This is a genomic window from Psychrobacter sp. ER1 (genome assembly GCF_048631835.1).
Taxonomy (GTDB): domain Bacteria; phylum Pseudomonadota; class Gammaproteobacteria; order Pseudomonadales; family Moraxellaceae; genus Psychrobacter.
The window spans coordinates 2,017,873-2,075,543 of sequence record NZ_CP184640.1; the positions used below are offsets into that span (position 1 = coordinate 2,017,873).

Sequence of the window (57,671 nt, forward strand, 5' to 3'; positions counted from 1 at the left end):
TTGACGACACAACTCACTACCTATAGAGCCGCCAGCGCCAGTAACCAGTACACTTTTACCCATTATATTACGCTGTAAAAGCTCAATATCTGGCTCAACCGTTTGCCGATTCAGTACGTCTAAGATATCGACTCTGCGCATACTACTAACCGTTACTTTTTCCTCAGCGATCTCTTCCAAACTAGGCAACTCTTTAATTTTAATAGAAATACCTTCCAGTTTATCGATAATCTGGCGTTTGCGCGCACGACTAATTGAAGGAATCGCTAAAAACACTTGAGCTACATCTAATTTACCCACTAATCTAATTAAATCAGATGCGGCATGGATTTTTTATCGAGTAAGTAAGCGCCTGTTAGCTGTGGATCGTCGTCAACATAAGCCACTACATTATATTTATGAGAGTTCTTTAAGCCTTCTGATAGCTCTCGACCGGCCTCTCCTGCACCATAAATAATCACATTATCATAATCATTATCGTCTATATCACGCTTTTGATTTTTTCCCTGTGCGCGAGTCAATAACTCACGGATAGTCAGTCTGCTATTCCACAACCATATAAAGAATAGAAATAAAAATATAATAGGTACAGAGCGTGGCATATATGGAAAGACATCAAAAGAGATAATGACTTCATATAAGACAATCAGCAAAAAAAATAACTGCGAAACATTTGCCATGACGGCATCAAAGAAACCTCTAGCCACACCTTTATAAAACCCTATTGCATATAACCCTATGATAGGGATAATGGCATAACAGCATAGTGCCAATAGGCCGATATGGTTACCAAGATAACCATGCCGTAATGATAAGGCCAGAAATAAACAAATCAAAGACAATACAAGATCTGTACTAAGCAAAACGGCACGCTTAACACTACGAGGTAACGACAACAAGTATTCAGCTATACGTTGTAACCAACCATTTTTACTGTTCAATGATTGGCACATATTTTTTGGTTCTGACTTTATGAACATAACACACAACTACTTAAAGGGGATTAATTTAGGTAAGAACTCTAAACAGCTAATCATTTATTATTACCATAAGCATAACTATAGTGGTAACTATATTTACTCATAAGACCTTGTTGTACATCGTTGAGAATGATACCGTCGACCTTTATATTGGCCTTATTCATCTGATTAACAGCATAAACCAACTGTCCTTCTATCGAGTCATCGTATCTTGTGACCATTAACACTTTATCAGCATGCTGTGCTAATATCATGGCGTCAGCAGCAGCCAATATTGGCGGTGAGTCCATAATAATATAATCATAATGCGGGTTTAATTCTATCATTAAATGATCAAAACTGCCATTAGCCAATAATGAGGCGGGATTACGTGGATGCAGACCTCTTGGCATAAAGTCAATATTATCTACACCTGTAGGATGAATAAAGCTTGCTAGATAATCAGGCTCATTGACTTTATTCACTGTTGAGACTTGTAATTTGTTATTTGATAAATGAGTTGTATCTTGTGATAAATAATCTGCCAAACCATTATCTTGACTCACACTAAAGGTTTTGTGTAACTCACCCAAGCGCATATCAGCATCCATAACAAGCACCTTTTTATCCAACTGGGCAAATACTTCAGTTAAATTAGAAGAGATAAAAGACTTACCCACACCCGGGCTTTCACCCGTAATGAGGATAACTTTGGCACGCTGACCTGCGCGCCCTTGTACCGGCATACCAAACATCAAATTTGTTCTTAAGCTTTTAATGGCCTCGTAGCTCAGACTATTACTATCCACGTAAGCCAATAACCTATTAGGGGCTTTCTTATTTTTTCTCAGTCTTGTTAGGAGCGGAGATCGTGGGATAGTCGCTACTACAGGAACGCCTGTTTTGGCTTCAATACGCTCAGGATCTTTAACGACATTTCTTAGCATATTTTTAAGCAGTACTAGCATCGTGCCGAGCATACCTCCCAACAACATGGCTAGTATCATAATTTGTAATTTTTTCGGTGCAATCGCTCGATAAGTACTAATAGGTAAATCAATAATACGTGCGAAACCAATCTGACCGGCTTTAACAATTTTTAGCTGCTCATAATTTTTGAGTAGAGTTAAATAAATCTCTCGATTGATCGTACTATCAGCGGATAGCTGCAAAAACTCTCTTTGTATCTCAGGTAAACCAGCAATCGTATTGTCTATCTCATTTTTTCTATCATTAAGTACTGCCAGTTGCTCATTGATTTGGAGGACCAATGGGTGTTCTTCAGTATAATAAGTGGTTAAATCCGCTTTTTGAGTTTTAACTCATTAAGCTGAGCATCGATTTGAGAGTTTTCTGTCAATAACAGCTCTGCCTCTTTACTCACATCAATTGTGCCATACTTCTTCCGGAACTCATTGAATATGGCTTCAGAGTCTTCCAGTTTCTTCTTTAGTGCTGGAATCTGAGTTTCCATAAAACTAATCGTTTTAGTGGTCTCTTCAGAGCCACGAGACTGGTTTTGATCGATATAAGACAAGACGATCTGTTTTAATACCAAGCTAGTTTGCTGCTGATTGGCACCCGTCATAGACAGCTGAATAATCCCAGTTTGTTTGCCTTTTTCCACCACGGATAAGGCACTATTAATCTGCTCAGTGGTTATCTGAAGCGATTGCTTAGTGATATTAACCGAATATCCCTCGACTGGCAGATCGTCAACGGTTATTTGAATCTGACCATCCGTCCCTCTGAATTGATGTGCTTGACCAATTTGACCTTTGAAATCATCAAAGCCATTGCTTAGCACAAACCCTGTTTCAGAGCGCGTCAAGGTAAATGGTTGATTTAGATACTCTTGCGAAACATTAAACTGACTAATTTGTACTTCACCATCCTCAGTTTTAAGAGACACGCCTTCCGGTTTATTAATCTGAGTATCAATACTATTGCTTTTTATTCTATCTAGAGCGCCAATATTTGGATCTGAAAGCTGAATACGTAAATGTAGCAAGTTAACAACTGGTTCTAAAATCATGCGCGATCTTATCAACTCAGCCTCTGCTTGAGCTTTACTGGCTTCTGAACCGATTAGCTCAGAGATGTCTGCACCTAGGGCAGCAACCCCTTAGAGTTCTCTTCAATTTGAATAAGCGCATCTGATTTAAAGGTAGGATTAACATATCTACTATATAAGATCCCTATTACCAAACCTAACACTGCAAAAAGCAAAATTATTTTCCAGCCACGCAAAATAGCAAATAGCAGCGCCATCAAATCAATTTCGTCATTATCTTCTTTAGAAGCTGAGTTTGATACATTTTTTGAATCTGTATTCATAACGGTATGTTCATCACTTAAAGTTAATCGTTTAATAATAGCTATTTAGCTAACTTTATCTGCCCATTGCTCAAGGCTGTCGACAATGTCTTGATGTGCAGTTTCAAAAGCACTCATGTCGTGCTTATAAGGATCAGCAATGTCTTTATTCATCCAATGACCAAGCTTAAAGGTTTTACCACGGCAAAACGGCCACCGCTCTTCAATCCATTTAGTCTGACCGTCTGACATGGTAAAGATAAGATCAGCCTGTTTAGCCAAATCCTCATCGATTTGTTTCGCCACATGATTAGTGATATCAATCTGCTGCGCTATCATGATCTCTAACGCAGCAGGGTCTGCAGGGTGACCGACTAACGCGCCAACACCTGCAGAGTCAATATTTTTATGAGGATAGCGTTGCTTTAACAATGCTTCTGCCATGGGACTGCGGCAGATATTACCCACACAAACCACTAAAATATTATCAAATGCCATAACAACTATTACCTATAATCCTGAAAGGATACTAACTGCAGACGTTGAAGGTAGTATCGCACTAATTACACGATTCCAACGCGTCAAGCCAGTTGGATCAACATAAACGATATCATTAGGCTGCATATCAAAACGATTGGCAAGCGCAAAACTAGTCAGGTTCTGCATATCCACATAGTAAATATCCGTCGCTCGCGTATTTAGATTATCACGGACCACATATATTTTGGCAGCATTGGCCGTACTAGAGTTAAGCCCCTTAGACTCGCCTAATACCTGTGCCAGGCTAATACCTTGTTCTAGAATAGGGACAGGCTCTACTTGCCCAAACTCACCTAATACATATACCTTATTACGATCTTGGCTATTGACGTGAATAGAGTCACTATCTTGCAGATAGATCTGATTAGCAGAGGCACCCATTTGTCTGAGCGACTGTAGACCAATATTGTAACTCGTACCATTGCGATTCAGAACCACGTTATTTGAGTCACCTGTTGGAGTAGCCCCGCCCGCCATAGAGATAGCGCCATATAATGAAACTGGCACATCGGCAATTGCAAACTCACCTGGTTGTTTTACCTCACCATCAATAAAAAACTTATTACCACGATAGTTAACAATCTTCACCTGAGGATCTGAGTATTTCAGATAGCGCTTTAGCTGACTTTGTAAGTTTGCAGTAAACTGCGGCACACTCATACCACTGGCCTTGATACGCCCGATTAACGGGAACTGTACGAAGCCCTGCTGATCGACTGGGAAACCTAAAGCATATGGGTTTGCAGTATTACTACTGTTCGTTAATGGTGGGGCGATTTCTGGATAACCGACAAGAGTGATGCCTAAGATATCCCCTTTGGTAATACGATATTCTACTTGACCAGAGTTTCTGATTAAACGTGCTAAGTCATTACTAGGAACAAAGGCCTTTTTCGCTGGCAGAGTTGCTAGATTAAGAGGTTGAACATTGAACTGTATACCGTTAGAGGCAACAAATGTTCCACTAGGTGGCAAACTACCAGATTGAAGACCTGAGTTAATGGTCGTCGTAGCACATCCAGTCGACCACAACATCATAAGTATCAAACTTGAGGCACTCAACAATTTAAGAGACTGTCGCATCATATAAACCTTTCAAATCATAGCAACATATCGCGATAAGCAGTAGCTATTAAAAATAATCGTTATGCAAAAAAATGGGCTTCTTTTTGTATAAAGCTTTGTGCAAAAAGAAGCCCATTTTCTGAGAAACCTATTCTAGCATAATTATACGCATCCTATACTCTATTTACAATTAGAGTCAAAGTGTTAATGCTTTAACTTTAACTCTAATTCTTATATCATTATTATTTGTTTAGTTAAAATTAACTGGATGATAAGAATCTTAAGCTCGCAGATGAACTCTAAGAGATTGTTGCTCTATTTTTGAGTCTTCGGCATAGAAATTAACAGTTTCTTTATTCTTATCTGACAGCAGAAAATCCAAAAACATAATATATTAAATACTTAAAAAGCCTCACCATTCATAATACGAGCAGTGAAGCTTTTTTATTTTTAAATCTATTCTTTTGACGTTAGATCACTTTACTAACTTATCTTACTCACTATTCAGCATCATCCAACAGTTTATTAAGCTCGTCCACCATTGGATCGTCAATGATACTGCCTTCTACATAGCTGATTATCTCATCTACAGTCGTCAGATCCATTTCACGAATACCTAAACTGGCCAATTGCGCATTAATAGACTCTAAATTGTCGTTGTCTTCAGCGTCATCTAATAAATCCTCTTCAAATCTACCTCTGACAAACCAATACATTTTTTCTAGTACAGTTTCCTTTTGGTCAGAGTAGAATAACCATCGCCATAAATAAATAAATTAAAATGATAAGGTATTTCTACATCATTGATGAAAAATGTACGTTGGCACTCTAATGTATAGGCTTGAATCTCTTCACTCTCAGCGCTTTCATCACTTTTGTTGTCTTCATCATATTCAATCGCCTCTTCTATCAACTCACCTAATATCTGATAGTCGCCGACTTTAATTTTGTGATTATAAATAATAGCAGAGTGTGCAATTGCATCGAAAATAATTGCACTGACATCTAAGGTATGGTTGTCGATATCATAGAATGCTTTTAACGCTGGCAAAAACTCGGTCAGCTCTTCTTCTGGCACTTGAATGAGAAACTGCTGCTCGTATATTTTAATCATATCTTCAGGAGCATAGGTATTAGCAGTATTAGTCTCGTTTCTACCTGTTGGCTGCAAAGGTAAAAAATTATACGGGTTATGTTTGGTCATTCAGAACTGCCTTTTACTTAAGTTGAATTTATTAAATGTCTGTGTTGCTCAATCTCTAAGAGCCTTTGAACGCGCTACTATTTTTTTAGTGCCGTAAGACTTTAGGATTTATGGGCGTATTGTCTCTTATTCAGACAATTTTAGATAGACAGTTATAAATATACAAGTTCAATCACTCTACTTTAGACAGGCAGTCAGAATAATACAGACTAAAAAGACGATGCTAGCCAGCAGCGGCTTGATATCGCCTTCAAGGATTAATTCAACTTTCACTTTTCTCTAAGACTACTTACATACTAATTCACTTGCTGCCACCCTGATGTTGCACAATGTTCATCTTGATGTGCAAATAAAGGGTGGGCTTTGGCTTCATGTAAACTCAGCACAGGGGTCACACAGACATCTTTTGCTGCAAATACACGTTGCCAATGCTCAAGCGTTTGACTGGCGAATTTTCCCGCGATTGTGTTGGTCGCGGCTTCACTCTCAGGTCTATTGGGCATGATACCAAGCTGCCAGTGTATTGCTTTAAGCGCTGGCAACTCCAATACCTCACATAGCCCTTGCCAAAATTTCAACTCCAAGGAACCAACCGCCATATGCCGCTTATCAGCGGTTTGGTACAATCGATAGCATGGCAATGCACCGCCTAAAAAGTCATGCTGCGGCAGTAGAGTGTCGTTTAAGCCATTTCCTGAAAGGCTATTAATCAGTTTGCCTGTGACCTTTGGCATGACCATATGATTGTACAAACTGTGCGTCATGCTAATAGCAATGTGTCGTCCCCTGCCCGTACGCTGCGCGGCAAATACGGCAGCCAACAGTGCTATCACTGCTGTATCACTACCACCTGCCAAATCTGCAAACTGAATATTGGGCATGGCCTGCTCACCCTGCGCTGTCCTTAGCTGATCTAGTACACCGCTCATAGCCATAAAATTGATATCATGACCTGCCTTATTGGCCCAGTCATGATTCACTTGAGAGCTGTTTTTTGAATCAGCATCTTCTAAATAAGTACCTTCTTTTGTGTAATTGCCTGCTACGCCATAGCCAGTGATTGACACTATTACTAGCTTTGGATTGATGGCATGCAAGGTCTTAGCATCTAGCCCCATTTCTGCCAAGACACCTGGGCGAAAGCTATCTAGCATCACATCAGCTTCTTTAAGATGTGCTTTTATAGCTTCAATCTCTTTGGGATCATGAAAATCATATTTTTCGGTCGTCTTACCGTGGTTTAGAGCTGCGAATAGCTCACCAAACACCCGAGCAGGATCACCTTGTTTGGGTTCGATTTTAAGGACGTCCGCGCCCAAATCTGCTAGCAAACGCGTAGCAAATGGCCCAGGTAGATTACGAGTCAGATCGATCACTCGTAACCCTTGTAGACAGTCCGCCATTTGATCATGATTTGATACATGCATGTCAGTCATCGGAGAACGCCTCGCCTTTGGCTGCCATATCTAACAAGATTTGAGCAGGCTCAAAACGCTCGCCATATTTCGCAGCCAGCTCACGGCTACGCTCAACAAATGCACTCACGCCCATCGCATTGATAAACTGTAGCGTACCACCGTACTGCGGAGCAAATCCCCAGCCAAAGATAGACCCTATATTTGTATCGGCGACCGAGCGCACGACGTTTTCTTCATAGCACCTCGCAGACTCATTGGCTTGAATAAACATCAAGCGATCAACTAAATCCTGCTGTGAGGGTTGCTCTGACTGTGGTGGATATAAGTTGATAAGCTCAGGCCATAAATACTTATTACCGTTTTCTGGATAATCATAAAACCCTTTGCCATTTTTTTGCCTTCGCGCCCATGCTCATTGACCAGCGTCTTTAGTATCTCGTAAGAAGGGCGCACAGTGACAGATTTGCCTTCGGCTGCCATATCCGCCTGCTGTTGCTCGCTGACATGCAATGCGAGACTCAATGACACTTCATCTTGCAATGCTAAGGGCGACATAGGCATGCCCGTTTTTAGTCCAGCGACTTCGATACTACGCGGATGAACACCTTCGCCCAGCATCGCGATGCCCTCTGATACATAAGTGCCAAATACCCGTGAGGTATAAAAACCATGACTGTCATTGACAACGATAGGCGTCTTGCCTATTTGGAGCACATAATCGAACGCTTTGGCGAGCGTTGCATCATCGGTTCGCTCACCTACTATAATCTCAATGAGCGGCATCTTATCTACTGGAGAGAAAAAGTGCAGACCGATGAATTGGTGTGGACGAGTGCTGGCTTTTGCCAGTCCTGTAATAGGTAACGTAGAGGTATTAGACGCATAAATAGCCGTGCTTGGAATCACCGCCTCACTCTGCTGGGTACATTTGGCTTTGATTTCTCGGTTTTCAAATACCGCTTCGATGATGAGATCACAATCAGCCAAATCATCATAAGAAACAGTTGGTGTAATACGTGTTAAGAGCGCTTGTTTTTTCTCTTCGGTAGCACGCTGTCGGCTGATGGCTTTATCCAAAATATTGGTAGAGTACGCTTTGCCTTTTTCAGCATTGGCAATATCTGTGTCCAATAGCACGACATTTATACCGGCTTTGGCAGTGACATAAGCGATGCCTGCACCCATCATGCCAGCGCCTAAGATACCGACTTTTTTAGTGGTTGTGCGTTCAAACTCTTGAGGGCGAGACTGACCTTTTTGATATTGTTGAGCTGCGTCCATAAGGTGTTGATCATGTTTTTTGATTCAGAGGACAGCACACAAGCGGCAAAATAACGCGACTCAATTTCAAGTCCCGTATCGATATCTACCAAGCAACCCTCAAACACACAAGACATAATGTGAGTAATCGCTGGATAGTTGCCGTGTGACTTTTGGTTGGCCATGGCTGGTGCGATGGAGAATATAGGCACTATCTTTGGATGCTTGCTATCACCGCCAGGGATTTTAAAGCCTTTCTTATCCCATGGCTGCTGCACGCTTGGATTGTTTTTAATCCAGTTTTTAGCCTGCTTCAGCATGTCTGCTTGATCGGTGGCTGTCGCATCAATGAGACCGATTTCTTTTGCCGCAGCGACACGTAATTCTTTGCCTTGCGTCATGAGCTCCAGTGCCATTTGAATACCGACCAATCGCGGTAAGCGCTGAGTACCGCCGCCACCAGGTAGCAAGCCTAATTTTACCTCAGGCAAACCAAGCTTGGTCTTCGGCGTGTCAATGACAATACGATAATGACAGGCAAGCGCCAGCTCTAAACCGCCGCCCAGCGCCGTTCCTGTCATAGCAGCGACGACAGGTTTACCTGATGTTTCAAGCTTACGCAAACTACCTTTAATTCTTCAGTCAGTGCAAATGCTTGCTCGGCTGTCTTTATCTGGTTCAATTGATCGATATCTGCGCCAACCACAAAGGTTTCTTTGGCCGATGTAAGAATTAAGCCTGTGACTGCGTCATCATTGATGAAACTATCAACTATCGTGGCGAACGACTCTGTAAAGCCATCACCGATGACATTCATTTTGCGTTTGCTTTGGTCAATCGTGACCGTGACGATACCATCGTCATCACGTTGGGCAGAGAAGTTATCTAGTGCGTTAATGGCTGTTACGCCATCTGCTGTCTGGTTATTTGTCATCATTTTTATCCCTTAAATGATTCTTTGTATATTGCGTTTTAGTCTAATTGGTTTTCAGTCTATTTTAGAGAAAAGTTAAACACGCTCGATAATGGTGGCAATACCCATACCACCACCCACACATAGCGTAATCATAGCGGTCTTTAGGTCGCGTCGTTCTAACTCGTCAAGGACTGTCGTCATCAGCATCGCGCCAGTTGCGCCAAGCGGATGACCCATAGCGATTGCACCACCGTTGACGTTGACGATATCAAGCGAGATGCCAAAATCATCAGCGGTATTCATCGGCACAGCAGCGAAGGCTTCGTTAATTTCCCAAAGGTCTATATCAGAAGCTTGCATGCCCGCTTTATCGAGGGCCTTTTGGCAAGCTGGTGTCGGGCCTGTCAGCATGATAGCAGGCTCTGAGCCAATAACTGAGGCCATCGTGATTTTGGCGCGTGGTTTTAGACCTGCTTTTTGACCAGCTGCCGCGTTACCGACTAAACAAATCGCCGCTCCATCAACGATACCTGAAGAGTTACCCGCATGGTGTACGTGATTCACGGTTTCTATCGTGGTGTATCTGTCCAAGATAACGCTATCAAAGCCCATTTTTCCCGGCATAATAAAAGAAGGTTTTAGCCCAGCTAAGGTCTCAACGTTGGTATCAGGGCGGATGGTTTCATCTTTATCCAACAGCATCATACCGTTGAGGTCGGTTACAGGGACGACAGACTTATCGTAATAGCCCTTCTCCCACGCATGTGCAGCGCGGCGATGCGACTCGGTGGCAAAGGCATCGACATCACTACGACTAAAGCCTTTTAGCGTTGCGATGGTATCTGCACCCACACCTTGTGGCACAAAGTGCGTGGCTTCATTGACGCGCGGATCCATGTACCAAGCACCACCATCTGAGCCCATCGGCACACGGCTCATAGACTCAACACCGCCTGCCACGACCATGTCTTCCATACCTGACATGACTTTGGCCGCTGCTAGGTTGATAGACTCCAGACCAGAGGCACAAAAGCGCGACAAGGTAAGACCTGCCACACTTTGCGCCCAGCCAGCATCAATAGCAGCAATGCGAGCAATATCAGAGCCTTGCTCACCCACTGGCGTCACGCAGCCAAGCACCACATCGTCGACCAAACTGGTATCTAAGTTGTGGCGCTGTTGCATCTCTTTTAATAAGGTGCGTGTAAGCCAAATCGATGATGCCTGATACAACGAACCGTCCTTTTTTCCTTTGCCCCGTGGCGTGCGGATCGCATCATAAATATAAGCAGTCTCAGTCATAAAAGTCCTTTTTTTATTTTTAAATAAACAATCGTTTCAATCAATAAGTAACACGTCTACATAAAGCGTGAAGCCAGTTCCTTCATAATCTCATTGGTACCGCCATAGATTTTTTGCACGCGCGCATCAGCATATAAACGTGCGATAGGATATTCTGTCATATAGCCATAGCCACCAAACAGCTGCACGCATTCGTCGATGACTTCGCACTGTTTTTCGGTAACCCAGTATTTGATTAATGAGGCATGCGGTACTGATAATTTACCCTCAAGCATCGCATCTACTGCCGCATCACACATGGTACTGGCAGCAAGATAATCGGCATAGCATTCCGCCATCTTAAAGCGCGTATTTTGAAACTTCCAAATAGGTTTGCCAAAGGCTTCGCGCCCTTTTACGTAATCTAAGGTTAAGTTGATCGCTAACTTCATTGAACCGACCCCTGATAGCGCAATGATTAAACGCTCACGCGGCAACTCCTGCATCATCTGGATAAAGCCCATACCTTCTACCGTGCCCAATAGGTTGGTTTGTGGTACACGGACATTGCTAAAGAAGAGCTCTGAGGTATCTTGAGAGGTCAGACCAATTTTATCGAGATTGCGTCCGCGCTCAAACCCTTCTACTTTGTCCGTTTCTACGATGATAAGTGAGACGCCTTGTGCGCCTTTTTCACGGTCTGTTTTGCATGCTAACAAGATAAGATTGGCGTGCTGACCATTGGTGATAAAAGTCTTAGAGCCATTAATAATGTAGTCATCACCGTCTTTTACTGCATAGGTTTTGATGTTTTGTAGGTCGGAGCCAGTGCCAGGCTCGGTCATGGCGATAGCACCAATATATTCGCCCGTTGCCATTTTGGGTAGCCACGCTTGTTTTTGCTCTTCAGTACCGTGGTCTAAAATATAAGGCGCGACAATGCCTGAATGCACCATACCGCCAAATCCCGATTGATTGGCTTCGGTCTGTGCGTAGATAAGCGCCGCTTCATGACCGAAGTCGCCGCCGCCGCCGCCATATGCAGCTGGTATCGCCGCACACAAAAACCCCATCTCGCCCGCCTCTTCCCACGCAGCACGATCGATCATGCCGTTTTTGCGCCACTGCTCATCTTTAGAATCCCAAGATTGAAACATTTTCAAGGCGCTGTCATACACCATCTGATGTTCTTCGGTCATCCAGTTTGGGGTGAATTTTTCGATACTCATGATGTCTATCCTTGACAATATTGTATGAATAACAGCTATATCTAAGTCCTTCTTAGAAGTTATGGTAATATATATTACCTTTATAGATATGCGATAAATTCTTTGTATTTATTAACATACGAGTCTTATACTAGGCTATGAAAAACCACTTCGCAATCCACTAGGTAAAAATGGTAATTCAAATTACTCATTAATTTAATGATGAGAATTAGTCAGCAATTTATTCAATTGGTAGGACATATTAAATAGCCAATACTTTAAGAAGCGATAAATATGAAAACCTTTAATCAGTCAGATAGCCTCACGCAAACTCGATCTCTAGCGCCCTTATCCGATATGCGGCCCGCAACTTTGGATAAAATTGAGCAAGCCGTTCGTAAGGTCTTTGCAGGATTTGATGCTAATGAGGTAACGATGGCGCAGATTGCAAAGTCTGCAAACGTCTCTTTGCAAACGCTCTACAAGTACTTCGGGGACAAGCAAACGCTGTTTTATACCATTATGGATATTGTGCTTGGCAGATTGGCCGCTAGAATTATGGATCATCTGCAAGGGATTGATAGCGTACAAGATCGTCTACGTAAGACGCTGTGGGTCTGCTTTGATTTTGTCGACTCGCATCCAGATGCGGTGATGGTGCTATCTTCTGTCTCAGCCTCGCGGATACGTAATATCGCAATCTATGAAAACAAAGAGCTAATTGGCGCGTTTTTAGCGGTATTAGAAGATGGACAAAATCGTGGGGTGCTCAATGACACTGTCCCACTGCACATACTCTTCGATGTGTTTATGGGCTTTATCAGTCGCCTTGGTTTAATGCATACCATTCGCCAAACGGAAACACCGTTAAATGCAGAGTTTGACGCGCTATTTGCGATTTTATGGCGCGCCATCTCTAAACCTGAAGCTTAAAATGAATTTTATAAAACTGATATTTAGCAGTGTTCGACTCTTACAAGAAAACATAACGTAAAACCCAAAAAGCCCCACGATAAAGTGAGGCTTTTTTATATTTTTTTAGTCAATTTGATTATTCAATCAATGCAATTAACAGCTTGTGCTGTTTATACGCTCAAAGCTTTTTAGATACTGCTAGATTTTGGCAATCCATACTCTGCATGGTCGACCACATGGTTGTTTTGTTCAATAGTCAGTCGATAGCCTTTGATAATACCGTCGTATGGCAAACTGCCTTCATACTGCTGATAATGCTCGCAGATGCTGTCTTGAATCACTGATTTACGTACAGCATCGTCTAATTTGGCAAAGCCGCTAGGCAAATGTACTTGCGCAAAACGTGAAGCCGCGCCACGAGACATCCAATTATCAGCACTCGTAAATGTAAAATCTACTTCCGCTCTTAAGCTATATATGGGTAACGTATTAGAATAATTTGCCAAGTCATATTTAATCTGCGCAATATCTTCTGCAAATGGCTGATACGGTATCTCAAGCACAGCAAACAATTTTGCCAAAAACTCATCAGCGGTAAAGTATTTATCCATATAGCTACCATCAAGCCCAAGGAATTTGCTCGACAGTACATGGCGCAGGCGGTCATAGGCAGGTATGGTATGTTTAAGAGGATAGCCCATTTGCTTGACGATATCTTGCGGACGCAGCTCAAGCGACTCTATTTGATTGATAATATATTGCGCTAGAGAATGGCGTGGGTGATAACGACGGGTATATTTAGATGGGTTAGCAATGTGGCTCATGATATTGAACACCTTAGACTCCTGTAACTCCGACGAAAAAGTATGATATACGCCCAAATAGGCAAAAAATCAGGCACAAATGAGGTTGTCGGAGTACAGGCTCATGCGCTTTACCAGAGTTGTTTTATATCGTGCTGGAAGTTGCAAGGTTTGTCACGCCGCCATTAGACTATTGTCATGGTCGGCGATAACAAAACTGTTAAACCCACGATAGTTCGTTCAACGATGATAGCACATCAGATGACAAAAAATAAATACCGATATTTGTGACCGTTTGTGAATAATTCTTTTTCACTTTGCGTATTCAATCTTAGACGTTTCGATGCACCATTTGTTCATGTATTAAAAAGAGGTTCAATATCGAAACTTTAATGTTGAAGTATTAAAAATTAACACAATTGACGCTTAACGATTGACGTCAACGACTATTCGACCACGAACTTTACCATCCAACAATTCACTTGCTGTCGGAATGACTTCGCTTAGACCAATCTCTCTGGTGATTGCATCTAATTGCGTCATATCCAAGCTTGTGCTCAAACGCTGCCATGCTTCTACACGCTCATCATAAGGTCGCGTCACGCTATTAATACCAAGCAAACTGACACCGCGTAAAATAAATGGCGCAACAGTAGCAGGGAAATCCATGCCTTGAGCCAGTCCACAAGTAGCGACTAAACCATCCTCACAGGTACTGGCACAAACGTTGGCCAGTGTATGACTACCAACAGAATCAATTGCGGCTGCCCATCTCTCTTTTCCAAGTGTGCGTCCCGGACTACTTAATTCAGCACGGTCTATGATCGTCGTTGCACCAAGGCTCTTTAAGTATTCGGCTTCTTCCAGACGTCCCGTAGAGGCAGTTACAGAGTAACCTTGGTTTGCCAAAAGTGCGATGGCAAAGCTACCAACACCGCCATTAGCACCAGTCACCAATACTTCGCCATGCTCTGGTGTGAGTCCATGACGCTCTAATGCGATTAAGCAAAGCATTGCGGTATATCCTGCTGTACCTATCGCCATTGCTTGACGTTCAGTCATCGATTCAGGGAGCGGGATAAGCCAGTCACCGTTTAATCGCGCTTTTTGTGATAAACCGCCCCAATACGTCTCACCCACGCTCCAACCGTTTAACAACACTTTGTCGCCAGCTTTGTAGCGGGGATGGCTGCTTGTTTCGACGGTGCCCGCTAGATCAATCCCTGGAACCATGGGGAATGTGCGTACCACAGGACTACGGCCAGTAATGGCTAATCCGTCCTTGTAATTAAGCGTGCTAAATGCCACACGAACCGTGACATCCCCTTCTGGCAATTGCGTATCCTGTATCTCAGTCAGATTAGACTGATAAACATCATCATTTTTTTCAATTAATATTGCATTAAACATAGTAGCTCCTATTTAGACCAATCGTCTATAAATGAGTAAAAAATAATTTAGACCGGTCGTCTAAAAATATATATAAAAAATTACTTCTGTATTCCTGCTACAAAACCTCGGAAAAAAGTATCTAATGGACCAACATCTTGCACCAACTTAGCACGCAAAACCGCACCTTCCCAACCAATCCAAAAAAAGCAGCAAGCTCATCACAATCACTATCAGAAGGTATTTGTCCTTGTTGTACTGCCAGACGCAAGCAAGCCGCTAAACGTTTTTGCCAATCAAGTAATATACCTTCTAACTCACAGCGAAAACTCTCAGGCAACACGACAATCTCTTGACCCAAGTTACCTACCAAACAGCCGCGTCGAAATTCATGCTTAATCATTCCTGACTTAGCATCTTCAACAAAGTCACTAATACGCTGTATGGGAGATACTTGCTCATTCAGAAAACAATGATCTAGCTTTCGAGCAAAATACAACGCGTACTGCCGCAACACTTCCTGTCCAAATGCTTCTTTGTTTTTGAAATAATTGTAGAAAGAACCTTTAGGCACGTTGATGCGTTTGAGTATGACATCGATACCAGTGGTCGCAAAGCCTTGCTCTGTCAACATCTCCATCCCAGATCTCAAAAGAGCCTCACGGGTATCCGTAAACTCGCGTTCAACATTGGGTGGACGCCCTCGACGGGCTTTTGGCTTAGTAATTGTCATTCGTAGATATTATGACCGATCGTCTTTAATGTCAATCAATTATTTTAAGCGGTTTATTTATCCATCAGTTGCTCTGTTTTTTGACTGTACTCGCTATCAGTCTTCACCATGATATGTTGCCTCATCCATCCAAACGATGGGATCTTCGCACAGATGAGTTACGTGATACTAAATATCACTACTACGAGCGATACGGTGATGACCACCTTCAAAGTAATCAACGTTCCAGCTATCAGGCAGATTCACTAAGGTTCGTCTAGCCACTGCCATATCAAGACTTTCATCATCGACTTCTACCATCACCCGCACCATCTCGGTATTAGTCGTTGGAAAAGATAGCTTCATATCAACTACGTCAGGGATACTGTCCGCCAATACCTCATTTGGATAGATACAAGGCGCAATCAACAGCGCGCGCAAGTTATACTTATGGGCAAAATGATTGGCAAACCAGCCGCCAAGCGAATGCCCTGCCAACACTACTCGAGGATACTGTATCATTTTCTCACGAATCAAAGCATCATAAATCTCAAATATTTCTGCAAAACTCTCTCGATAATTGACCGTTTGACAGTATTTTGGCTCACGTGTGATACACGTATATTTACTGGTCTCATTGCTTGAATCAAGACCATGAAAAAACAGTAAAAACGTATCGTTGTTTTCAATAGGACACATCATAAGGTTCTCCTTGTTTAATTATTATTTAGGCTTATTCTTGATAATTTGGCTTATAAATTAAACTGGTTTTTGGCTAGCAACCTGCGCTTGATACAGGCTCAAAAGCTCCTCACAAGCCTGCATTGAGGTATTTTTTGCAAAACCTTCGTTAAACCAAAAATCATAAACCGCATGGACAATAGCTTTCACCGCTTCTGCATTTTCTGGCTTTTGTGCTGTTAGTTTCATCGCAATGTCTTGCGCCTGTATATCCGACTCGCTATAAGGCGCGCTCCAGCCCACGCCATAACGATAAAGCACATCATTGATTGCCAATATGAATATAGCATTTGATATGCCAAATGAACCGACAAGCCTGTCAAGCATTGCACAGCGCTCTTCATAAATACTGACCTCTATCGGCATATCAGCCTGCTCAGACAGACAGTCACAACTCACCATATGCGAGGGTTTATTAAAATCATCCCATAGCAATGGATAAGTTCCGCGAATTCCGCCTTTTTCCACTACATTAAATTGCCAAATCGCATAATGAGTATCTGGCCCCTTATAAGGCACATGTACAAACCATTGCATCATCGCATCACTGTCGTACATGATATGAGTACTACCAATCCGCACACCCTGCTTAGGTAATACATCTTGATACACACTATCCATGTCATCACTATAGAGCGTCACTTTGCGTAAGTTTTCATCACTGCTATCGCCCAACTTCGCTCTGGCTTCAGTTATATTTCGATAGGGTTTAAAAGGCGCTACCCATCTAAGCGTCTCATTAGTATTGTTCACGAAGTAAATATCATCTTCATAACTGTCTACAGAAACCGTTTCGAGGTAAAACAATGGCTGTTTTCGTATTCGGCCTTTCTCATCATTTGCCAGTGCCGTTATACCAGATAGCTTTGAGCCAACCGACCATTGCATATTGTCTAACCGTTTTTGCTCAAACTGATACGTTAATGTCGTCATCGTTATATCCTTATTGTTTTGATTTTGGTTGTTTAGCTGCAGTTTTTCGTTGTTGTTATATTCTGGATGCTGATTTCAAGCCAGCCGAGCCTATTCGCCATTGTTTAAATGACGTCATTATCTATAAAGTTAAGTAAATTAATCGACTTGGTAAGGTGGTAGTTTTTAATTCTGATAGACTTTTTAGACACAGTTTTTCGCTGTTACATTGCTTATATTTTTGCAATGTTAACGAGCTTTTTCTGCTAAGTTTTTTGTTTATTAATAAATATGGTTTTTGAGTTTGTAAAGGCGCAGCAGTTTAGGATTAAACGTAAATAACATTGCTGAAAAAACATTGCTAAGATAGCGTTTAAGACTCAGTTAAGAAGTGAAGCGTTGCGCTCCGAGGGTTAACTGGTTTTTATCTCATGTTACTTTGCCTGACCTAATAACTATAGTATAAGCTCACATAAAAATAAAGCTGTTTAAAACTTTCTACGACAATTGGTGTCGCTTCTTTTTAAATGAATTGTAGTTTAGTCATTAGCAAGTATCCCAACGCATTAAGTATAATTAGCGATAGTTTCATATTACTCAAGTATCTGCAATAAACGTCCAATTAACAATCCTTATCAAAAAACACCTTTTAAGATCAACGTGAGCTTGCTATCTTGCCGCGCAACCCTTGTATTCTAATTAAGCCTACCCCACTTTGACCTATCACACGTAGTATTTGCATCTGTATTGGATTTTATGACACATAACAATGAGGCTAGCTCAAACGCTCGCCGAACTCAGTATTTTCAAGTATTTTTGATGGGCGTTAGTGCCTTTATTATGAACACCACAGAATTTGTCCCTGTGGCGCTGTTGAGCGACATTGCCCAAGACTTCTCTATTACGACGGCAGAGACTGGCTGGATGTTGACACTCTATGCTTGGATTGTCGCAGCGATGTCATTACCACTAATGCTACTGACCAGTCGATTTGAACGCAAACGCTTGCTCTTGGGGCTTTTTGTAGTATTTATTGCCAGTCACGTACTTTCCGTATTTGCATGGAGCTTTGACGTGCTGCTCATTAGCCGAGTTGGGATTGCGTTATCGCATGCGATATTTTGGTCCATTACGGCCGCAATCGCGATACGTGTCGCACCTGAAGGCAAAAAGCCTTAGCGCTTAGCGTACTGGCGACGGGTACTTCATTAGCAATGGTACTGGGTGTGCCGCTAGGACGCTTAATTGGGCAATGGTTTGGCTGGCGGGCTACCTTTGGCGGTATTGGCGTCATTGCCATGATTGTATTTATTCTACAAGCGAGACTCTTACCGACGTTACCTAGTATGTTTGAAGGATCTTTTAGAAAGATTCCAGAACTCCTTAAAAACCCCTATTAGTCTGTTTGTACCTGCTTATTTTATTGGTCTTTACAGCCCACTACACGGCTTATTCTTATATAGAACCATTCATGCGCCAAGTCGGTAATATCAGTGAAAACGCTGCTACTTTTGTACTGTTGCTATTCGGTGCAGCAGGAATTGTAGGTAGTGTGATATTTAGTCGTTGGGGCGATCGGTTCAATACCAGATTGATGCTAATATCGACCATACTGATGCTCGTGTCTATGCTTGCGCTGTTGCTAGCAGTGACCTCTGTATGGGCGCTCAGCTTTATCGCCTTACTATGGGGCGCGGCGCTCATGCTACTAATTATCTCAATGCAAGCCAAAGTCATCATGGTCGATGTCAATGCGCAAGACATGCTGATGTCGATGTTCTCAGGTATTATTAATTTGGGGATTGGTACGGGTGCACTATTCGGTGGTTATGCCGTGACGCATCTTTCACTATCTAGCGTAGGATACACAGGTGCGGCTATCGCAGTTGTGGCATTACTCTTAATGCTATTTATGATCAAACGCTTTCCTGAGTTGAGTAAGCGACTTGGCTAGCTAATAAACTGATATTAGATAGTATCCAAAAAACAGCAGACAGTAAGTAACCGTCAGAAAATAACAAGCAGAATGCCAGCCATATAAATGGGCTGGCATTTTCTTTATGTGTGAATACAACGATATAGCCTACAAATCATTTCAAGGATTTCTTAGACACCGATTGAACGAACGTTCAGGTGCGGTTATACTAATTTTATTGGACATAAGTATACTTAGGCTATAAGTGTATTTAATAAAGGACTGATAGGGATTGAGCACAAAAGGATGAGTGTGAAATGGATACTATTCAAAACAAGGAAGTCATTACCTACAATTTAAATTTAGTGACGATATATATTGCGAATTTTCAACTTGTTGGAGATTCGTGATGGCTAATGGAATGACTCAACAAGACAGTCCAGATCAAGGAAATCAAGATAACACTGCGCCCCTTAGATTGGGTAAATTGCATTATGCTTGGATCGTTGCTGCGACAGGTTCTATAGCAATGTTCTGCGGACTTGGGTTAGGACGATTCGCATTTGGCATGTTACTGCCATCCATGTCATCTTCTTTAGGATTAAATTATACTCAAAGCGGAATCTTGGGATTCACCAACCTGATAGGATATCTGGTTGCAGTGCTTCTAAGCCCTTTTATTCTACCTCGGTTGGGTACTCGAACGACTGCGACGGCAAGCCTCCTCCTCATTGCTGTCTCTATGTTTGGTATGGCTTTTACCACCAGTTTTCCAATACTTTGCGCACTCTATGTATTGACAGGTATCGGTAGCGGCGGCGTGGTCTTACCAATGATGAGCGTCATGTCGCATTGGTTTTTTCCTTCGCACCGCGGGCTTGCTTTAGGACTGGTCATGGCGGGTCCTGGATTTGGTATCATTTTATCGGGATTTGTCGTACCCAAACTCTTACCTATCTTTACCCTACTGTCTTGGCAGACAGGCTGGCTAATTTTTGCCGTGATTAATATTGCGGTAGCTTGGCTTACTTTTACTTTGATTCGCAACCATCCGGACGATGTCAGCCAAAATCCTTTTGGGCGCGCACCCACCTTACCTGTTAAAAATAAGAAAAAACTAGAACGTAGTAATATTAAGCTGCTCGTACATTTGGGTGTCATCTTTGCCATTTATGGCGCCACTTACATGGTTTACGTCACCTTCATTGTCACCAGTATGGTTGGCTCGTATCAACTGAGTGAAGCAACTGCGGGTGGGGTTTGGGCATGGATTGGCCTACTCAGTATGTTCTCAGGTATATTATTTGGCTGGATCTCTGACCATATTGGCAGACGCCTTGGTCTCGCTTTAGCCTTCTTTTTCCTTGCTATCGCTTATCTGTTAGTCGGACTTACTGACTGGGATTTCGGACTGTATTCGTCCATTATTCTGTTTGGCTTAGTGGTTTGGAGTGTTCCTGTCATTATGTCTGCTTCGGCGGGAGACTATTTTGGACCCGCTGCAGCGGCAAGTGCGCTTGCGGCGCTAACTTTTGCCTTTTCAGGAGGACAAGCTCTCGGACCAGTGGCCGCAGGCTATCTTGCAGAAATCACTGGGGATTTTAGTATCAGTTATATGATATCTGGTATCGCAGCTTTTGTAGCACTTGGACTGGCCTTATTATTGCGTCCACAAAAACAAGCTTAATTTCAGTTTCTATAGTATTGATACTGCTAGCTATACTTTGCTATTGCCGCCAGTGACATCTTTATACGCACTTAGTCTGACTATCTTATTGTGGAGTGCTGCTTTGATACTATTTACGATTGGGCAGTTAGTTGAGTTAAACAAGCAATGTCGACAGATAAGCCTTATACTTTTCAATAAAAATAACTGAATAGAAATCAGGTGCTTACAGCATAATTACATAGAAGGAAACAAAATATTATGTGAGCGAGACAGTATGATTTTTTAATACTTGCTCCCCTTTTTTATGCTCTAAAAACTTATTTAAATCAGGCAATATTCTTGCAATTTTGCAATCAAAACGATTGCTAGCTTTCTAAAAAGTGGTTACACTCGGTTGACAAACTATTACATTGATGACAAGGAAGTCGCTATGCCTCGTAATACTTCACGTTCTAAAATTAGCCATACCACTCTCAAAACTTTTACCAAAAGCATACTGGCTGTCAGCCTATCTATCGCTGGTATTGCTCACGCGAATGCTTATGACAGTGTCACCTTTTTTGGTGATAGCCTGACCGATGGGGGATACTTTAGTCCTCTAACTCAAAATAATTTTGGGCTTCCAGATTCAGGTCAGTTTACTACCAATCCTGATAATACATGGGCGACCTCATTCGCTGAGCAATTGGGTACAACCTCTGTCGCCAATACTTATGACGGTAGTCAAACTGGGAATAATTATGCCATTGGCGGTGCAAGAGCTGGCGTAGATGTTGCTGCTTTCGGTATTCCAGTAGCTTCTGTCAATAGCCAAGTGAATAGTTATCTCGCTAATAACAAAGTAGACCCTAATGGACTCTATGTCGTATGGGCAGGGGCAAATGACCTGCTTGCTGCAGGTGAAGCTGAAAATCCTGCTAGTGCCCAAGCGACCATCCTAGGTGCAGTAGCTAGCCAAACCGAAACGATTAAGGCACTAAAGGACAATGGTGCCAAATATATCTTAGTACCCAATATTCCTGATGTCGGTCTGACGCCTAGGTTTGTTCCAGACCCTGATCTAGAAGGTCAAGAACTTGCAGAGGCTTTGGCAGCCCAAAGAGCGGCAACTGATGCAGCCAGTCTCTACAATCAGTTTATGCTTAGTGGCGTCGCAGGTACTGGCGCTAATATCATACCGCTAGATATGTTTAGCTTAACTCAGGAGATCATTGCGTCGCCTGCTCAGTATGGTTTCACTAATGTCACCGATGAAGCTTGCGGTGACAACAATAGCTCTCTAACTTGTGGACCTGATACTCTTGTAGAAGCAAATGCCAACGAAACCTACTTCTTCGCTGATGGCATACATCCAACAGGTGCTACCCATCAACTGATTGCTGACTATGCAAATGCTGTAGTCACAGCGCCTAGCTTAATCGGCGTCTTGCCACATATTGCAACGACAACCGGACTTGCAACCAATGAGCGCTTACAGTCACACGTCAACCAAATCCAGAGCAGTGAGCAAAAACCTGATCGTACACTATGGGCTGTCGGTGAAGTCGCTAATCAAGACATTGCAGGGTTTGATGGTGATAGTAATACCCAAGTATTGCTTGGTGTAGATTTTGCTCATCCTAATTCAGCCAATGCAGTGACAGGCTTATACGGTAACATCACTCAGAAGGACTTTGAAAACTCAGATGTCGGTACAGGTTTGAGTGATATTAATCTGGGAGAAGTTGGTTTTGGTGTCTATCATAGCAACAAGTTTGGTGGTTTACAGATCAATGGTGCTGCAGGATTTGGCAACATGGATGTCGATGTCACACGTGCTGTGACACTAGGCAGCAACCAACAGCAGTTTAAGTCAAATGCTGATGGCAAGCGCTTTTATGCCAACCTGCAGGCAGGCTACCCAATGCAAGTGAGCAATATTGCCGTTACGCCTTATATCGGTGCCACAGCGAGCCGCGTAAAAATTGACGGACTCAAAGAAAAAGAGATGTCTGGCATTGCTATGCAGTTCGATGAGCAGAAATACTCTACGACATATGGCAAGCTTGGCCTCAAAGCCAATCATAGCTTGATGGAGAACCTAAACTTATTTGGTGATATTCATTACCAAAAGCAGCTGAGTGACAATCGCGAAGCGGTAACCGCACGTTTAAATACGCTACCAAATATCAGCTTTGAGACGCCTATAGTCGAAACTGATGATGATAACGTTGCCATGACACTTGGCCTATCTAGAAGCTTTGGTCTATTGAACGCCAATGCTGGTATCACACATTCACAAGGTAATGACGATGACTCAACCAGCCTATTTATTGGACTTAATGGTGCATTCTAAATAAGTCGTTAATCTAGAAGAATGGTATAGGTGATAATTAATTGCCTATACCATTATAAATTCAAAAGTTGCAATAACCTACTACGATTTTTGCTCTATAAGTTTTCTGCCGCACAACTTCTTAACAATCAAACCTACTATAACAAATTTTCTAAAAATCTACTTTACCGCGCAAAGCCTTTGTCTTACCACGCTGGGTCTTTTTATCCACCCGTTTACGTTTGGCGTTTCTGCTAGGTTTGGTGGATTTTCTGGTTTTATTTACATGAGTGGCTTTGGTTATAAAGCTTTGTAGCCGCTCAAGCGCATCTATTTTATTGCGCTCTTGCGTTCGAAACTGCTGCGCCTTGATAATTAGCACGCCTTCCTTTGTTATTCGGCTATCTTTGCTATTTAGCAGTCGCTGCTTGTACTCATCACTCAGACTTGAGTTGTTAATATCAAAACGCAGGTGAATGGCAGAAGATACTTTGTTGACATTCTGGCCACCTGCGCCTTGCGCTCGTATAGCGCTGATCTCTACCTCATTATCATTGAGGCTAATATTATTATTAATGAAAATCATAGTTTGCTTTTATCGAATGTGAATGGATATGGTTTGTGATAAAGCATTATATAGTCAATCCTCTATAAATTAGGTACGGTGTCAGTCTCGCTTAGTATACTGCTTGTAATATTTTCACTCAGCTTTCTAGGGCGTGTCCTCATTTTAAGAATGGGGATAAAAATGAGATAAATCGCAGTCAAACAAGGAAAATAGCGCAGATAATATCGAGATATTAGTCAGCTATTTGACGCCATTTGGCAAGATTTAGCCATTTTTAGCCCATTTAGATAACTATCAATTGAATTGAGGACACGCCCTAGTAACCAAATTATATTGAACCGACTGCTTATATTTAACTAAACATGGATTGGTCTGTTACTTTGCCAACAGTTGACGACTGCGCTCAATCACTGGCGCATCGACCATCTCACCATCTATCTTAAATACTGCCTGTCCACTGCGCTCATACTCTTCGACCACACGCTGTGCGAATAACAGGGCCTCATCTGTTGGTTGCATTGTTTGATGGACAACTGCCACTTGATTGGGATGGATACATAGCATCCCTGACATCCCCATTTGTGACCATAACTGTACTCGATCGCTCAATCCAACTTCATTATTAAAATCAGGATAAATGGTGTCGATGGGCGGCGATAATTGATACACTTTTGACGTCAGGATTAGTTGATAGCGAATTTGATTGGCGATGATATTAGCAGCAGGTGTTCCTACTTGCACTTGCAAATCATTGCACAGATCTAGAAACCCATAACTAAACGCGGCTAGCCCGACTGCTTTTGCCATACTATCGAGTTGATACAATCCCATCGCACTCTCAATCAATGCAATCACGGGTAAATTGGTAAGCTGATGTACGCTCTCTATATCGTCTACTTGCTCAGTTTTGGCCAATAACAAGCCAGCCAAATTGGGCATTTTCTGACAGAGCACTATGTCTTTGAAAAACTCTTCGCTACCTGCCTTATTAATACGCACCCAAACCGGCTGATAACCTGAACTGTCGTGATATTGCTGTAATGCTTCGCGTGCGGATGCTTTATCTTCTGGCGCAACGGCATCTTCTAAATCTACAATAACCGCATCTGCACCACTAGCAAAGGCTTTCGCCACTCTATCGATGCGAGTCGCTGGCACAAACAGCCATGTTTCATTTTGAGGAACCGTTTCGATTTTATTGTTGATAACTGAATTCATGCGTAACTCCATCATATTGTCCAAGTAGCTATTAGCATATTTATTATGCCACTATACAGCTGATGCTCATTTAAAATTAGCAATTTATTTGATAGTACAAAACCAAGATTACTTAAAAATTTCATCAAAAAGCCAAATAAAAAACCGCATGAAAATTTATCTCATGCGGTTCTTCATAGTAAGTTGCTCTTGAACTTATATGCTGTAGTTTGCTAATTAAGCCAACATGCCACCATCGACAACGATAGTCGCGCCTGTGGTATAGCTTGAGGCGTCCGACACTAGATACAATACGGTACCAGCCATTTCATCAGGCTCAGCCACACGTCCTAGCGGAATTGAGTGTAGTGCCATTTTTAAGACTTTATCGTTAGTAGTCAATGCAGAGGCAAACTTAGTATCCGTCAAACCTGGCAATAGCGCATTGACACGGATATTAAGTGGGCCACATTCTTTAGCAAAGGCTTTGGTCATGCTGATGACTGCTGCTTTTGTGATTGAGTAGATGCCTTGTTTATCACCTGCTACTAAACCATTGACCGATGCGGTATTTAAGATGACACCGCCGCCCTGCTCTTTCATCATTTTGCCAGCGGCCGTCGACATAAAGAAGTAACCACGGATATTAACTTCAACCGTTTTATCAAAGGCGGCTAAGTCCGTATCTAAGATATGACCATAGTAAGGGTTGGCTGCAGCGTTATTAACTAAGATATCAATTTGACCAAATTCACTTTTGATATGCTCAAAAATTGCGTCAATTTGCTCCATGTCTCCTACATGACAAGCGAAAGCACTGGCCTTATGACCGTCAGCTTTGATGCTATCTGCGACTGCTTGGCAAGCATCAATTTTTCGGCTTGAGACAATCACATGTGCGCCTCTTGATGCCAATAGACGGGCAATAGACTCACCAATACCACGGCTAGCACCAGTTACTAGAGCAACCTTACCAGTTAAATCAAATAAATCTTTCATAGTTGTTCCTTATATTTTTATAAACTTTATATTTTCGATAATTTTTGAGCGCTAAATTCATGTATCTAAAACGTGTATCTAAAAACAGATAACTAAACGCAGATAATCGCTGTCATAACTAACAGCGATTATCGAGCACTAATAAACTGAACAAAGAGCGCTCAACGATCACGGTTACGCTAGCATACCACCATCCAAGGTGAAGGCATGACCATTCATAAAACTGCTTTCATCGCTGGCAAGCCATGCAATCGCACTAGAGATTTCATTCACATCACCTAGACGGCGCAGTGGACTGGCCTTGATCGTTGCTTGCTGCGTACGCTCATCCATCGTTGCCATGGTGTTGCGAACCATTGGCGTATCAATGAAGCTTGGGCATACAGCGTTGAAACGGATATTGGCACGGGCATACTCATGGGCAGCAGATTTGGTCAGACCCATAACACCATGTTTAGCTGCACTGTAGGCTGAAATCATAGGTGCTGAACGCAGACCTGCAATAGATGCCACGTTGATCACATGACCACCACCGTTAGGTATCATACAATTGACCGCAGCACGCATACAGTGCCAAACGCCTTTTAAATTCACTGCGATATTGCGATCAAAATCATCATCACTTAGCTCATGCATCGGCGAAGGCTTATGGTCGATACCAGCATTGTTTACCACAACATCTAAGCCGCCAAGCGTTTCTACTGCAAAATCGAACAACGCACGCACTTCATCACCACTGGTCACATCTACTTTTTGAAGACAATACTGTTGCCAGCATCTTGGCCTTGTTTGGCAACTGCTTCGCCCATTTCTTCTGCCATATCACCAATGACGACTTTTGCGCCGCGGCTGGCCAGCAACAACGCACTGGCTGCACCGATGCCTGACGCACCGCCCGTGATCAAAATTCGTTTGCCAGCTACATCTGATGCAATTCCATTTGTATTCAGTGTCATGATCTATCCCTCTACCTTAAGTACTAGTTTACCGAAATTTTCACCGTTAAAGAGCATCATCAAAGTATCAGGGAACGTCTCGATACCTTCAACGATATGGTCTTTTACTTTCATATCACCTGACTGAATCCAGCCAGCAATCTCTTTCATAGCGATTGGATATTCTTTGATATTATCGAATACTACGATGCCTTCCATGCGAGCACGATTGACCAATAGTGATAGATAGTTCGATGGGCCTTTTACTGCTGTGGTGTTGTTATATTGGCTGATAGCCCCGCAAATAACGATACGCGCATGTAGATTAATCTGAGTAAGCACGTCATTTAAGATATCACCGCCTACGTTGTCAAAGTACACATCGACGCCGTCTGGGCAGGTTTTCTTTAGTGCTTTTTTCACATCTTCGTTTTTGTAATCAATCGTCGCATCAAACCCAAGCTCATCGACCAAGAACTTGCATTTCTCAGCACCGCCCGCGATACCGACGACGCGGCAGCCTTTAATTTTGGCAATCTGACCGACCAAGCTACCAACCGCACCAGCAGCGCCAGAGACGACCACGGTCTCACCCGCTTTTGGCTGACCCGTCTTTAGGAGACCGAAATACCCTGTCATCCCCGGCATACCTAGTACACCCAAATAATAAGACAGCGGCGCCAGTTTCGGATCAACTTTATGCAGACCAGTACCATCGCTGACCGCATATGACTGCACGCCGTCGTGACCTGCGACATAGTCACCTACTGCAAATTTTTCATTTTTACTTTCAATCACTTCACCCACGGTACCGGCGCGCATAACCTCACCAATTTGTACTGGTGCGATATAAGATTTGGCATCGTTCAACCAACCCCGCATCGCCGGATCGATAGAGATGTATTCAACCTTAATCAGCAACTGACCATCAGTAATCGTCGGTATTTCTGTCTCGGTATAATCCCAAGTCTCAGCGCTTGGCTCGCCTACAGGTCTTGCTTTTAGGTGCCATTGTTTGTTTATCGTTGTCATGTCTCTTTCCTTAGAGTTGTTCTTAGAACCAGTCCGCTTGCATATCAGTGCAAACCGAGTTGGTGTTGGTTAATAATTCGATGTCGCGTTTAACTAATGGTAGTTCCCAATCGATGAAGTATTTGGCCGCTTGTATCTTGCCTTTATAAAAATTCTGCTGCTCGACATCTTGCGTCGTACTTAGTAGCTGCTCGGCTTTACTGGCTTGGCGAATCCAAATCCAGCTCAGTACAATTGAGGCAAAAATATTCATTAATGCTTGAGCATTACCAGTCAATGTCAGCGCTTCTTCTGTCTGCAACACTTTGCCCAAATGCACGAGCACTTCATGCAGCTGACCCATATAAGGCATCAGCTTGCCTGCAAGTTGCGCGCTCTCAGGCGTAGTGATACTTTCTAAATCTTGTGTAATCTCACGTTTTAGGATTTGAATGCCTAACCCACCTTTTTGCCATAACTTGCGGAATGACAAATCTAGCGCCTGCACACCGTTTGTGCCTTCATGGATAGGATTTAGACGATTGTCACGCCAAAATTGCTCAGCCTGATATTCACGCGTATAGCCTGCGCCGCCTAATACCTGAATACCTAAGTCATTGGCTTTTGGGCCATACTCAGATGGCCATGCTTTTAGCACTGGCGTTAGCAAATCCAACAACTCTGTTAGCTCATTTTTTAGGGTTTCGTCTTCACAGGTGTTGATACGGTCAATTAGGTTTGATCCATATAGACATAATGAGATGCCACCTTCAGAGTAGGCTTTTGCGCTAGTAGCATACGCTTTACGTCACCATGCTGAATGATAGCAGTTGCCACATCTTCAGGTTTATTGTTCGGGGCGATTCTGCCTTGTGTACGGTCTTTGGCATAATCTAGCGAATACTGATAGCCACGATAACCAATCATAGAAGCACCAAAACCGACAGCGATACGTGCCTCATTCATCATCTTGAACATATAACGCAGACCAAAGTGCTCTTCGCCGATCAAATAACCATGACAATCGCCTTCGTCACCGAAGCTCAATGCTGTAGAAGTTGCACCTCTATAACCAAGCTTATGAATCAGTCCGGTCAGATGTACATCGTTACGCTCGCCAACAGACAAGTCAGCGTTCAAGCGATACTTAGGCACGGCAAATAAAGAGATACCTTGACACCACCTGGACCACCTGGCACTTTGGCCAGTACCAAATGCACGATATTGTCAGACAGCTCATGATCACCTGCTGAGATATAAATCTTGCTGCCTTTGACACGGTACGAGCCGTCATCTTGTTTTACGGCGATGGTTTTGATATCAGCAAGCGACGAACCTGCATGTGGCTCTGTTAAAGCCATAGTGCCAGTAAATTCACCTGTCAGCATACGCGGCATAAAGGCTGCTTTGATATCATCACTAGCAAAATGAGAGATGACGTTGATTGCCGCAGTGGTCAGAAATGGATAGGCGGTCGTTGATGGATTGGCTGCCATAAAGTAGCCTGCCACAGCTGTCATCACTGTCTCAGGTAACTGCATACCACCGTCTTCAAAACTATAACGACCGGCGATAAAGCCAGACTCACGGAACGCATCAAAAGCGACTTTTACATCGTTTATCATGCTGACTTTTTTACCATCGAACTGCGGCTCGTTCTTATCCGCAATATGGTTATGAGGTAAAAATAAATCTGTCGCAATCTTATTTGCCGTCTCTAATACAGCATCAAATGTCTCACGGCTATGTTCTGAGAACTTTGCGTGCTCGGTAAGTGACTCTGTGCCTAGTACGTCATACAATTGGAAAGGTAATTCAAAATCGTTTAGGAGGGTATCTGCGGCCATAGTATTCTCGTTAACTGATTAAATGTGGTTATCAATTAATATTAGTCTAATTTGATACCTGTCCGTATTGTCATTTATGACATAATTATGGTCAAATAAGACATAAACAGAGCGTCTAACGGGCTAACATCAACCACACTATGGCTATTTCTGTAAGCACAGCACAGCAAAGGAAACAAGTGACTTATGCCCTATTTCAAACCTTTTAAAATGATTATTCTTGGCTTCGATGGTGTACTTGGCAGTGTGCTCTCTGGCGCATTGGACTTGTTTTCATTCACAGGTGTCAGCTGGCAGCGTTTTTCGAATGAGTCTGTAGAGCCTAGATTTAATGTACAGATTGCAAGCTTGGGTGGCGGCGATATTAGGTGCAGCAATCGGTTAATCATGCAAGCCCACTGTGATATTCGAGACGTGACAGAGTGCGACTTATTGCTTGTGCCAACCATTGGCGACTCTATTGATAAGGTATTAAAGCAAAATAGTGAGCTGCTGCCACATTTAGTACGGCTTGCGAATACCAAGGCTGATATAGCAAGCAATTGTAGCGGAGCATTTTTTTGGCAAAGGCAGGATTGTTAGATCATAAGATAGCCACCACACACTGGGGCTATGCCAATAAGTTTAAGGCAGATTTTCCATTGGTGGACTTACAAGAGAATCAGTTTGTGACCCATTCAAGAAGCGAATCAACAAACCAGTCAGGCAATATATTTTGTGCAGCTGGCGGCAGCGCCTTTTATGATTTAGGGCTATTATTGATTGAGCGCTACTGCGGACGTGAGATCTCTACGCAAGTGGCAAAAACCCAAATTATTGATAGCAAAAGAGGCAGTCAAAACAGCTATACCAATGTGACCCTGCACAAGCCGCATTCCGACCATTTGATTAAACAGGTCCAAGAATATATCGAAGAAAACTTTCAACATTCTTTGCAGGTCAGCAGTTTAGCCGCTATGGTAAATATTACCCCGCGCACTTTAAATAGACGTTTCCAGTCCTGTGTGGCCATGCGACCGATTGAATATATTCAGGCCGTTAGAATTGAACAAGCCAAACGCTTACTTGAGTTGGGCGATGTATCGATAAAGTCACTTGCCGATCAAGTAGGTTATGATGATATCTCTTCATTCACGCGTCTATTTAAACGTGCGACAGAGCTGACGCCTAAAGAATATCAAGATAAGTTTTCGCGGTTGGCTATTTAAAAAGGACAGTGATTAGCGTTTAAGCAGTCTGCCACAAGCCTTCCACTTGGATGGCATCAGCCTTGATGGTTGGATAATCGGTAAATACCAACTGATAGCCGCCATTTACATTAGGACTCAGCTGGCAAGTCGCTCCCAGCGGAAAACTGTATTTTCTGCCGATATGACCAAAAGGCATACCACTATATATCGGCAATCCTGTTAGTTCATGCAGCTGACGAATCACAGTGGCAACATCGTAACGTTTGTCATAGCTGTCCTCACCTGCACCAGATAATGCCCCAAATACGATCGCTTGTTGATTTTTAAACACACCCGCTAAGTACAAATCATACAGCATGCGCTCAATACGATACGCCTGCTCGCCGACATCTTCTAAAAACACAATACCGCCATCGATACGCGGTAAATACTCACTACCTGCCATCGCTGATACGACACTTAAGTTACCACCCCAAATCGTACCAGTTAACAGTTTTGGCTCAGCACTGGTCAAAATACTGGGTAAGCTAGAACTGGTTACAGAAGCGTCTGATATATTAATAACCAGATTGGGATTGGTCAGCACTTCAACAAACTGCTGACCGCTGACTTTATCGGGCGTAGTTTTGCCAAACTCGCTATAGAGCATCGGTGCGGCAAGCGAGCTCATTGACCCTTTTGCCAATAGCGCACATTGGATAGCGGTCACATCGCTAAAGCCTGCGAGTATCGTGCCGCGCTCCTTCATAATCCGTCCTAGCGTCGCCCAATCCACCATAGGCAATATGCGCATGGCACCGTAACCACCGCGCACACCTAACAGCAGCTTTGGCGCGGCTATTGCCCCAGTAGCAAGGTTTTGAAAATCGCTAGCACGCTGTGAGTCCGTTCCCGCAAAGCGTAAGTACTGACGATTGGTAATAGCAGGATTTTCTATTTTAAACCCAGCACAAGCCACCCGATCTAATGCCAACTGATTACGCTCATCATTACCACCCACATTGGAGCTGGCAAAAAGTCGCGTCTCAATCGTAGGCGTGATACAACCTGTCTGCGTCAGCGATTCCTGTGACGTTTGTGCTAATGAGCGATTATCCAATAACGAAGTTGGTAGATCATCCTTGGTCAGCTGTGTACTATGATCAGAATCGATAGGACTGGCTGCCAGCGCTTGAGAAATACCTTGGCTCGCTAATACTGCTGTGCCTGCACTCACACCGATTCGACGTAGAAACTGCCGACGGTTTAGCCCAGATGTTGTTTCAGTTGCATGACTATTGTTATCATCTTTCCATGACTGGCGCTTAATCCCCATATCTTACTGCTACCTTATCGCTTTTATTTTTATGACTTGTGTTTTTAGACCTTGTGGCAGCATATTGTAGACGCTTTTCTGACACTGATGGTTGCCTAATCTTTACCGATATTTACTTTTTCGCTACTGAGACACACAATATAGGTCGATTAGATTTGTTACTGTAAATACAAATTCATTGCAAAAAATAAAAGGTAATAATTATGTTTAATAAAAAAACCGATAAAAACAAGTCACTTGACTCTAATTTAGAATACTTGCTGGGCAAAGAAGACAAGCTGAAAGAAAAGTTAGAGGACAGCGGCTATCTTGAGCCGTTTAGTGATGATTTAATGCTATTTATGAGTCTCGTCAAAGATTATTACAAAGGTGACTACCGTAAGATTCCTTTTAAGACAATCTCAGCTGGCGTTATCGGTGCGCTCTATGTGCTAAATCCAATTGACCTCATTCCTGATTCTATTCCGTTTATCGGCCATATCGATGATGCGCTAGTACTTAAGTTCTGTCTAAAGCAGGCCAGAAAAGATCTGCAAAAATATAAAGAGTGGAAGCAGGAACAATCAGCTACTAAGGATAAGTTAGAAGCTAAGAACGACACGGATAAGAATAGTAACGACAAGACTAGTAGTGATGAGAAAGATAGTGACGAGACTGGTACTAACCTGAAGAAAGCCTCATAAATAATAATACTTTCAGCTATTAGAAAAAAGTGATTCATAACCACAGTATTAATAAAAAAGCCACGACCACGAATTAATATTTCGGTCGTGGCTTTTGCTATTCACAATTCATTCAATACTGTATTTTAATCAGGCACTTCATAATTAGCTTTTTCTGGATTAAGACCAAACGAGTAGACGAATGTCGCAACGAGGCTGTTGACAATAATGAAAGGTAAATCAATCGCAGCATGACCAAGTGCATAGCGACCAAGCAGCCAAGAGACGATCAACATGATAATAAAAAATACACCCAAATATGCCAAAATCGCAGGATGTTTTAGATTATAAGGCTGCTCAGGCGTCGGCTGTTTGTCTAATACATACGTCCTTACCGCCCAACCAGCTGCATAAGAGAATCCGCCTAACACCACGTAACTGAAAAAATTCATATCGCTTAACTCTAATGGTATGACTGTTTATAACAAAATACTGTCTATGCAAATATCATCGACCAACAATAATATTTATAGTCGATACTTATCCAAGTACTATCGTTAACGCTTATTTAAATACTATCATCAACATTATCGATAACAAGATTAGCATGTGGATTGGCTAAAATATCAGTATTCACCTCGTCGCACTCCACGCGGTAGATCGTGTTGGCGCCTCGGTAAATATAAGACAAGTACTCACTGTCTAAGAGCGGATCAATATTTGCGTAAGCTGGTTTGACATGAGCCAACACAAGCACTCGATCAGGACGACCAATAACCGCATCGACATTGTCTGGATCGATAGAGAAGAACTGCGGTATGTCGCTATTGTCTATCACTTCTAACGGCTCTGGAGTATCCCAGACGCGCTTAGCAGTGACGGGCTCTTTCATCTGCATTACCCAAGTGTCATCTTGCTGGCTGACCTTTATCTGAGCAGGCTCATCTTGACTCACCGTATAACAACCTTCAAAGACAGACAGATCTGCTGCAACTTCGGTATCTGCTTGAGGGCTAGTATCATTACAAGCGCTCAGAAAAATTGCGCTGCTGGCAGTCACACTGAGCATCAGATACGTCAGTCTCTTATTAAATAAATTCGAGCGTAAGGACATAATGGGGTTATCCTGCAATCATGCATTAAAAACTTTTATTAAGTGTACTATTGTCAAAAAACCATCAAATAGCAGATACAAAAAATGCGCTTGGGCATTTTTGTAGCAAAGACAGCTCTGTCATTAAAAAATCAGTGGCTTTCAGCGAGCTTCGCTATTTTAACAGAAAACCAAGACGTTACTATTATGTTATAAGTTACCGTAACGGTTTTCTGACTTTGTGCGTCACGACTGCCCATATTTATGATAGATTTGCTATACTCACAACGTCATCATCATCGTTCGAATAACGTAAACGAGATGCTCTAATACTACCCTATGCTTACCACTTATCAGGTCCATACTCCTTTATGTCAGACAACCGTAATTCAATGCCAAACACTCATAAAGACAACGCGATTGATCCATTGGCTGCTAAAACAAATACCACTGTGGCCTATACTGATGGTGCTTGCAAAGGCAATCCTGGCGCTGGCGGCTGGGGAGCACATCTTATATTTAGTGATGGCAGCACGCAAGATTTGTACGGCGGCGACAAAGAAACCACCAATAACCGTATGGAGCTAATGGGTGCAATACAAGCCCTGACCCATAGCCCGCATGAGCATACTCTTGAGATTTGGACTGACTCCAGTTATGTCAAAAAGGCATTACTGAATGGATTGAAGGTTGGAAGAAAAAGGGCTGGAAAACTGCCAGTAAAAAGCCAGTCGCCAATCAAGACCTATGGCAACAATTGGATAAGCTCTGCCAACAGCGTGATGTTAGCTGGCATTGGGTCAAGGGTCACGCTGGACATGCGGGTAATGAAAAAGCAGACGAGCTGGCAAACTTAGGTGTCACCTCAAACAGCGGCCATTCAGCTATGCTCAATGAAGCAGATACGACTAAAAAAAAGACCAAATAGCGACTGATATTAATCCTAATGCTGACATTAACACTGATACTTTGCAAAAATCGTCTAGCGCTGACTGGCTAAGTTTCGATCCATTGGGTCTAGATATGATGGACGATGAGTTTGATGAAGAGCTCTTAGAACCTGAGCCGCTAAAGGAAGATAGTCAGAGTACAGCTAACACCCTTAAGATGAATAAAAACATTGCTGTAGAATCTAACAGCCATCAAGACAATACATACAACCCGACGAGTACCAAAGCTATGCCAGATATTCAAACGCACCTAGATGATACCGTCGACAATGATATGTTGCCAAGTGTAGAATCTGATGCACCTAAGTTCGATGGAGATACTAGCCGTGCCAACCCAAATTTTAAGCCGCTACTACCAAAGCCGATACACCGCCATGAAGCAGATCGTCAGCTTATTATGGATACAGAAACCACAGGGCTTGATGCACTAAAAGGCGACCGTATTATCGAGGTCGGTATTGTGGAGCTAGTCGGACGTAAGTTTACTGGTGAAAAGCTGCACGTTTATATCAATCCGCAGCGCGGCATGGATGATGAAGTCATTCGTATTCATGGTATCTCTGAAGCATTTTTGACCGACAAGCCGACCTTTGATCAAGTGGCTCAGTCTTTGTACGACTTTATGGATGGCGCTGAGATTATCGCTCATAACGCTACTTTTGATATGAACTTCTTAAATATGGAGTTTGCAAAAGTTGGTTTGAATGACTTTGCTAATCGAGTGCAAGTAACCGATTCACTGGCGATGGCCAAGCAGCAGTACCCTGGGCAAAAAACACGCTAGATGCCCTCGTGCGTCGCCTAGATGTTGGTAAGCAAGACCGTACTTTTCACGGAGCATTACTTGATTCAGAGATTTTAGCCGAAGTTTATCTGGCGATGACTGGTGGACAGGTCACGCTTGCCATCGAAGACGATACAGATACCGATGGCGGACAAACCGCTCATGCAAGTTTCGCCAATTTAGCAAATTTATTACTGGCTTCAACGGCGGATGAAACTGCTGACCAAAGCTGGTATGCCGCTTTGGCAGAAGATTATCCTGCCCTAAAAGCTAGCATGTAATTGTCCTTTGAATTTTTATTGAACCGACATTTGTATAATTTAGTCTTGATTATTATGATAGAAAGCGTTAAAACATCACTAACCAATATTTTCTAAGTCAAATTTACACTATTGCTATCCTCATCAGTACATTATGGAAAAATACTTATGGACCAGTCTGCGCAAATGAAGCTAACCGCCCCAACGCTTAGTATTACTGATTTTAACCTGCCATCACTCCATTTACTGCATGATGAGGTTATAGCAACGCTTAAAGATACTGAAATTCATCTAGGCGAGTTCAACGATGATAGTAGTCAGGCACCTTTGTTGTCAGATTCTATCGAAGTATTAAAGCAGCTGTCTTGTATTTTTAAACTCATTTCTTTGGTCGGTGCAGAAGCATTGAATGATGCCATTGTTGGTGGTCTACAGAGACTTTATGACAATGGTGATAATAACGATACTGATTTGATCATGGATCTATCAGAAGCCATCATGACCTTGGATCGTTATGTTGAGTTTGTCCTCTTGACTGAATCGGTAGAGCCTACTCTACTGATACCTGTAATCAACAAGCTTAATGCGCATAGTCAAGAAGCTCCTATTACGGCAGACTATTTTTCTGCATTTGGTAGCAGTAGTGTCATCATCGCCAACCCTGAACAAAACTTTGAATCTCTAAGCACGCTTAATCTAGACACAGAGCTGCTGACCAACGCGTATCGTAGTGGCCTTAGCATTGCACTACTCAATCAAGATGGCAAAATTGACTCAGCAGATCAGCAAAAGCTGGATGCCATGAGTGCAGCTTGTGCATTAATTGCCTCAAATACTGATAGCTTATTTTGGCAAGCGGCGACTGCTGCTGTGACTGATATCGCAGCAGTATTACCATTAAACTTGAGTCAAAAACACACACTTATCTATTTAGAGCAGCAATTTCAAAGCTATTTACCAGTCATGGATACCCGCTTTGCAGATTTAGTGAGCTTTGCCTGTCAACGTGATAACGAGCAAGCGCATCAACTACGTGAACAGTATGCCAGTAACCATTTAGAAGGTGCTCAGCTAGAACAAATGAAACGCTTTTTATTCGGTCCTAACCGCGAACTTACCGATACGTTAAACACAATTATTCAAAATCAGATCAATAATATTAAAGAACACGTCGATAGTTATGCACGTGGCGATTCAATCAACCCTATTGATATGCAGACCGCGCAAACTATCGAAGAGCTGACTGAGCTTAGTTCAGCATTACGTTTATTAGGTCTGTCCAACGCAGCCAATAGTCTTAGCGAAGCAGCAGAAGCTGTGAGCCATTGGCAAGCACCTTCCCTGACGATTTTGATCATTTGCTACTAGCGTTAATGCATGCAGAGAACGCCGCCATTGCCATGGCAGAGATGCATACACCAGGGGCAATCTATCTGCCACTGAATAACCCGCATATCTCATTGCATCAGCTTAATACGGCTAATGATACCTTGATACAAGAAAGCCGAACTGCTATTGCTAGTGCCGAGCAAGCCATCAATGATTATTTGGCGGAGCCTGAGCGCGATATGCTCAATATCCAAAATATTCCTGGGATGATGCGTCAAGTAGCAGGCGCAGTACGCTTCTTACAACTGCCCACACCTGCCAGCATGCTGAGTCAGCTAGCCAACTACATTGAAAAGCGTATCGAAGGCGGACGACGTATCGAAGACAGTACGTTAGCCTGCATCGCTGATGTTATCATGGCGGTCGATCATCACTTAGATGGTTTTGAGAATAATCGCCCTGTCAGCAAACAAGCGCTTGATGTGGGGCAGCAAAGCTTAAGCCACCTACTTGCTGCTTAACTTTTCTTATTGTCATGGCATGGTTATTATCTCTTAGCCATGACATCTCATTTACGTATAGATAATTCAAGATAATGTAGGTACGAGTCAGGCACGTGAAAGCGCTACAGTCATTAGGTTGAACTAGCCTGACAACATGTATAGAGATCTGGGTATCTGGTTTACATAGAATTGATGATATTTTACTCTAAAACAGTCTGTGTCTACGTCGATGCGGACTTACTTTATAATGTTTGGAATTTTATATGGCCCATGCTTTTGTATTAAGTGATGACAGTATCTTATGCCGTCAAATGCCAGATGGTTGGTGGCCTTTGCAAGTTCAGCTATCGCCCGATAGTAATGACTTAAGCGAGCAAGCTTATCAGGTTGGTCACGTAACGCTGCACGAGAGCCTAGCACCAAATCATTGGTTATCAGACGACAGCACTGGTAACGATGCAGATGATACGGTTGATGCCAATATGGCTCATAGCTTTACCGCTCATGCCACGAGCGCCATGACTTATGACTATGCAGTTGCTCATAACATGACGCTACCAATTATTGCTGAAAGCAGTGGTAACACTTTTGTTCCTTATCGAAAACTAATGACTCATTTGCCAGTCGCTTTGTCAGATCAGATTAGCCAAGCAATACAACTATTAAGCTGGCAAGCAGATACGCAGTTTTGTAGTCGCTGTGCTAGTCCTACTGTACATGCTGACCAAGGCGAACGTGCCATGGTTTGTCCAATATGTCGATTGCGCCAATACCCTCGCGTACAACCTTGCGTCATCACTGCTATTACTCGTCCAAATCCAGTAACAGGTGAGATGCAAATCTTACTGGCTCACCATCATCGTCATGGACAGCAAAATCTGCCGCCAATGTATGGTTTGATCGCAGGGTTTGTAGAAGTTGGAGAGAGTCTGGAGCATGCGGTGGTACGTGAAGTCGCAGAAGAGGTCAATATCAGCGTATCAGATATCCGCTATGTCAGTAGTCAGCCATGGCCATTCCCTCTAACTTGATGCTCGGTTTTCGTGCATCGTATGCTAGTGGCGATATTATCTTGCAAGAAGATGAGCTAGCACATGCTGATTTCTTTGATCTCTCAAACCTACCCAGAATTCCACCAAAGGGTAGTATCGCTCGTGATTTGATTGATCAAGTGGCTAAAGAACAAAATATAGATTTATAATCAGTACTTATCTATAAACACCACATTACGCTATAGTGTTGTATTTTCAATCTCATCTCTTTAAAATCGCTGCTCCTGTGACAAGCGTTTTACTTCGAACTTTATTTTTTAATAAGTAACACGCTAACCTGAGCAGTAAAACGCTGACAGAGCAGATGCTCTTATAGACACTGTTTTACAAAGACCGCTTTCTCAACCTTTCATCTCTATTTATACTAATACCTATGCTTACGACCGGTATTAAGGTCCTTAATTAAATGCAAAGTAGCACCAATATACGCTTAGTCAATCTACCTATCTTATTCGATGCATTACACATTGATACCTTGCCCGCTGACATGCAGGCAAAAATTGCACGTGTGGATGCTTGTTTGCCACAGACGCAGTGCGGGCTATGTGAGTATCCAGATGGTTGCCTGCCATATGCCGCTGCGATTGTATTAGATGGCGAGCCGTATAATAAATGTGTGCCTGGTGGTCAGCCAGTCACCAATGCGATTGCTCAGACTCTCGATATAGATACTCTTGACACTACGCTGACGGCGGTGCCTTCACAGTGGCCAGTAGATGCCACTTCCGAACGTCCGACCGAGGTTCGTGCGGTGATCCGTGAAGATGACTGTATCGGCTGCACCAAATGCATCCCTGCTTGCCCAGTCGATGCTATCGTTGGTACTGGCAAGCATATGCATACGATTTTTACAGATTTGTGCACGGGCTGTGAGCTATGTATCGCGCCCTGCCCTGTTGATTGCATTGACTTAGTCACGATTGAGCGAGAAATATCTGAGCCTGAGCGAATAGCAGAGCAAGAAGATTTGAGACAACGCTACCATACTCATTTGAAACGCGTCACAGAACAGCTTGCTGATACGAGTAATAGTAGACCTGTCGTTAGTATGGTAGAGGCTAAGCTCAATAATGCAGCAAGCCAGTCTCTAAACATCAGTGAGTCGCAAGCGAAAAACACTATTGCAGCTGCCAAGCTCCGTACCAAAATCAAAAAACTGGAAAAGCAATTGAGTGTGCGTGCAAATGATAAGAAACAAGCAGAGCTCGAATCCTTACAAGTAGAGCTTGAGTCATTGCAAGTAGCGCTATAACGGTAATAGCTGATTACGCAGTGAATGCGTTAATAAATTGATACTTTAATCATTAACATGAATGCTAGCGCTAGCATATAATTTGGCACAATCATTCATCAAAATAATAGTCAAAATGCCATGAGTAAAACGGTCAAACATAAAACAGCTGACACGCCGCCCTCTAGACGAATGCCCAATCGTGACGTGCGTCCGTTCTTTGAAAAGCTGGCAGCGACGATTGATGAGCCTGTCACCGAACTTAATTATGACAGTAATTTTGAGTTACTTATCGCAGTAATTTTGTCCGCACAAGCGACTGATTTCAGTGTCAATATTGCCACCAAGCAATTGTACCCTGTGGCCAATACGCCTGAGGCAATACTGGCACTAGGCGAAGACGGTCTAAAATCCTATATCAAAAACATTGGTCTATATAATGCCAAAGCAAAAAACGTTATCAAAACCTGTCGTGATTTGATTGAGAAATTTGATAGCACTGTTCCTGATAACCGCAAAGACTTAGAATCACTGGCAGGTGTCGGCCGGAAAACTGCCAACGTCGTGTTAAATACGGCTTTTGGCCAGCCGACCATGGCCGTTGACACGCATATCTTTCGTGTGGGCAATCGTACTGGGCTTGCCACTGGCAAAACCGTACTCATCGTCGAAAAAAATTAGTCGAGCGAATTCCAGAAGACTTCATCGTAGACGCCCATCATTATCTTATCTTACACGGCCGCTATACCTGTCAGGCACGTACACCCAAATGCGGCGCTTGCCCTGTCTATGAAGAATGCATGTTCAAAGATAAAGCTGCATTTTTAGAGTTGTAACGTATTGTTCATTTCAAGCAGATGCTACCGCTAGCTAATTGCTCAGCTAGCTAAACTGCTATCCAGTAACCACCTTTGATTGCAGTGAACTGCTTGTTGAGCATTTCTTATAGTAGAGCAAGTGTTGCTCACTAGAGTTTTATAACGTTTCAAGGTAGAATAACCCTATTTTGCGTTAAGAGATTTTGGCCATTACCCTGCTTCTGATAAGTCAATCTGCACATTAGCGTTGTCTATTAGGGCAAGTACTGACCCAACTCGTTACCGCCAAGACCATATTAGAGCGAGGCAGTATCATTTTATATATTGATTGAGTGATAGTCAGCTCACCCTTTGGTCATGTTTATTAGCAAAGATTTTAGTCAAAACTGATTTTAAATTGAGAAATACCGATTATCTGCCGCGTAAATGCGTGGTCAAAATTAATTAGAGCAGCACCCAGATGTGCTGCTTTTCCTACCCTTATTGATTCAATTAAGCGATCCCATTATGCGTGAATACAACTTATTTACCTCAGAATCTGTGAGCGAAGGCCATCCTGACAAAATGGCTGACCAAATATCAGACGCTATCCTTGACGCTATCTTACGTGAAGATCTGCACGCACGTGTGGCATGCGAAACCTTAGTAAAAACAGGCGCAGTCATACTTGCAGGTGAAATCACCACAACGGCAAATATTGATTTAGAGCGTCTGGTTCGTGACACCGTAAATGGCATTGGCTATCACCATTCAGATTTAGGCTTTGATGGCGAGACTTGTGCAGTCATCAATATGCTAGGCAAACAATCTCCTGAAATCGCGCAAGGCGTCGATCGTAGCGACCCTGAAGAGCAAGGTGCAGGTGACCAAGGCTTAATGTTTGGTTATGCCAGTAATGAGACAGAAGTATTGATGCCAGCGCCTATCGAGTATGCCCATCGTTTGATGGAGCGTCAGTCGGAGCTGCGCCGCGCAGGCGAGCTGCCATGGTTGCGTCCAGATGCCAAAGCGCAGGTGACCTTGAAGTATGATGGTAATCGTCCTGTCGCCATCGATGCTGTTGTATTATCAACACAGCATGATCCAAGCATCTCGCAGTCGGATCTACAAGAAGCCGTGATGGAATCTATCATCAAGCAAGTGCTACCAGCTGACCTATTGCACGCTGGCACACGCTATCATATCAACCCAACTGGTAAGTTTGTGATTGGTGGTCCTGTCGGTGATGCTGGTTTGACTGGTCGTAAAATTATCGTTGATACTTACGGCGGCATGGCGCGTCATGGTGGCGGTGCGTTCAGTGGTAAAGATCCTTCAAAAGTGGATCGCAGTGCTGCTTATGCGGTACGTTATGTGGCCAAAAACATCGTAGCTGCAGGTCTTGCTGAGCGCTGTGAAGTGCAGGTCAGCTACGCGATTGGTGTCGCTGAGCCTACTTCTATCTCTGTTAATACTTTTGGTACTAGCAAGATAAGTAACGATGAGATCATTCGCTTGATTCGTACGCATTTTGACCTACGCCCTTACGGCATTACCCGTATGTTGAACTTACTACAACCAATGTATCAGCAGACTGCTACCTTTGGACACTTTGGTCGTCCAGGCTCAGAGACTGCCTTTACGTGGGAAAAAACAGACAAAGCTGATATCTTAAAAGCAGACGCTGGTTTATAAGAGTCACTACTTTAAAACGTTTACCAACCATTTTTATATACTAAAAACTACTGACACTTATTATTAGGAGTTGCTTATGTCTCAAGACAATATTCAAGACCAAAACGCTGATGCTAACATCGAAATCACCCCTGAAATGCAGGCATTTTATCAACGTGCTGACGCTATCATTGGTATCGCCAACAGTCAGCTAGGCCCTGAGGCGCATTCAGGTCAAGTAGGTGCTTCTTTATTGTATGCTGCAGCACGCTATAGCGCGTCAGTTGCCTCTATCGGTTTCGTCAAAGGTGATGATTTCGCCAAAGAAAAAGACGATATCGTCGAGTTTTATGTCAAACAGTATCGCCAGATGCTAAGCGACAATTTAACGGATTATGCTCAAAACTTTGACAAGTACGTGCAGTTAAATCAAGACGACAAACCAGCTGAATAAGCGAATTTCGTCAGTCTAGATGTCTTTCAGTTAAACATGCTGTCGTAATATCAGTATTTGATGGCAGAAAATAAACCCCCAAGCTTAATTGAGCTTGGGGGTTTTTGTATGGTGTTTAAGTGGATAGCTACTGACAAATGAGCTAACATAAATAACTAAACGTTTATCATCAGTAGGCAAATCCATCATCGATAACAGGACACTATCGAATATTATTAATAAGGACGTTTTATTATGAAACGAACTATATCTACTCGTCGATTTTTCACAATTAATCAATTTTCGTTCAAACCATCATTACTGATACTGACTTTAGCCTTAGTTTTAACTGGCTGTAGCTCTATGTCTGATGTAGGCATGTCTGGTCAAACACCTACCCCATCCAGTCCTGATATCAGTCAGCAATTTGAAGGTGCTGCTCTTACTCAGTGTCCACCCGTTAACCCTGCCAACAATATCTGTACGGCACAATATGAACCCATCTGTGTAAAAATGAAAGTTGGATCAGTTGTCAGCTACCGAACGGCTAGTAATGCCTGCTCAGCCTGTAATATCCCCGAAGCCGTTGGTTATACAAAAGGCGAATGCAATTAATCTATAAAGTGATTGTATCTAGATCTGCTGTACTGAAAGCTGCTGTATTGAAAGATTTTTTATTAAAAATATTGAACATCCATAAAAATACCCAGCTTATGACAAGCTGGGTATTTTTGTAGCCATAAAATAAAATATTAAGCATCTTTCTCAAGTGCTGGTGGGCCTTTTAGTAGCTCTTCATCACGGAACTCATTAGCTGAGTTATGCTCTGCTGACTCTTCTGTGGTGAACCATTGCTGATTACGATACAGTATCAAGCGATCGCGACTGAGGCCACGCAATAGAGAATACATCATCACGACGATCACAATAGCAAAAGGAAATCCTGAGACAATCGATGCCGCTTGTAATGCACTTAAGCCACCTGCTGCTAGCAATACAGCAGCAATAACACCTTCAGAACCAGCCCAAAATAAGCGCTGAATCTTTGGTGGATTGGTATCACCACCTGATGTCAGCATATCGATGACAAAACTGGCTGAATCCGATGAGGTAACAAACCATAGGACAATCATCACCACGATGAGCAAGTTGACCGCACCTGTTAATGGATAAGATTCCATCAATTTAAAGATAGCGCTACCTGTATCGGCTTTGACCGCTTCGATCAGACCTGGACTAACTATGTTAGGGTCTGCTGCTGCTACCAACTCCATATTTACTGCAGAACCACCAAAAGCAGTAAACCATAAGAACAATATCGTGATAGGAATTAACAGTACGCCTAATATAAACTCACGGATAGTACGACCACGAGAGATACGTGCAACGAATACCCCAACGAATGGAGACCAGCTAATCCACCATGCCCAATAGAAAATCGTCCAAGAGGCTTGCCAGTTTTCTTCGCCTCTATAAGACTCTGTCCATAGACCTAACGGCACGATTTGATGCAAATAGTTACCGATGTTTTCTACAAAGCTGTTAAAGATAAACTGCGTAGGTCCAAAGATAATCACAAAACTTAGCAATATCACAGTGAACAATATATTGGTATCACTTAGACGCTTGATGCCTTTATCCAATCCCATAAACAGAGATAGCCCTGCTAGCATGGTGATAAGGCCAATCAAAATAATCTGCACCGTAATATTATTGGGTATACCAAATAACGTCTCAAGGCCTGAGTTAATCTGCAAGACGCCAAGACCTAACGTGGTCACTACCCCAAACATCGTACCAAATACGGCGAGCGTATCTACCGTATGTCCCCAACCGCCGTAGATCTTTTTACCCAATATTGGATAAAGTGTCGAACGGATAGCCAGTGGTAAACCTACTCGATAATGAAAATAAGCAAGCGATAGCGCGACCATGCCATATAGCGCCCATACATGTAGACCATAATGTAGGAACGAGATATTCATCGCTTGTTTGGCAGCGGCGACTGTCTCCGCCTCGCCTAATGGTGGTGCCATGAAATGATACAGCGGCTCAGCGGTGCCCCAATAAAGCAGCCCGATACCGATACCTGCTGAAAACAGCATACCAATCCAAGAAACCATATTGTACTCTGGCCTCTCATTCTGATGACCGAGTCTGATATCGCCGTAGCGGCTAAATATCATATAAATACTCATGACCAATGTTAAATTGACCACGACAATAAAGAACCAGCCAAAGCGTAAAGAGACAAATGCTTTTGCTTGGTTAAATACTACTTCTGCTTGTTCGTTGAATAAAGCGCCAAAAATAATGAACGCTAGTATCAAGATTGCTGAAGTCAAAAATACAGGTTTACTTACCCGCGGAAAAGGGCCTAATCGGCCAACTTTTACATGATCCATAGGTATATCCCCAAAAAGTGCGTAACCATACCAAGGTATGAACGAATTATCAAATATAACACCTTGTAAATACTACCGAATGTATAGAAATAGTAGTAACATTTCGGTAATAATTTTCAACAAACCGAATTTGTCCTGAATAAATCTAAGTATCTTCTCCCAATAAAGAAGCCCCAATTTAAAAATAAATTGGGGCTTCTTCTATCAAAAGCTTGAGTAGCTGTCTTACTTTTACCTGCTTTTAGTCACCTTTAACAATCTTAGGTGGTCCTTTTAGTAAATGCTCGTCAACAAACTCATCTGCAGAGTTATGATCTGCTGATTCATCTGTGATAAAGCTTTGCTGCGCTCTATATAGAATCAGACGATCGCGACTCAAACCACGCAGTAGCGCATACATCATGACAAAGACCACTAAGGCAAACGGTAGTCCCGCTACGATGGCAGCTGCCTGCAAAGCAGACAATCCACCAGCCGCTAACAATATAGCAGCGATAATGCCTTCTGTGGTTGCCCAAAACAAACGCTGAATCTTTGGTGGGTTGGTATCACCACCAGCGGTCAGCATGTCAATAACAAAACTGGCCGAATCTGATGAAGTCACAAACCAAAGCATAATCATGACAACAATCATTAACGTAATCGGTTTGGCTAATGGGTAGTACTCAACCAGCTTAAAGATTGCGCTACCGGTATCTGCTTGTACTGCTTCAACCAATCCTGGGCTAATACCTGTCACAGCAGAGGCAAGCTCCATGTGAATAGCCACGCCACCAAAGGTCGTGAACCAAAAAACAAGATAAGCATAGGGATTAATAGCACCCCAAATGTAAACTCACGGATAGTACGACCACGAGAGATACGGGCAATAAAGATACCAACAAATGGTGCCCAGCTTACCCACCATGCCCAATAAAATATTGTCCAAGCGCTTTGCCAATCTGTTCCACTATAAGACTCGCCCCACGTACCCAAAGGTACAATCACGGTAAGATAGTTACCGATATTTTCGATAAAGCTATCAAAGATAAAGAGCGTTGGCCCTAAAGCCACCATAAATACCAATAAAATGATTGTAAAACCGATATTGATATCACTAAGGCGCTTAATACCTTTGTCCAGACCCATCATAACAGAAGCGGCTGCAAGCGCTGTGATGAAAGCTATCAAACCGAACTGTACAGTGAGACTATTCGGCGTGCCAAATAGTTTCTCAAGTCCCGCATTGATCTGCATCACTCCAAGCCCAAGTGAGGTGACCACACCAAACATCGTACCGAACACAGCCAAGACATCGACCGTATGCCCCCAGCGACCATAGATTCTTTTGCCGAGTAAAGGATACAAGGTTGAGCGAATCGATAAAGGCAAACCGCGGCGAAAATGAAAATACGCTAACGACAGTGCCACAATCGTATAAATGCCCCAAGCGTGTAGACCCCAATGCATAAATGAGATATTCATCGCTTGCTTTGCAGCTTCAACCGTTTCGGCCTCGCCCATTGGTGGTGCCATAAAGTGATACAACGGCTCCGCTGTACCCCAATAAACGAGACCAATACCAATGCCAGCAGAGAACAACATACCAATCCAAGAAAACAGATTGTACTGCGGTCGCTCTGTTTGGTTGCCTAAACGAATATCACCATAGCGACTCATTCCTAAGTAAATGCAAAGCCCGAGCGCTGTATTCACTAAGATAATAAATAACCAACCGAACTTATCGGTGATAAAATTCTGTAAAAAACTAAAAACGGCCCCTGCTGTTTCAGTGAAAAGCGCACCGAAAATAATAAATCCAACGATCAACAGTGACGATGTAATAAACACAGGTTTACTCACCCGTGGAAAAGGTCCTAATCTGCCTACTTTTACTTCTTCCATGTGCAAGTCTCAAAATTTAAGGAATATTACCTTAACAAAATAGGCTTTAACTATCAATCAATTACAAAATAAAACTTGATAAAACCTTTAACTTATTCTAATAAGATTGATAGTTTTTTTAAAATGTCTACATAAATACAGATCTAAAAGCAGCTTTATCATGATGTTATTTGGGCAGTAATCTGAGTAATTGTGCATCATTACCATCTTCAAGTGTCCACACTTGCCCGTCTATTGCTAGCACACTGCGTACACGCTCACCCATGTCATAGCGATAACGCTCAGCGGCGGTATTGTCTTCGCTTATGCCAACTACGATAAGCGCTTTAGACGATAAACCACTGATAAGCATATTGCCCTGCCAGCTAGGAAAGTCATTATGAGTACCAGCCGCATAGATGCTCATAGCAGATGGTGATATGACAGGTGTCCAAGTAATTTTGGGTGCCGCAAACTCTGGCTTTGTATCATGGTCAGGAATGTCTAAACCTGAATAATTGCGTCCATTGGATACCACTGGCCAGCCATAGTTGTTACCCTTCTCAATAATATTAAATTCATCCCCGCCCTTTGGTCCCATCTCGTGCGCCCAAAGCTGTCCGCTATCGTCAAATGCCATACCAAGCACATTGCGATGTCCGATGGTCCAAAACTGTTTGGCCAACTCATTATCAGTAAACGGATTGTCTGTCGGGATTTTGCCATCAGGACTCAACCGTATTATCTTACCCAGATTGCCATTCATGTCTTGTGCTGGGTCTTTGTCTTGACGCTCGCCTGAGCTGATATATAGATAGCGGCCATCGGGCGAAAACAGCAGGCGATGACTATAATGTCCTTGCCCTGTGACTTTCGGAGACTGTTGCCAGATAGGCGTGATATCTTGCAACGTAGGTGTGGTTGTCTCTAATCCTGAAAGTGTCGCTTTGATAACTTTAGCGCCAAATCTATTGCTATCAGCTCCTGCCCCTGCTTCCACGTAGCTAAGATAGACGGTATTGGACGTCGCAAAATCTGGAGCCACGATGATGTCGCCTAAGCCGCCTTGACCACCGTAAGCGACTGTAGGCACGCCTTCGATTTTGGTCTTATTACCCGTCGCTGTATCTACGATAAATAGCTCACCTGTTTTTTGTGTTACTAGTAATTTTGGCGCTTCGCTATCTGCAATGGGTAACGCTGTCATGGCCCAAGGCTCATCAAAGGTAGCGATTGCTTTGGTGGTAAAGTCAGGCTTGCTAGTCTTTGTTTGTATAGTGGTTTGAGTGTCGTTAACTGAAGTTGAAACTTCTTTAGACTCCGTTGCGGTACTTTTATTATTGCTAGGACTTACTGTAGAAGGGTTAGAGCACGCGGCAGTGCTAAACAGCAATGCTGCAATAATTAGCGGCGAAGTTAAAGGTATATTTATACGTTCGATATGGGCTGTCATCATTCTGTTTCTCCATTCAATTGATACTTATACTATTAGTCTTTGATTTAGTTATAGCATAGTCCTGAGACTTAAGAGATATCGAAATGGTAAAAAACAGTAACGTAAAACGCGCCTTATAAATAAAAACCCCTTACCTACAATTGTAGATAAGGGGTTTGTTTTAAACGTACAGTTGAGTCATAAAGACGTCAAAGCCAATGACATTAGCTCATTCTAAGCTTATCAAAAGTTAGCTTGTCATCGGCACCTACATCGACTTTGATAATATCACCAGCGACAAAATCACCTGCTAATAGCTTTAATGACAATGGGTTTTCGATCTCTTGTTGAATGGCACGCTTTAAAGGACGAGCGCCATAAACAGGGTCATAACCGACGGCAACCAATTTATTCATCGCGTCGGCTGATAGCTCAATATCCATCTCACGCTCTTGGATACGCTGACGCAAACGATTCAATTGAATATCGGCAATACCTGCCATCTGCGACATACCAAGCGGATGGAATACTACGATTTCATCAATACGGTTGACGAACTCTGGACGGAAATGCTGCCCAACAGAATCCATTACTTCCGCTTTGATATCCTCGTAGCTCTCGCCAACCATTTCTTGTATCTTGTGCGAACCCAAGTTACTGGTCATGATGATCACGGTGTTTTTGAAATCTACTACACGACCTTGCGAATCGGTTAAGCGACCATCATCCAATACTTGTAGCAAGATGTTAAACACATCAGGATGCGCCTTTTCTACTTCATCGAACAATATGACGCTGTATGGCTTACGGCGTACTGCTTCAGTCAACGTACCGCCTTCTTCATAACCGACATAACCTGGAGGCGCGCCTACCAAACGGCTGACACTGTGTTTTTCCATATACTCACTCATGTCGATACGTACGATTGCATCTTCAGAGTCAAACAAGAAATTTGCTAGTGATTTGGTCAGCTCAGTTTTACCAACGCCTGTAGGCCCCAAGAATAAAAACGAGCCTGAAGGACGATTGGGATCAGACAAGCCTGCACGGCTACGACGTACCGCATTGGCCACCGATTCGACCGCTTCGTTTTGACCGATGACGCGCTCATGGAGTTTTTCTTCCATTGCGATCATCTTATCACGCTCGCCTTGCATCATTTTGCTGACTGGAATACCAGTCGCGGCCGCCACCACTTCGGCGATTTCGTTGTCTGTCACCTTGTTACGTAGCAATTTCACACCGCTACCTTCACCTGTCTGCTCTTTTTGCTCAGCCAAGTCAGACTCATGAATACGTCGTTCTAACTGCGGAATAGTTTCGTATTGCAGCTTACTCATGGTCTCATAATCGCCTTCACGGCTAGCTTTGTCATAGGCAATACGAGCTTTATCTAGCTCGTCTTTTAGCTGTTGACTGCCTTTAACCAATGCTTTCTCTGCCTGCCAAACCTCGTTAAGATCAGCATACTCTTTTTCTAATTCTGCTATTTGTGCATCGAGCACTTTACGCTCGGCTTGCGCGCCAGCATCCTCTTCATTTTTGAGCACTTCACGCTGCATTTTTAGCTGAATCAAGCGACTATCGAGCTTACCTAATGATTCAGGTTTACTGTCCATCTCCATGCGCAGACGACTGGCCGCTTCATCAATTAAATCAATCGCCTTATCTGGTAACTTACGATCGGTAATATAGCGATGACTCATACGAGCAGCAGCAATAATGGCACTGTCTTGAATATCGACGCCATGATGCAACTCGTAACGCTCTTTTAGACCCCGTAATATCGCGATGGTATCTTCGACCGTTGGCTCATCGACCAGTACTTTTTGAAAACGACGTTCAAGCGCAGCGTCTTTTTCGATGTACTGGCGGTACTCATCTAATGTCGTCGCTCCGACACAATGCAGCTCACCACGTGCTAGTGCGGGTTTTAGCATATTGCCAGCATCCATCGCGCCTTCAGATTTACCTGCCCCGACCATGGTATGCAGCTCATCGATAAATAAGATGACGTTGCCTTCTTGCTTGGCCAAGTCACTCAATACGCTTTTGAGGCGCTCTTCAAACTCACCGCGGAATTTCGCTCCTGCAATAAGCGCACCTAAATCTAATGACAACACTTCTTTACGGCGTAGACCTTCTGGTACATCACCATTGATGATTTTTTGTGCCAAGCCTTCGACGATAGCCGTCTTACCGACGCCCGGCTCACCGATGAGCACAGGGTTGTTTTTGGTACGGCGTGACAGTACTTGAATGGTACGGCGAATCTCTTCGTCACGGCCAATGACTGGATCTAGCTTACCAAGCTCTGCTTGTTCAGTCAGGTTGATCGTGTACTTGTTGAGTGCATCACGCTGATCTTCGGCGTTTTGGTTATTCACTGTATCATCGCCGCGCAATTGCTCAATCACCGCTTTTAGTTTGCTTGCCGTTACGCCAGCACTTTCAAATATCTTTTTGGTTTCGCCTTGTTCGGCGAGTGCCAACATCACCCATTCTGTTGCGATAAAATCATCGCCTTCTTTTTGCGCCTGACGATCTGCCAAATTCAAGATTTTTACCGAGTTTGGATTTAGATTGACGTCACCTGTCGGCTCCGAAATCGTTGCTTGGTTATCCAATGCTTTGGCAACGCCATTTTTTAGCGCTGGAATAGAAGCACCTGCTTGTTGGCAGATAGATAAATTAGATTCATCTTGTAGCAACACGGCAAGCAAATGCACAGGATCAATGCCTGTATGATCGCGCCCTAACGCTAGGCTTTGTGCTTCTTGAATGGCGGACTGCAGTTTTTGAGTAAACTTCTCAAATCTCATATCTATATCCTTTTATAATTGGTATTCTCAGTAGCACCTCTAAGGATTATCTTAGTCTAGTGCCTACTGTTATCTGTCACTTATATAAGGTATATATACACCTATTTCAAGACGATTGCTAAATAAAACCTTACTTAAAACAATGATATTAATTATTAATAATATTTAAATGAGCTATTAATATTAGTTAAAAGTAGTTAAAAGGTAAGAAACGCTATTCTATCAATGCAAATAAAAGATAAATCTCCATTAAATACGCTAATGAATAATGCATCTACTTAATATAAATTAGATAACAATCCGACTATTCTACTCCACGATTTCGATAGGAGTACCAAGTGTCACTGCATCCATAATTTCATCCATCTCATCATTGGCAACAGCGATACAGCCATCTGTCCAATCACGTCGTTGATTAAACAATGCCAAATACCCAAAGCCATTCATTTGCCCATGAATCATAATATCGCCACCTGGATTGACCCCTAATGACTTTGCTCGTGCCTTGTCCTCATCATTGGGATAGCTAATATGAATAGAGCGATGCGCAATAGAGTTCTCATTTTTATAATCTAAGGTATAAATCCCAACGGGCGTACGCTGGTCGCCCTCTTGTTGCTTGTGACCTGATGGACTTTCCCCTAGCGCAATACGATACGACCTAATAACTTTACCATCGCTCATCAGTTTTAAGATTCGATCTGATTTGTCGACGAAGACTCGGTCAATCACTATAGAAGGAGGAATGGGATTTTTATTTTTTGAGGTGCTTTTGGCATAAGCAATAGCGCTGGTGCTGACAATGGCAGCAAGACTAAGGCCAATGATAATGGGCAGCCAAGGCGTACGCTGCTCATTTGATGAGTAATATTTTCTATAAAAAATGGCATAGACTTTGGTTCCTATAATTAATTTCTTGTCATTAATCATATGTATCAAAGCACTATGCCAGATTCTATAGATACGTTTTGTGTAAAAGTAATGAATCACTCACTAGACTGCTACACCATGCGAATCGCACCATCTAAGCGAATAACTTCACCATTTAGATAAGCATTATCGATGATATGAGTCACCAACTTGGCAAACTCATTGGGAGCGCCTAAACGTTTAGGATATGGTACACCTGCCTCTAGCTGTTCGCGTGCTTTTTCGGGAATACTCTCCATCATCGGTGTAGCAAAGACACCTGGTGCGATGGTCATCACGCGAATACCATGACGTGCCAGCTCACGAGCAAGCGGTAAGGTCAGACCAACCACACCTGCTTTAGACGATGAATAGCTTGCTTGTCCTACTTGACCGTCAAAGGCTGCGATAGATGCTGTATTAATAATAATGCCTTGATCTATGTTCTTCTCTACATAGTCACCTGTACTGCTATCATTCGCTATGCGCTTGGCAATGCTAGCAGCTACCAAACGAGCGACGTTGAATGAACCGACCAGATTGATATTGACCCCGCGGCTAAATGCCTCAAGGTCTGCCGGATTGTTATCGCGATCTAGCAGTTTTTGTACCACTACGATACCAGCACAGTTGATTGAACCTTGCAAACCACCGAAAGCTGACTCTGCCATTTCGACCGCTGATTGTACTTCATCGCCATTAGTTATATCACAGCGTACAAAGCGCGCATTATCACCTAACTCAGCGACTAATGCTTGCCCAGCAGATTCATTTAAATCAGCAATAACGACGTTACCACCTTGCTCTACAATCGCCCGAGCCACTGACTCACCCAAACCTGATGCACCGCCTGTGACCAAAAAGCTGTTTTCTTTAACTTGCATGATTATTCCTTTAAATTTTTGCTTTTTATTAGATGTTTTTCTATTGAATGTATAGACGCTTTACTAACTCATTTATGCAGCAGACAGACTACGCAGCAAAAAGCGTTGAATCTTACCACTTGGCGTTTTTGGTAACTCGGTCACAAACTCAACCTCACGCGGATAGGCATGAGTGGATAGGCGTTTGCGTACCAGCTCTTGGATTTCTTTGGCGATTTTCTCACTGCCTTCGATGCCATCTTTTAGCACCACATAAGACTTGATGGTATGGCCGCGCACTTCATCTGGCACGCCTACCGCCGCAGATTCTGCTACTGCTTCATGCTCTAATACGGTATTTTCGACATCAGTAGGCCCTACGCGGTAACCTGCGGTAATAATGATGTCATCATCACGGCCTGAGAACCAGTAACTGCCGTCACTATGACGCTCGACCACGTCGCCTGTCAGATAGTAATCATCTACAAAGGCTTGTTTTTCATTCCAGCTATAGCCACGGAAATAAAACGCAGGTGACTGACTGACCACGACTGCCAGTTGCCCTTGCTCACCATCCGGCAGTACATTCATATCATCATCTAATACGACTAGCGTATGACCTGGTAGTGCCATACCCATCGAACCAACAGGACAGTCATGCGCCAATGCATGATGTGCACAGCAAGTCATGCCAGTCTCTGTTTGGCCATATTGGTCTTTGACTTGGCACGCCAGATAGGTTTCAACCCAGTTGACCACTTCGGTATTCAATGTCTCCCCTGCCGAGTTGGCACAGCGTAAAGACAGCTTAGTATTAGTATCGTTATGAGCGCCTTCATCAACACTATCAAACACACCACTAGATTTCATCATTCGAAACGCAGTTGGTGAAGAGGCTAAATTTGTAATCTTATGACGCACTATAAAATCACGGGTATTAGTCGCGTCAAATCCTGCTTCATTAAAATAAGTGGTAATACCCAGTAGCAGAGGCCCCGTGATGGCATAGTACAATCCGTACGCCCAGCCTGGATCTGCCATGTTCCAGTACTGATCATCTTCGCGTAGGTCGATGGCATAACGCATATATAGGTAAAAAGCAGGTAATGCGGCTAACGGAACGCTGACGCCTTTTGATTTACCGACTGTACCAGAGGTAAACATTTGCAAAAATGGCGCGTCCGTATCAAGCATCATAGGTTCAAACGTTTGCAGCTGTGCTGCCATAGACTGGCTATAGTGATCATCACCCCATGTCTGGGCATCCTCCACACTGCCGACCAATACCATTTTTGTTTGCTCAGCCAAGTCTTCAAACTTGCTGCGATTTTCTAGGTTAGTAAAAACGACTTTGGTATCGGCTTTGTCCATCCGATATTTGATGGAGTCATAGCCAAAAGCAGTAAATAGCGGCTGATATACGGCTCCGATACGCCATGTCGCCAATACAACGGTTAGCAGCTCGGGCGTGCGCGGTAGCATGGTCGCGACTTGGTCACCGACTTGTACGCCATAAGACAATAGTAAGTTAGCGACTTGCGCACTCGCCGCATCTAGCTCAGCAAAGCTCATACGAGTCACGTTGCCGGAGGTATCTTCATGCACTAGCGCGGCATTGTCAGCGCGACCGTCACGTACATGACGACCACAGCATGCCATATAGGCATTCAACCGATCGTCTACCTGCGTGCCAAAGATTTCTGACAGCAGCGCATTCATGTCGAAGTTATTATAATAATCGGTATAGTTTTTGGTGTGATGGTAGCGTCTACATCAACGATCGTAGGAGTTTGAAAGGCGGTGTTCATAAGCTAATCCTTTAGCAATAGCAGATAACTGGTAAAATGGTGGTTATGATTGTAAAACGGTCACATCCTATAGACCGTTTAATATCTTCGTATTTATCATGCTCTATTAGTAACGCATTTCTACGTTTATTTCAATACATAACGTATCATTTTTATTTTATAGAAATAAAGATAATCTATAACTAATTATCATTAATTCGCTATAAGTCCGCGAAGACACCTACAATCAATAGCCAAAGTACTGCCACATATTTTCAATTTCCTATTAAAGAATTAACACCTCAATATTATTATCTACAACCTCAACTTAAACATCAGCTCTTAAAAACCCTAAAAATGCTTTTTCTTCACAGCTTTGGTATTTTTTGGTTCGACCACGACGTGCTTGTTTGTAAGTTTCAAAAAACTGCCCTGCCAAAAAACGCTCAATGACAATGGGATGAATATAAGAGGCACGGCATACGGTCGGCGTGTTACCTAGCTCTGCTGCCACACTTTTACCATATCAGTGACTAATTGCTGTCGCTCAGCGCTTTCTGGTGCACTGGCTAGTATGTTAGCGCCTGCAGACGTTTGTAGTTCGTCATAAAGGTAGCTTGCTGCGAGTACACTGGCCATCCATGTACGAAAATCCTTTGCACTGTACATCCTGCTTTCGCAGTCCATGCCGCACGTATGCATCCGTAAGTAGTCATTGATATCGCTACTGTCAACGACTTGCTTATGACCGTTGTCGTCTAGATATTTGAATATTTGATAGCCTGGCAGCTCAGAACAGGCCTGAACGATGTCAATCAATCGCTCGTCTTGCAGCTCAATGTGGTGTTCTTTTGCGCTTTTGCCGACAAAATCAAATGCCAGTCCATTGTCGGTTTCACTGACATGCTTGCTGCGTAGCGTACTCAGACCATAGCTTTTATTTTGCTTAGCGTAGCGGCTATTCCCAATACGAATCAAAGTGGTCTCTAGCAATTTAACGACGGCAGCAAGCACATTGGTGCGTGATAAGGACTTTGCTTCCAAATCTGCCTCCACCTGCGCGCGTAGATTGGGTAGCGCCTCTGCAAATCCTATCATCGCATCAAACTTTGCTTGGTCGCGAATATTGTTCCATGAGGGATGATACAAGTATTGTTTGCGCGATTTTTCGTCTCGCCCTGTTGATTGCAGATGGCCTCGTTCGTCTTGGCATATCCACACCTCTGACCACATAGGCGGTATCACCAATGCATCAAAACGCTGACGCAATGCTTTGTCTTTGACCGTGTTGCCCGTTGCATCACGATAAGTAAAGCCGCGACCCCAACGCCTACGCTCGTAGCCTGGTTCGTCATCACTCACATAACGCAAATTGGCACGGCGTGCGAGATGCTCGTAATCATGACGCACGTCTTTGGTCATTGTTTGCTGGTTTGCCTTTACTGTTGCCTTTGTCATAAACCTGTATACCTTTGAGAATTCATGGTTTTAGCATAATTAATGACGGTAATTTTTGCTGTTTATTTGGCACAGACAAAGTGTAATCCTGTGTAAAATAAAGCAGTGATAAAAATAGCGATACGGGTTCTAAATGCTGTATTTTTGAGGCATAATTCAGCACTACTCACGACTTAAGTTTATAAAAAATGGACCATTCACCTGTGAAAATAAAGGCACTCGCCCTCGCCGATCATGATCTTTGGGCGCACTTATGGCAAAACTATCTGACATTTTATGAGACCAATTTGCCGTCAAGCACGACGGAGACGACGTGGCGCAATCTGCTTGATGATGACATCCCTGTTTATGGATTTGGGGCGTGGAGAGAGGATGTTTTGGTAGGCATTACCCATGTGGTACTGCATCCCAACACATGGAATACTAACGCATGTTGTTACTTAGAAGATTTATACGTCGCGAATAATGTCCGTGGTCAAGGCGTAGGACGTGCACTGATTGAACATGTATACTCCTTTGCTAAGGATAAGGACTGCAACCGTGTCTACTGGACGACACAAGAAAGCAACACCGCCGCTCGTAAACTCTATGATGCCATTGCGACTCAGACAGATATGGTTCAGTACCGTAAGGACTTATAAAGAGTGAGCTAGAGAATGAAATGCCCACAAAAAAGCCAAGCATAAAATACTTGGCGTTTTTCGTTTTGATACTGCTATAACTTAGAAGTCGTTATTTACCGTATACACATAAGTAAGCGGT

47 protein-coding genes and 8 pseudogenes (2 of these 55 only partly in view) are annotated in these 57,671 nt (G+C 43.0%); 18 read left to right on the forward strand and 37 right to left on the reverse strand.

The window, feature by feature from the left end:
• The 13 genes and pseudogenes from ACOBWA_RS09355 to ACOBWA_RS09415 all read right to left on the reverse strand — a co-directional run.
• Positions 1-141: pseudogene (locus tag ACOBWA_RS09355) on the reverse strand (UDP-N-acetylglucosamine 4,6-dehydratase family protein) (it extends 913 nt beyond the left edge of the window).
• Positions 142-308: 167 nt separating this feature from the next.
• A complete protein-coding gene (locus ACOBWA_RS09360; protein ID WP_420229181.1) occupies positions 309-980 on the reverse strand; it encodes a nucleoside-diphosphate sugar epimerase/dehydratase in 672 nt (223 codons plus the stop codon).
• Positions 981-1,033: 53 nt separating this feature from the next.
• The gene (locus tag ACOBWA_RS09365; protein ID WP_420229182.1) at positions 1,034-2,230 is read right to left on the reverse strand and encodes a polysaccharide biosynthesis tyrosine autokinase; all 1,197 of its coding nucleotides are present in this window, start codon (positions 2,228-2,230) and stop codon (positions 1,034-1,036) included.
• A 26-nt stretch (positions 2,231-2,256) separates the two neighbouring features.
• Complete coding sequence (locus ACOBWA_RS09370; protein WP_420229183.1) at positions 2,257-2,994, reverse strand: hypothetical protein; 738 nt, start codon at positions 2,992-2,994, stop codon at positions 2,257-2,259.
• A gap of 74 nt (positions 2,995-3,068) precedes the next feature.
• Positions 3,069-3,296, reverse strand: coding sequence for a Wzz/FepE/Etk N-terminal domain-containing protein (locus tag ACOBWA_RS09375; RefSeq protein WP_420229184.1), 228 nt, complete (start codon positions 3,294-3,296; stop codon positions 3,069-3,071).
• A gap of 45 nt (positions 3,297-3,341) precedes the next feature.
• Complete coding sequence (locus tag ACOBWA_RS09380) at positions 3,342-3,773, reverse strand: low molecular weight protein-tyrosine-phosphatase (RefSeq protein ID WP_420229185.1); 432 nt, start codon at positions 3,771-3,773, stop codon at positions 3,342-3,344.
• Between the two features lie 12 nt (positions 3,774-3,785).
• Positions 3,786-4,901 carry a polysaccharide biosynthesis/export family protein gene (locus ACOBWA_RS09385; RefSeq protein WP_420229186.1) on the reverse strand — a complete coding sequence of 372 codons (1,116 nt, stop codon included), beginning with the start codon at positions 4,899-4,901 and terminating at the stop codon, positions 3,786-3,788.
• A 479-nt stretch (positions 4,902-5,380) separates the two neighbouring features.
• Positions 5,381-5,596 (reverse strand): hypothetical protein, encoded by a 216-nt coding sequence (locus tag ACOBWA_RS09390; RefSeq protein WP_420229187.1) that lies wholly within the window; start codon positions 5,594-5,596, stop codon positions 5,381-5,383.
• A gap of 5 nt (positions 5,597-5,601) precedes the next feature.
• Positions 5,602-6,084, reverse strand: coding sequence for a hypothetical protein (locus ACOBWA_RS09395; RefSeq protein ID WP_420229188.1), 483 nt, complete (start codon positions 6,082-6,084; stop codon positions 5,602-5,604).
• A gap of 296 nt (positions 6,085-6,380) precedes the next feature.
• Positions 6,381-7,520: a CaiB/BaiF CoA transferase family protein gene (locus ACOBWA_RS09400; protein ID WP_420229189.1), complete on the reverse strand. Its 1,140-nt coding sequence runs from the start codon at positions 7,518-7,520 to the stop codon at positions 6,381-6,383.
• A pseudogene (locus ACOBWA_RS09405) lies at positions 7,513-9,696 on the reverse strand (3-hydroxyacyl-CoA dehydrogenase NAD-binding domain-containing protein). The gene ACOBWA_RS09400 and the pseudogene ACOBWA_RS09405 overlap by 8 nt, the downstream one beginning before the upstream one ends.
• Positions 9,697-9,771: 75 nt before the next feature.
• Complete coding sequence (locus ACOBWA_RS09410; protein WP_420229190.1) at positions 9,772-10,980, reverse strand: acetyl-CoA C-acetyltransferase; 1,209 nt, start codon at positions 10,978-10,980, stop codon at positions 9,772-9,774.
• 56 nt (positions 10,981-11,036) lie between these two features.
• Positions 11,037-12,188: an acyl-CoA dehydrogenase family protein gene (locus tag ACOBWA_RS09415; protein WP_420229191.1), complete on the reverse strand. Its 1,152-nt coding sequence runs from the start codon at positions 12,186-12,188 to the stop codon at positions 11,037-11,039.
• Between the two features lie 273 nt (positions 12,189-12,461).
• Here ACOBWA_RS09415 and ACOBWA_RS09420 point away from each other — a divergent pair, with 273 nt between their 5' ends.
• On the forward strand, positions 12,462-13,100 hold the full coding sequence (locus ACOBWA_RS09420; RefSeq protein ID WP_420229192.1) for a TetR/AcrR family transcriptional regulator: 639 nt from the start codon (positions 12,462-12,464) through the stop codon (positions 13,098-13,100).
• Between the two features lie 170 nt (positions 13,101-13,270).
• Here ACOBWA_RS09420 and ACOBWA_RS09425 read toward each other — a convergent pair whose 3' ends face one another.
• The 5 genes from ACOBWA_RS09425 to ACOBWA_RS09445 all read right to left on the reverse strand — a co-directional run bounded on the left by ACOBWA_RS09425 (position 13,271) and on the right by ACOBWA_RS09445 (position 17,660).
• Positions 13,271-13,906, reverse strand: coding sequence for a hypothetical protein (locus ACOBWA_RS09425; protein WP_420229193.1), 636 nt, complete (start codon positions 13,904-13,906; stop codon positions 13,271-13,273).
• A gap of 405 nt (positions 13,907-14,311) precedes the next feature.
• The gene (locus ACOBWA_RS09430; RefSeq protein WP_420229194.1) at positions 14,312-15,295 is read right to left on the reverse strand and encodes an MDR family oxidoreductase; all 984 of its coding nucleotides are present in this window, start codon (positions 15,293-15,295) and stop codon (positions 14,312-14,314) included.
• 121 nt (positions 15,296-15,416) lie between these two features.
• Entirely contained in the window at positions 15,417-16,007 is a 591-nt protein-coding gene (locus ACOBWA_RS09435) for a TetR family transcriptional regulator C-terminal domain-containing protein (RefSeq protein ID WP_420229195.1), read from the reverse strand.
• Between the two features lie 168 nt (positions 16,008-16,175).
• Entirely contained in the window at positions 16,176-16,688 is a 513-nt protein-coding gene (locus tag ACOBWA_RS09440) for an alpha/beta hydrolase (protein WP_420229196.1), read from the reverse strand.
• A 57-nt stretch (positions 16,689-16,745) separates the two neighbouring features.
• Complete coding sequence (locus tag ACOBWA_RS09445) at positions 16,746-17,660, reverse strand: hypothetical protein (RefSeq protein WP_420229197.1); 915 nt, start codon at positions 17,658-17,660, stop codon at positions 16,746-16,748.
• Between the two features lie 735 nt (positions 17,661-18,395).
• On the opposite strand from ACOBWA_RS09445, the pseudogene ACOBWA_RS09450 reads away from it, so the two are divergent.
• The 3 genes and pseudogenes from ACOBWA_RS09450 to ACOBWA_RS09460 all read left to right on the forward strand — a co-directional run bounded on the left by ACOBWA_RS09450 (position 18,396) and on the right by ACOBWA_RS09460 (position 23,558).
• A pseudogene (locus tag ACOBWA_RS09450) lies at positions 18,396-19,593 on the forward strand (sugar transporter).
• Positions 19,594-19,963: 370 nt separating this feature from the next.
• The gene (locus ACOBWA_RS09455; protein WP_420229198.1) at positions 19,964-21,241 is read left to right on the forward strand and encodes an MFS transporter; all 1,278 of its coding nucleotides are present in this window, start codon (positions 19,964-19,966) and stop codon (positions 21,239-21,241) included.
• A gap of 412 nt (positions 21,242-21,653) precedes the next feature.
• Entirely contained in the window at positions 21,654-23,558 is a 1,905-nt protein-coding gene (locus ACOBWA_RS09460; protein ID WP_420229199.1) for an autotransporter domain-containing protein, read from the forward strand.
• Between the two features lie 151 nt (positions 23,559-23,709).
• On the opposite strand, the gene arfB is transcribed toward ACOBWA_RS09460, so the two are convergent.
• The 6 genes and pseudogenes from arfB to ACOBWA_RS09490 form a co-directional block, all read right to left on the reverse strand.
• On the reverse strand, positions 23,710-24,123 hold the full coding sequence (arfB, locus tag ACOBWA_RS09465; RefSeq protein WP_420229200.1) for an alternative ribosome rescue aminoacyl-tRNA hydrolase ArfB: 414 nt from the start codon (positions 24,121-24,123) through the stop codon (positions 23,710-23,712).
• Positions 24,124-24,480: 357 nt separating this feature from the next.
• On the reverse strand, positions 24,481-25,323 hold the full coding sequence (locus ACOBWA_RS09470) for an HpcH/HpaI aldolase/citrate lyase family protein (RefSeq protein ID WP_420229201.1): 843 nt from the start codon (positions 25,321-25,323) through the stop codon (positions 24,481-24,483).
• Positions 25,324-25,539: 216 nt separating this feature from the next.
• Entirely contained in the window at positions 25,540-26,301 is a 762-nt protein-coding gene (locus tag ACOBWA_RS09475) for an SDR family oxidoreductase (RefSeq protein WP_101205627.1), read from the reverse strand.
• Between the two features lie 174 nt (positions 26,302-26,475).
• Positions 26,476-27,257, reverse strand: a pseudogene (locus tag ACOBWA_RS09480) (SDR family NAD(P)-dependent oxidoreductase).
• A 3-nt stretch (positions 27,258-27,260) separates the two neighbouring features.
• Positions 27,261-28,268 carry an NADP-dependent oxidoreductase gene (locus ACOBWA_RS09485; protein WP_420229202.1) on the reverse strand — a complete coding sequence of 336 codons (1,008 nt, stop codon included), beginning with the start codon at positions 28,266-28,268 and terminating at the stop codon, positions 27,261-27,263.
• Positions 28,269-28,290: 22 nt separating this feature from the next.
• Positions 28,291-30,094, reverse strand: a pseudogene (locus ACOBWA_RS09490) (acyl-CoA dehydrogenase).
• A 186-nt stretch (positions 30,095-30,280) separates the two neighbouring features.
• On the opposite strand from ACOBWA_RS09490, the gene ACOBWA_RS09495 reads away from it, so the two are divergent.
• Together ACOBWA_RS09495 and ACOBWA_RS09500 are read left to right on the forward strand one after the other, a co-directional pair.
• A complete protein-coding gene (locus ACOBWA_RS09495) occupies positions 30,281-30,676 on the forward strand; it encodes a hypothetical protein (RefSeq protein ID WP_420229203.1) in 396 nt (131 codons plus the stop codon).
• Positions 30,655-31,302, forward strand: a complete 648-nt coding sequence (locus tag ACOBWA_RS09500) for a GlxA family transcriptional regulator (protein ID WP_420229204.1) — start codon at positions 30,655-30,657, stop codon at positions 31,300-31,302. The genes ACOBWA_RS09495 and ACOBWA_RS09500 overlap by 22 nt, the downstream gene beginning before the upstream one ends.
• A gap of 19 nt (positions 31,303-31,321) precedes the next feature.
• Here ACOBWA_RS09500 and ACOBWA_RS09505 read toward each other — a convergent pair whose 3' ends face one another.
• Entirely contained in the window at positions 31,322-32,599 is a 1,278-nt protein-coding gene (locus ACOBWA_RS09505) for an LD-carboxypeptidase (RefSeq protein WP_420229205.1), read from the reverse strand.
• 203 nt (positions 32,600-32,802) lie between these two features.
• Between ACOBWA_RS09505 and ACOBWA_RS09510 the strand changes: the two genes are divergently transcribed.
• Entirely contained in the window at positions 32,803-33,282 is a 480-nt protein-coding gene (locus ACOBWA_RS09510; protein WP_420229206.1) for a YkvA family protein, read from the forward strand.
• 125 nt (positions 33,283-33,407) lie between these two features.
• Here the strand turns inward: ACOBWA_RS09510 and ACOBWA_RS09515 are convergent, their stop codons facing one another.
• Positions 33,408-33,713: a hypothetical protein gene (locus ACOBWA_RS09515; RefSeq protein WP_420229207.1), complete on the reverse strand. Its 306-nt coding sequence runs from the start codon at positions 33,711-33,713 to the stop codon at positions 33,408-33,410.
• Between the two features lie 116 nt (positions 33,714-33,829).
• Positions 33,830-34,375, reverse strand: coding sequence for a hypothetical protein (locus ACOBWA_RS09520; RefSeq protein WP_420229208.1), 546 nt, complete (start codon positions 34,373-34,375; stop codon positions 33,830-33,832).
• Positions 34,376-34,725: 350 nt separating this feature from the next.
• Here ACOBWA_RS09520 and dnaQ point away from each other — a divergent pair.
• The 10 genes and pseudogenes from dnaQ (at position 34,726) to ACOBWA_RS09570 (ending at position 43,982) form a co-directional block, all read left to right on the forward strand.
• Positions 34,726-36,369: pseudogene (gene dnaQ / locus ACOBWA_RS09525) on the forward strand (DNA polymerase III subunit epsilon).
• Positions 36,370-36,516: 147 nt separating this feature from the next.
• Positions 36,517-37,716 (forward strand): hypothetical protein, encoded by a 1,200-nt coding sequence (locus ACOBWA_RS09530; RefSeq protein WP_420229209.1) that lies wholly within the window; start codon positions 36,517-36,519, stop codon positions 37,714-37,716.
• Positions 37,674-38,198, forward strand: coding sequence for a hypothetical protein (locus tag ACOBWA_RS09535; RefSeq protein ID WP_420229210.1), 525 nt, complete (start codon positions 37,674-37,676; stop codon positions 38,196-38,198). Before ACOBWA_RS09530 ends, ACOBWA_RS09535 begins: the two co-directional genes overlap by 43 nt.
• Positions 38,199-38,443: 245 nt before the next feature.
• Entirely contained in the window at positions 38,444-39,211 is a 768-nt protein-coding gene (gene nudC / locus ACOBWA_RS09540; protein ID WP_420229211.1) for an NAD(+) diphosphatase, read from the forward strand.
• Positions 39,190-39,381, forward strand: coding sequence for a hypothetical protein (locus ACOBWA_RS09545; protein WP_420229212.1), 192 nt, complete (start codon positions 39,190-39,192; stop codon positions 39,379-39,381). The genes nudC and ACOBWA_RS09545 overlap by 22 nt, the downstream gene beginning before the upstream one ends.
• A gap of 257 nt (positions 39,382-39,638) precedes the next feature.
• Positions 39,639-40,484, forward strand: a complete 846-nt coding sequence (locus ACOBWA_RS09550) for an RnfABCDGE type electron transport complex subunit B (protein ID WP_420229213.1) — start codon at positions 39,639-39,641, stop codon at positions 40,482-40,484.
• Positions 40,485-40,604: 120 nt separating this feature from the next.
• Positions 40,605-41,299, forward strand: a pseudogene (gene nth / locus ACOBWA_RS09555) (endonuclease III).
• Between the two features lie 489 nt (positions 41,300-41,788).
• Entirely contained in the window at positions 41,789-42,955 is a 1,167-nt protein-coding gene (gene metK / locus ACOBWA_RS09560; RefSeq protein WP_057760687.1) for a methionine adenosyltransferase, read from the forward strand.
• 76 nt (positions 42,956-43,031) lie between these two features.
• A complete protein-coding gene (locus ACOBWA_RS09565; protein WP_102078350.1) occupies positions 43,032-43,388 on the forward strand; it encodes a DUF3144 domain-containing protein in 357 nt (118 codons plus the stop codon).
• Between the two features lie 234 nt (positions 43,389-43,622).
• Complete coding sequence (locus tag ACOBWA_RS09570; RefSeq protein ID WP_420229214.1) at positions 43,623-43,982, forward strand: hypothetical protein; 360 nt, start codon at positions 43,623-43,625, stop codon at positions 43,980-43,982.
• A gap of 137 nt (positions 43,983-44,119) precedes the next feature.
• Here ACOBWA_RS09570 and ACOBWA_RS09575 read toward each other — a convergent pair whose 3' ends face one another.
• The 9 genes and pseudogenes from ACOBWA_RS09575 to ACOBWA_RS09615 all read right to left on the reverse strand — a co-directional run bounded on the left by ACOBWA_RS09575 (position 44,120) and on the right by ACOBWA_RS09615 (position 56,909).
• Positions 44,120-45,772, reverse strand: coding sequence for a BCCT family transporter (locus ACOBWA_RS09575; protein WP_057760694.1), 1,653 nt, complete (start codon positions 45,770-45,772; stop codon positions 44,120-44,122).
• A 241-nt stretch (positions 45,773-46,013) separates the two neighbouring features.
• Positions 46,014-47,656: pseudogene (locus ACOBWA_RS09580) on the reverse strand (BCCT family transporter).
• 166 nt (positions 47,657-47,822) lie between these two features.
• Positions 47,823-49,088 (reverse strand): PQQ-dependent sugar dehydrogenase, encoded by a 1,266-nt coding sequence (locus ACOBWA_RS09585; RefSeq protein WP_420230755.1) that lies wholly within the window; start codon positions 49,086-49,088, stop codon positions 47,823-47,825.
• 206 nt (positions 49,089-49,294) lie between these two features.
• Positions 49,295-51,892 carry an ATP-dependent chaperone ClpB gene (gene clpB / locus ACOBWA_RS09590; RefSeq protein WP_102093810.1) on the reverse strand — a complete coding sequence of 866 codons (2,598 nt, stop codon included), beginning with the start codon at positions 51,890-51,892 and terminating at the stop codon, positions 49,295-49,297.
• A 309-nt stretch (positions 51,893-52,201) separates the two neighbouring features.
• Complete coding sequence (locus tag ACOBWA_RS09595; RefSeq protein ID WP_420230756.1) at positions 52,202-52,822, reverse strand: L,D-transpeptidase family protein; 621 nt, start codon at positions 52,820-52,822, stop codon at positions 52,202-52,204.
• A gap of 71 nt (positions 52,823-52,893) precedes the next feature.
• On the reverse strand, positions 52,894-53,685 hold the full coding sequence (locus ACOBWA_RS09600) for an SDR family NAD(P)-dependent oxidoreductase (protein WP_420229215.1): 792 nt from the start codon (positions 53,683-53,685) through the stop codon (positions 52,894-52,896).
• Positions 53,686-53,757: 72 nt separating this feature from the next.
• Positions 53,758-55,383: an AMP-binding protein gene (locus ACOBWA_RS09605; RefSeq protein ID WP_420229216.1), complete on the reverse strand. Its 1,626-nt coding sequence runs from the start codon at positions 55,381-55,383 to the stop codon at positions 53,758-53,760.
• Positions 55,384-55,779: 396 nt separating this feature from the next.
• Positions 55,780-55,965 (reverse strand): hypothetical protein, encoded by a 186-nt coding sequence (locus ACOBWA_RS09610; RefSeq protein WP_420229217.1) that lies wholly within the window; start codon positions 55,963-55,965, stop codon positions 55,780-55,782.
• Positions 55,950-56,909, reverse strand: coding sequence for a DNA topoisomerase IB (locus ACOBWA_RS09615; RefSeq protein ID WP_420229218.1), 960 nt, complete (start codon positions 56,907-56,909; stop codon positions 55,950-55,952). Before ACOBWA_RS09615 ends, ACOBWA_RS09610 begins: the two co-directional genes overlap by 16 nt.
• Positions 56,910-57,097: 188 nt before the next feature.
• Here ACOBWA_RS09615 and ACOBWA_RS09620 point away from each other — a divergent pair, with 188 nt between their 5' ends.
• Positions 57,098-57,550, forward strand: coding sequence for a GNAT family N-acetyltransferase (locus ACOBWA_RS09620; protein ID WP_420229219.1), 453 nt, complete (start codon positions 57,098-57,100; stop codon positions 57,548-57,550).
• A gap of 91 nt (positions 57,551-57,641) precedes the next feature.
• Here the strand turns inward: ACOBWA_RS09620 and ACOBWA_RS09625 are convergent, their stop codons facing one another.
• Positions 57,642-57,671 carry the 3' end of a pyrimidine/purine nucleoside phosphorylase gene (locus ACOBWA_RS09625; protein ID WP_420229220.1) on the reverse strand. It continues 255 nt past the right edge of the window, so 30 of the gene's 285 nt are visible here — the last part of the coding sequence; its start codon lies beyond the right edge, outside the window — the gene reads right to left on this strand; its stop codon occupies positions 57,642-57,644.

Bases quoted from the DNA above. Each gene is read 5' to 3' on its own strand.
- ACOBWA_RS09360 (WP_420229181.1), bottom strand. From the start codon at position 980: ATGTTCATAAAGTCAGAACCAAAAAATATGTGCCAATCATTGAACAGT.
- ACOBWA_RS09370 (WP_420229183.1), bottom strand. From the start codon at position 2,994: ATGATTTTAGAACCAGTTGTTAACTTGCTACATTTACGTATTCAGCTT.
- ACOBWA_RS09375 (WP_420229184.1), bottom strand. From the start codon at position 3,296: ATGAATACAGATTCAAAAAATGTATCAAACTCAGCTTCTAAAGAAGAT.
- ACOBWA_RS09380 (WP_420229185.1), bottom strand. From the start codon at position 3,773: ATGGCATTTGATAATATTTTAGTGGTTTGTGTGGGTAATATCTGCCGC.
- ACOBWA_RS09385 (WP_420229186.1), bottom strand. From the start codon at position 4,901: ATGATGCGACAGTCTCTTAAATTGTTGAGTGCCTCAAGTTTGATACTT.
- ACOBWA_RS09390 (WP_420229187.1), bottom strand. From the start codon at position 5,596: ATGTATTGGTTTGTCAGAGGTAGATTTGAAGAGGATTTATTAGATGAC.
- ACOBWA_RS09395 (WP_420229188.1), bottom strand. From the start codon at position 6,084: ATGACCAAACATAACCCGTATAATTTTTTACCTTTGCAGCCAACAGGT.
- ACOBWA_RS09400 (WP_420229189.1), bottom strand. From the start codon at position 7,520: ATGACTGACATGCATGTATCAAATCATGATCAAATGGCGGACTGTCTA.
- ACOBWA_RS09410 (WP_420229190.1), bottom strand. From the start codon at position 10,980: ATGACTGAGACTGCTTATATTTATGATGCGATCCGCACGCCACGGGGC.
- ACOBWA_RS09415 (WP_420229191.1), bottom strand. From the start codon at position 12,188: ATGAGTATCGAAAAATTCACCCCAAACTGGATGACCGAAGAACATCAG.
- ACOBWA_RS09420 (WP_420229192.1), top strand. From the start codon at position 12,462: ATGAAAACCTTTAATCAGTCAGATAGCCTCACGCAAACTCGATCTCTA.
- ACOBWA_RS09425 (WP_420229193.1), bottom strand. From the start codon at position 13,906: ATGAGCCACATTGCTAACCCATCTAAATATACCCGTCGTTATCACCCA.
- ACOBWA_RS09430 (WP_420229194.1), bottom strand. From the start codon at position 15,295: ATGTTTAATGCAATATTAATTGAAAAAAATGATGATGTTTATCAGTCT.
- ACOBWA_RS09435 (WP_420229195.1), bottom strand. From the start codon at position 16,007: ATGACAATTACTAAGCCAAAAGCCCGTCGAGGGCGTCCACCCAATGTT.
- ACOBWA_RS09440 (WP_420229196.1), bottom strand. From the start codon at position 16,688: ATGATGTGTCCTATTGAAAACAACGATACGTTTTTACTGTTTTTTCAT.
- ACOBWA_RS09445 (WP_420229197.1), bottom strand. From the start codon at position 17,660: ATGACGACATTAACGTATCAGTTTGAGCAAAAACGGTTAGACAATATG.
- ACOBWA_RS09455 (WP_420229198.1), top strand. From the start codon at position 19,964: ATGGCTAATGGAATGACTCAACAAGACAGTCCAGATCAAGGAAATCAA.
- ACOBWA_RS09460 (WP_420229199.1), top strand. From the start codon at position 21,654: ATGCCTCGTAATACTTCACGTTCTAAAATTAGCCATACCACTCTCAAA.
- arfB (WP_420229200.1), bottom strand. From the start codon at position 24,123: ATGATTTTCATTAATAATAATATTAGCCTCAATGATAATGAGGTAGAG.
- ACOBWA_RS09470 (WP_420229201.1), bottom strand. From the start codon at position 25,323: ATGAATTCAGTTATCAACAATAAAATCGAAACGGTTCCTCAAAATGAA.
- ACOBWA_RS09475 (WP_101205627.1), bottom strand. From the start codon at position 26,301: ATGAAAGATTTATTTGATTTAACTGGTAAGGTTGCTCTAGTAACTGGT.
- ACOBWA_RS09485 (WP_420229202.1), bottom strand. From the start codon at position 28,268: ATGACAACGATAAACAAACAATGGCACCTAAAAGCAAGACCTGTAGGC.
- ACOBWA_RS09495 (WP_420229203.1), top strand. From the start codon at position 30,281: ATGCCCTATTTCAAACCTTTTAAAATGATTATTCTTGGCTTCGATGGT.
- ACOBWA_RS09505 (WP_420229205.1), bottom strand. From the start codon at position 32,599: ATGGGGATTAAGCGCCAGTCATGGAAAGATGATAACAATAGTCATGCA.
- ACOBWA_RS09510 (WP_420229206.1), top strand. From the start codon at position 32,803: ATGTTTAATAAAAAAACCGATAAAAACAAGTCACTTGACTCTAATTTA.
- ACOBWA_RS09515 (WP_420229207.1), bottom strand. From the start codon at position 33,713: ATGAATTTTTTCAGTTACGTGGTGTTAGGCGGATTCTCTTATGCAGCT.
- ACOBWA_RS09520 (WP_420229208.1), bottom strand. From the start codon at position 34,375: ATGTCCTTACGCTCGAATTTATTTAATAAGAGACTGACGTATCTGATG.
- ACOBWA_RS09530 (WP_420229209.1), top strand. From the start codon at position 36,517: ATGGACCAGTCTGCGCAAATGAAGCTAACCGCCCCAACGCTTAGTATT.
- nudC (WP_420229211.1), top strand. From the start codon at position 38,444: ATGGCCCATGCTTTTGTATTAAGTGATGACAGTATCTTATGCCGTCAA.
- ACOBWA_RS09545 (WP_420229212.1), top strand. From the start codon at position 39,190: ATGGCCATTCCCTCTAACTTGATGCTCGGTTTTCGTGCATCGTATGCT.
- ACOBWA_RS09550 (WP_420229213.1), top strand. From the start codon at position 39,639: ATGCAAAGTAGCACCAATATACGCTTAGTCAATCTACCTATCTTATTC.
- metK (WP_057760687.1), top strand. From the start codon at position 41,789: ATGCGTGAATACAACTTATTTACCTCAGAATCTGTGAGCGAAGGCCAT.
- ACOBWA_RS09565 (WP_102078350.1), top strand. From the start codon at position 43,032: ATGTCTCAAGACAATATTCAAGACCAAAACGCTGATGCTAACATCGAA.
- ACOBWA_RS09570 (WP_420229214.1), top strand. From the start codon at position 43,623: ATGAAACGAACTATATCTACTCGTCGATTTTTCACAATTAATCAATTT.
- ACOBWA_RS09575 (WP_057760694.1), bottom strand. From the start codon at position 45,772: ATGGATCATGTAAAAGTTGGCCGATTAGGCCCTTTTCCGCGGGTAAGT.
- ACOBWA_RS09585 (WP_420230755.1), bottom strand. From the start codon at position 49,088: ATGACAGCCCATATCGAACGTATAAATATACCTTTAACTTCGCCGCTA.
- clpB (WP_102093810.1), bottom strand. From the start codon at position 51,892: ATGAGATTTGAGAAGTTTACTCAAAAACTGCAGTCCGCCATTCAAGAA.
- ACOBWA_RS09595 (WP_420230756.1), bottom strand. From the start codon at position 52,822: ATGATTAATGACAAGAAATTAATTATAGGAACCAAAGTCTATGCCATT.
- ACOBWA_RS09600 (WP_420229215.1), bottom strand. From the start codon at position 53,685: ATGCAAGTTAAAGAAAACAGCTTTTTGGTCACAGGCGGTGCATCAGGT.
- ACOBWA_RS09605 (WP_420229216.1), bottom strand. From the start codon at position 55,383: ATGAATGCGCTGCTGTCAGAAATCTTTGGCACGCAGGTAGACGATCGG.
- ACOBWA_RS09615 (WP_420229218.1), bottom strand. From the start codon at position 56,909: ATGACAAAGGCAACAGTAAAGGCAAACCAGCAAACAATGACCAAAGAC.
- ACOBWA_RS09620 (WP_420229219.1), top strand. From the start codon at position 57,098: ATGGACCATTCACCTGTGAAAATAAAGGCACTCGCCCTCGCCGATCAT.